Here is a 42,354-nt window from a genome sequence, read left to right on the forward strand (position 1 = left end):
TTCGGAAAGGGGGGTGCGCGTGACCGAATCCGGATCAGTAACGGAATTGCCGGGCTTGACGAAAACCAGCGCCTCATCCATATCGGGTGAGAAACCGTCAAGGCCCGCATAGTTGATGGCAACGCAGACGACTTTTTCCGGGCTTGCACGGTGCGTGCAGGCGGACTCCGTTAATGGGGCGACAACTTTGTCCGGCGTCCCAGGCGCCGAGGACGTCTCCATTCAGAAGGCGCACGTGGGCGCCATCGACGACACCCCACGCCTCGTCATGGTCTGCGTAAGAAAAGCGAAGAATACGCACGTGTTCAAGCTATGGATTTCGTTTATCCACCGCAGCACTTCCGAGGTGCGTGTCGGGTTAGAAGGCGTCGCAACACATCGGAGCCGTCCGAGGCCAGCACGCGCTGCGCGTTGGAAAATCTTGCTTCGAAATACTGCGGTCGGGTCCGGCGATCCTTTATTGTCGTAGAATTCAGTCAATTGACTGACTGAGTTAGGAGCTTCGCATGGTTGTACAGCTTGACGATGAGGTCAGGCTGGCGGCCGTCGTCCGGACCATCTTGGGTCAGTCGTGCGTGTATCAGAGCTCTGGTTAATACCGATAGTGGCTGTCGCGGCAACGGCTGTTGGACTTGCCACCGCAGGGCCGGCGGTCGCGGCCGATGACCAGTTGATTGAGGACCTGGTAGAGCTCGCCGACCTCATCCCCGACGACGAGCTTTGCCACTCGGCGACGGGTAGCACGCTCTGCGCCAGTGGCGCCGTCAGGGGCAGCTTCGGGGCTCCGACCAGTGTGCCGACCTATGACTCCCGCTGCTACAAGGATGACTTGGTAACCGCACGCCGGTTAGACACGTGTGCGGCGCACTGAGTGCAGCAACGGCGGGAGAGTGTCGGTGCCCTCGGTGAGATTCGAACTCACACTGCACGGGTTTTGAATCCGTTTCCTCTGCCAGTTGGGATACGAGGGCGCTTCGCGGTGTGCGGTGTCCCACGATAGTGGAAACGCCACCGCCCCGGTTCGCCGCCCGCGGTGGGCCACGACACAATGGCCGCATGACTGGCCGAACGACTGGGACTGAGACTGGCTCTGGGACCGACTCCGACCGGCGCCCGCGGGTGCTCATCGCCGAGGACGAGGCGCTGATCCGCCTGGACCTCGCCGAGATGCTGCGCGAGGAGGGCTACCAGGTGGTCGGCGAGGCCGGCGACGGCCAGGAGGCGGTGGAGTTGGCCGAGAGCCTGCGCCCGGACCTGGTGATCATGGACGTCAAGATGCCCCGCCGTGACGGCATCGACGCTGCCGCCGAGATCGCCGCCAAGCGGATCGCCCCGGTGGTCGTGCTGACCGCGTTCAGCCAGCGCGACCTGGTGGAGAAGGCCCGCGACGCCGGAGCGATGGCGTACCTGGTCAAGCCCTTCTCGATCACCGACCTGGTGCCGGCCATCGAGGTAGCTGTCAGCCGGTTCGCCGAGATCATGCAGCTGGAAAAGGAAGTCGCCGATTTGGGGGACCGGCTGGAAACCCGGAAACTGATCGAGCGCGCCAAGGGTCTGCTGCAGGCCAAACACTCGATGACCGAACCCGAGGCGTTCAGCTGGATGCAGCGGGCGGCGATGGATCGGCGCACCTCCATGAAACGGGTCGCCGAGGTCGTTCTGGAGACCCTGCAGGCGCCGGACGAATCGGCGTCGCCGCACTGACCCGGCCGGTCAGCGCGGCGTTTCGCAGGGGGATGACGCGCGGTTCGGCCGGTAGTTGGCTATGTTCTACCGGAAGCGTCGACGGTGGGGTAAGTTTCGCGGCCCTGCCGGATGGTGGACAACAACCCGGAGGTGTAAACGTGCGCGGTCGTGCGACACGGAGTGCAATCGCAGCGAGTTCGGCGGCCCTGGTGATGCTGGGGATCTCCGCCTGCAGCCAGCCCGCCCCGAGCAATGAGTCCTCAAAGGGCAGCAGTGCGTCCTCGGCTGAGGCCGCCGCGCCCGTCGATCTGAAGATCGTCGAGCAGGTGCAGGTGGACCCGGACGGTAAAGAGGTCACGCCGCCGGCCGGTGTGACTGCGGCCGACCCGGCCGGTGACGGCAAGGCCACCTGCGCGCCGGTGAAGATCGCCATGGCCGGTGCCCTCAACGGCCCGGACGCCGCGCTCGGCATCAACATCAAGAACGGCGTGCAGCTGGCGCTGGACAAGCACAACGCCGCCAACCCCGGCTGCCAGATCGAGCTGCGCACCTTCGACACCGAAGGCGACCCGCAGAAGGCCACCGCGATCGCCCCGCAGATCGTCGACGACCAGTCGATCATCGGCCTGGTGGGTCCGGCGTTCTCCGGTGAGACCAAGGCCACCGGCGGTGTGTTCGACCAGGCCGGCCTGATGTCCGTCACCGCCTCGGCCACCAACGTCGCGCTGTCCGAGCAGGGCTGGAAGACCTTCCTGCGCGGTCTGGCCAACGACGGCGTGCAGGGCCCCTCGGTGGCCAACTACCTGAAGAACACCATCGGCGACAAGAAGATCTGTGTCGTCGACGACAGCACCGACTACGGCACCGGCCTGGCCAAGGCCGTCCGCGACACCCTCGGTGAGGTGGCCGACGCCGGCTGCAACATCTCGGTCAAGAAGGGCGACAAGGATTTCTCCGCCGCCGTGACCCAGGTGAAGGGTCAGTCGCCGGATTCGGTGTTCTACAGCGGCTACTACTCCGAGGCCGCGCCGTTCGTGCAGCAGCTGCGCGACGCCGGCTTCACCGGCAAGTTCGTCAGCGCCGACGGCACCAAGGATCCCGAGTTCGTCAAGCAGGCCGGGTCCGCCTCGAAGGACGCGATCCTGTCTTGCCCGTGCGCGCCGGCCAGCGGAGCGTTCGCCGACGAGTACACCAAGAAGTTCGGCCAGGCCCCCGGCACCTACAGCGCCGAGGGCTACGACCTGGGCACCATCCTGGCCAAGGGCGTCGACTCGGGCGCCGTCACCCGCGAGGCGCTGCTGGACTTCACCAAGAAGTACGACGGCCAGGGCGTCGCGCGCAGGTACCAGTGGACCGACACCGGCGAGCTCACCAACACCCTGATCTGGATCTACAAGGTCCAGTAGCGCACTTCACGAGGCGCGTCCGGGGCCGGGAACCGTCCGGCCCCGGACGCGCTCTCGTCGAAGGACGGATGCAAGGAGCTCAGCGGGCAGATGATCAACGAGTGCCTCACCAATCTCGGGGGCCACTACGCCTGCCTCGCCGGTGACATCGGTTTCAACGTCGAGAACCTGCGAAACGGCTTCTGGCAGTTCACCATCGACGGCCTGGCCTGGGGCGCGATCTACGCGCTGGTGGCGGTCGGCTACACCCTGGTCTTCGGTGTGCTGCGGCTGATCAACTTCGCGCACTCCGAGATCTTCATGCTCGGCATGTTCGGGGCGTATTTCTGCCTCGACATGATCCTCGGGTTCACCCCCAGCGGTAACGCCTACAACCGCGGGGTCGGACTCACCGTGCTCTACATCGGCGTGGCCATGCTGTTCGCCATGGCCGTGTCAGGAACGGCCGCAATCGGTTTGGAGGCCGTCGCCTACCGGCCGCTGCGCAAGCGCAATGCCCGTTCGCTGACGTTCCTCATCACCGCCATCGGCATGTCCTTCGTACTGCAGGAGTTCGTCCACTTCGTGCTGCCCAAGATCATCAAGGGCTACGGCGGCAGCAACGCGCAACAGCCGATCATCCTGGTGCAGCCCAAGACCCAGTTCCACATCTTCGGGGCGACGGTGTCCAACGTGACGCTGGTGATCGTCGCCTCCGCGCTGGTGCTGGCGCTGCTGACCGATCTGGCCATCAACCGGACGAAGTTCGGCCGCGGCATCCGCGCGGTGGCCCAGGATCCCGTCACCGCCACCCTGATGGGCGTCTCGCGGGAACGGATCATCATGCGCACGTTCCTCATCGGCGGAATGCTGGCCGGCGCCGCGGCGGTGCTCTACACACTGCGGGTTCCGCAGGGCATCATCTACTCCGGCGGTTTCCTGCTGGGCATCAAAGCGTTCTCGGCGGCGGTGCTGGGCGGTATCGGCAACGTGCGCGGGGCACTGCTGGGCGGCCTGATCCTCGGTGTGATGGAGAACTACGGCCAGGCCCTGCTGGGCACCCAGTGGCGTGACGTCGTCGCCTTCGTCCTGTTGGTTGTGGTGCTGCTGGTCCGGCCCACCGGCATCCTCGGCGAGAGCCTCGGGAAGGCCCGAGCATGACCCACCGCACCGCTGAGCACCTGCTGGCACCCGGCGACACCCTGCGGCGGTGGTGGTCGGAGCGCACCCGCGTCCAGAAGTGGGGCTTCGGGGTGCTGGCGTTCGGCGCCCTGGCACTGCTGCCGCTCTACACCCCGCCGTTCCTCGACACCCCCGGCATCAGCTTCGGCGGCACCATGGCCCAGTTCGCGATGGTGGCGATCATCGCGATCGGCCTCAATGTCGTTGTCGGGCAAACCGGTCTGCTCGACCTCGGCTACGTCGGCTTCTACGCCGTCGGTGCCTACACGGTGGCACTGCTGACCAGCCCGGACAGCGTCCTGAACAGAGTCGGCGAGGGCGGCCTGGATGCGAAGTGGGCGTGGCTGGCCTGCGTGCCGATCGCGATGGTGGTGACCGCGCTGGCCGGCCTGATCCTGGGCATCCCGACGCTGCGGCTGCGCGGCGACTACCTGGCCATCGTCACCCTCGGCTTCGGCGAGATCATCCGGTTGCTCGCCGACAACCTCGCCGGAGTCACCAACGGCCCGCGCGGCCTCAATCAGGTGGCCTACCCGCGCGTCGGAGTCTCCGAGGAACTGCCCAACGGGGTGTTCTCCAGCGGCAACTCCTCGGGTGCGGCCAACTACGGCACCTGGTGGTTCTGGCTGGGTCTGGCGTTGATGGTGGGAATCCTGCTGCTGGTCGGCAACCTCGAGCGCAGCCGGGTCGGCCGGGCGTGGGTGGCCATCCGCGAGGATGAGGACGCCGCGGAAGTGATGGGCGTCAACACCTTTCGTTTCAAGCTCTGGGCATTCGTCATCGGGGCGGCCATCGGCGGGCTGTCCGGCGCGCTGTACGCCGGGCAGGTGCAGTACGTCGCCCCGCCGACGTTCAACATCATCAACTCCATGCTGTTCCTGTCCGCGGTGGTGCTCGGCGGACAGGGCAACAAGCTGGGCGTGATCTTCGGCGCGTTCGTCATCGTCTACCTGCCCAACCGGCTGCTCGGCGTGCAGTTCATGGGCCTCAACCTCGGCGACCTGAAATACCTGTTCTTCGGCCTGGCCCTGGTGGTGCTGATGATCTTCCGGCCCCAGGGCCTGTTCCCGGTGCGTCAGCAGTTGCTCGCCTACGGCAGGTCCGCGCGGGAGCTGCTGGCCCGTGCCGATCCGCGTAAGGCCGCCTCATGACCGAGCCGATCATCGACGAGCAGATGGCCGCGCTGACCCGCGAGGTGGGTGTCGCCGAGGGCGAGACCCTGCTGCAGGCCACCGATCTCACCGTGAAATTCGGCGGCCTGACCGCTCTGGATGCGGTGAACTTCTCGATCAGACGCGGCGAGATCCTCGGCCTGATCGGACCGAACGGCGCCGGCAAGACCACGTGCTTCAACGCCATGACCGGCGTCTACCGGCCGACCTCGGGCACCGTGGTGTTCGACGGCCAGCGGCTGGGCAAGATGAAGCGCCACCAGATCACCCGGCTTGGCATAGCCCGAACCTTCCAGAACATCCGGCTGTGGGGCGAGATGACCGCGCTGGAGAACGTCGTCGTCGGCACCGACGCCCGGCATCACACCTCGGTGCCTGGCGCCCTGGTGCGCAGCCCCCGGCACCGGCGGGAAGAGCGCACCGCCATCGAAAAGGCCGCCGCCCTGCTGCAATTCGTCGGCATCGCCCATCGCGGCGAGGAGAAGGCCAAGAACCTGCCCTACGGCGACCAGCGGCGGTTGGAGATCGCCCGGGCGCTGGCCACCGAGCCCAAGCTGCTGTGCCTGGACGAGCCCGCCGCCGGGTTCAACCCGAGCGAGAAGGCCGCGCTGATCGAGCTGATCCACGCCATCCGCGACGACGGCTACACCGTGCTGCTGATCGAGCACGACATGCGGCTGGTCATGGGAGTCACCGACCGTATCGTGGTGCTGGAGTTCGGCCGCAAGATCGCCGACGGCCTGCCCGCCGACATCCGAGAGGATCCCGCGGTGATCGCCGCCTACCTGGGAGTGCCCGATGACGAACTCTGAGACGCCGGCGATGAGCGTCTCGCGCGAAGAGCAGACCCCTCTGCTCGAAGTCCGCGACGTCAAAGTCAACTACGGCAAAATCGAAGCACTACACGGTGTCTCGCTGGTGGTACGGGCGGGGGAGCTGGTCACCCTGCTGGGCTCCAACGGCGCCGGCAAGACCACCCTGATGCGCGCCATCTCCGGGCTGCGTCCGCTGGCGGCGGGCTCCATCTGGTTCGACGGCCGCGACATCACCCGGGTCAAAGCCCACCTGCGGGCCATCGACGGTCTGGTGCAGGCCCCGGAGGGCCGGGGGGTGTTCCCCGGCATGACGGTGACCGAGAACCTCGAAATGGGCTGTTACGGAAGGAAGTTCGACTCCAAGGCCGAGCACGACGAGCGGCTGGACTGGGTGTTCCAGACGTTTCCGCGGCTGGCCGAGCGTCGCAAGCAGGTGGGTGGCACGCTGTCCGGCGGCGAGCAGCAGATGCTGGCGATCGGGCGGGCGCTGATGGCGAGGCCCCGGGTGCTGCTGCTCGACGAACCGTCGATGGGCCTTGCCCCCATGGTGATCTCGCAGATCTTCGGCATCATCGCCGACATCAACGCCCGTGGCACCACGGTGCTGCTGGTCGAGCAGAACGCCCAGCAGGCGCTGAGCCGATCCGACCGCGCCTACATCCTGGAAACCGGCGCCGTCACCCGCACCGGGCCGGCGCGTGAACTGCTCGCCGACGACAGCGTCCGCGCGGCGTACCTGGGTGTCGCTTAGCAGGCAGTCAGATCTGGCCCGGCGGCTGCCAGGCCTCGCCCATCAGTTCGTTGGGTGGCAGCTGCGGATCCTCGAACCGGCGGGCCTGTTCGACACCGCTGACCGGAAGCCCCTGCGGCTCAAGCAAACCCAGTTGAACCAGGACCGACGCCTGATCCCAGTAGATGTGTTCGGAGGCGACTTTGTCGCCGTCGAACTGGACGACGGCCACCATCGGGATCTCTACCGGCCGGCGGGTGGGGGCCACGCCGGGCAGCATCCAGTCCATCTCGACGTCGTGGGTGAAGCAGAACACGAACTCGTCGATCACCCGGCCGTTCCCGACAGTTCTGGTCAACGGCCGCAGGGCGGTATCGGCCGGCATCTTGGGAATGAAGTGCTTGCCGTAGAACACGATCATCTCTTCGGGACCGCGGCCCCCGGTCAGCACCGGGACGTGGTTGACGTGGGGGTCCGGCGTCATGGTGGCGACGGTGGCCGCGGCGTCCTTGGTCGCGAATTCCAGTTCGGTATGGCGCTCCCAGAGGCGTTCCAACTCGTCGTCGGGCAGTGTGCTCATCGGATTCCCTTCGAATTCAATTGATCCGGAAGCTTTTCAGCTGCCCGGCTTCACCTGCACGGCGATCACCCGGCTCACCGCGCCACGATCACCGACGAGCCGTGGCCGAACAGGCCCTGGTTGGCGGTGACGCCGACCGTGGCGCCCTCCACCTGACGGCCGGTGGCCTGACCGCGCAGCTGCCAGGTCAGCTCGCACACCTGGGCGATCGCTTGCGCCGGAATCGCCTCACCGAAGCAGGCCAACCCGCCGGACGGGTTCACCGGAATTCGGCCCCCGACGCTGGTCGCGCCGGAGCGCAGCAGCTGCTCGGCCTCACCCTTGGCGCACAGCCCCAGATGCTCGTACCAGTCCAGTTCCAGCGCGGTCGACAGGTCGTACACCTCGGCCAGGCTCAGGTCCTGCGGTCCGATCCCGGCCTCGGCGTAGGCGACGTCGAGGATGTGGTCCTTGAATGCCCGGTCCGGGGCGGGGACCACCGCCGTCGAGTCGGTGGCGATGTCGGGCAGTTCCGGCAAGTGCTGCGGGTAGACGGGCGTCGCGCAGGACACCGCCCGCACCGACGGCACACCGGCCGTCGACCCCAGATGCTTCTCGGTGAACGCCTTGCTGGCCACGATCAGCGCCGCCGCGCCGTCGGAGGTGGCGCAGATGTCCAGCAGCCGCAGCGGGTCGGACACCACCGGGCTGGCCAGCACGTCGTCGATCGAATTCTCTTTGCGGTAGCGGGCATTCGGGTTGTTCAGGCCGTGCCGGGAGTTCTTCACCTTCACCTGGGCGAAGTCCTCCAGCGTGGCGCCGTAGAGGTCCATCCGGCGGCGGGCCAGCAGCGCGAAGTACACGGTGTTGGTGGCGCCGATCAGATGGAAGCGCTGCCAGTCCGGGTCATTGCGGCGCTCGCCGCCGACCGGGGCGAAGAAGCCCTTGGGGGTGGTGTCCGCGCCGATCACCAGCGCCACGTCGCACAGCCCGGCCATGATCTGGGCCCGGGCCGACTGCAGCGCCTGCGAGCCCGAGGCGCAGGCGGCGTAACTGGACGACACCGGGATGCCGGTCCAGCCGAGTTTCTGGGCGAACGTCGCCCCGGCGACGAAGCCGGGGTAGCCGTTGCGGATGGTGTCCGCGCCGGCGACCAGTTGAATCTGCTTCCAGTCCACGCCCGCGTCGCGCAGCGCAGCGCGGGCGGCCACCACCCCGTACTCGGTGAAATCGCGGCCCCACTTGCCCCACGGGTGCATGCCCGCGCCCAGGATGTAGACCGGGTCCCTCATTCGGCCACCCTCCAGGCGTAGACCGAACGCTGCACTCCGTCGTCGTCGACGTAGAGCGCCATGGTGGTCAGTTCCATCTCCATGCCGACCGTCAGGTCGGCGGCCAGCGCGCCGTCAACCTTGCCCAGCACGATGATGCCCTCCTCGGCCAGGTGCACCGCGGCCACCGCGAACGGCTCGAACGGGTCCGGGGACGGATACGGCGGCGGCGGGGCGTAGCGGTTCTCGGTGTAGCTCCACAGCGTGCCGCGCCGCGACAGCGCGACGGCGTGCAGTTCGTCGGCCCCGCAAGCGGGGTTGGGGCAGTTGTTCTCCCGCGGCGGGAACACATAGGTCCCGCACCGCGCGCATTTCGCTCCGACCAGATGGGGCGCGCCGGAGTCGTCGAAGGACCACCAGCCCTCGACGGCGGGAGCCTCTTGCGAACCGGGCACGGCGCCAGCCTAGCCCGTGCCTAGAGTGAGAGCCGTGAGCGCTGGGAAGACTGCCGACGAGAAGCCGACATTGATGTTGCTGGACGGCAATTCGCTGGCCTTCCGGGCGTTCTACGCGCTGCCCGCCGAGAACTTCAAAACCAAGAACGGCCTGACCACCAACGCCGTCTACGGGTTCACCGCGATGCTGATCAACCTTCTGCGCGACGAGTCGCCGACCCACATCGCCGCCGCCTTCGACGTGTCCCGGCAGACCTTCCGCGCCGAGCGTTACCCGGAGTACAAGGCCGGTCGCAGTTCCACCCCCGACGAGTTCCGCGGGCAGATCGACATCACCAAAGAGGTGCTGGGTGCGCTGGGTATCACCGTACTGGCCGAAGCCGGCTACGAGGCCGACGACATCATCGCCACCCTGGCCACCCAGGCCGACACGGCCGGATACCGGGTTTTGGTGGTCACCGGCGACCGGGACTCCCTGCAACTGGTCAACGAGAACGTCACCGTGCTCTACCCGATCAAGGGCGTCAGCGAACTGACCCGGTTCACCCCGGACGCGGTCGTCGCGAAGTACGGACTGACCCCCGAGCAATACCCCGACTTCGCGGCGCTGCGCGGTGACCCCAGCGACAACCTGCCCGGCATCCCGGGGGTGGGAGAGAAGACCGCCGCCAAGTGGATCGTCGAGTACGGCTCGCTGCAGGGCCTGGTCGACAACGTCGAAGGCGTGCGCGGCAAGGTCGGGGATTCCTTGCGCGCCAATCTGTCCAGTGTGGTGCTCAACCGCGAGCTCACCCATCTGGTGCGCGACGTGCCGCTGGCCCAGACGCCCGACACCCTGCGGCTGCTGCCGTGGGACCGCGACCAGATCCATCGGCTGTTCGACGACCTGGAGTTCCGGGTGCTGCGCGACCGGCTGTTCGACACCCTGGCGGCCGTCGAACCCGAGGTCGACGAAGGCTTCGACGTGCGCGGCGGCGCGCTGGACCCCGGCGCGGTCGCCGACTGGCTGGACGTCCACGCGCGAGACGGCCAACGGGCCGGGATCGCCGTCTCGGGAACCCACGCCGTCTACGACGGCGACGCCACCGCGCTGGCGATCGCGACCGCCGACGGCGAGGGCGCCTACATCGACACCGCCGCGATGTCCGCCGAGGACGAAGCCGCCCTGGGCGCGTGGCTGGCCGACCCGGCGGCGCCCAAGGCGCTGCACGAAGCCAAGATCGCCATTCATGACCTGGGCGGGCGGGGCTGGACGCTGGCCGGGGTGACCTCCGACACCGCGCTGGCCGCCTACCTGGTGCGGCCCGGGCAACGCAGTTTCACCCTCGACGACCTGTCACTGCGCTATCTGCGCCGCGAGTTGCGGGCGGAAACCGCTGAGCAACAACAACTGTCGTTGCTCGACGATCCGGACGGGGTCGACGACCAGGCGGTGCAGACGCTGATCCTGCGGGCCAGGGCCGTGGTGGATCTGGCCGTCGCCCTCGACGAGGAACTCGCCCGCATCGAGTCCTCGCCGCTGCTGGGGCAGATGGAGCTGCCGGTGCAGGCGGCGCTGGCCGAGATGGAGAGCGCCGGCATCGCCGTCGACCAGGACAAGCTGCAGACCCTGCAGCGCGAATTCGGCGACCAGATCCGCGACGCCGCCGAGGCCGCCTACGCGGTGATCGGCCAGCAGATCAACCTTGGCTCACCCAAACAGCTTCAGGTGGTGCTGTTCGAGGAACTCGGCATGCCCAAGACCAAGAAGACCAAGACGGGCTACACCACGGATGCCGACGCGCTGCAGTCGCTGTTCGACAAGACCGGGCACCCGTTCCTGGAACACCTGCTGGCACACCGCGACGCCACCCGGCTGAAGGTGACCGTCGACGGCCTGCTGAAGTCGACTGCTCCCGACGGGCGCATCCACACCACGTTCAACCAGACGATCGCCGCGACCGGCCGGCTGTCGTCCACCGAGCCGAACCTGCAGAACATCCCGATCCGCACCGACGCCGGGCGGCGCATCCGGGACGCGTTCTGTGTCGGATCGGGCGGAGGTTCGGTGGGAGGTTCGGTGGGAGGTTCGGTGGGAGGTGTTGCCTTCGCCGAGCTGATGACGGCCGACTACAGCCAGATCGAAATGCGGATCATGGCCCACCTGTCTCGGGACGAAGGCCTCATCGAGGCCTTCCGGACCGGGGAGGACCTGCATTCCTTCGTGGCGTCTCGGGCGTTCGGGGTGCCGATCGACGAGGTGACGCCGGAGTTGCGCCGCCGGGTCAAGGCGATGTCCTACGGGCTGGCGTACGGGTTGAGTGCCTACGGCCTGGCGCAGCAACTCAAGATCTCCACCGAAGAGGCCAAAGAGCAGATGGACGCCTACTTCGCCCGGTTCGGCGGAGTGCGCGACTACCTGCTGGCCATCGTCGAGCAGGCCCGTAAGGACGGCTACACCTCGACGGTGCTGGGCCGGCGGCGCTACTTGCCCGAGTTGGACAGCAGCAACCGGCAGGTCCGCGAAGCCGCCGAGCGGGCCGCGCTCAACGCCCCGATCCAGGGCAGCGCCGCCGACATCATCAAGGTCGCGATGATCGGGGTGCACGACGCGCTGCGCGAGGCCGGGTTGTCGTCGCGGCTGCTGCTGCAGGTGCACGACGAACTACTGCTGGAGGTGGCGCCGGGCGAGCGTGACGCCGTCGAGCAGCTGGTCCGCGACCGGATGGGCAGCGCTTACCCGCTCGATGTGCCGCTGGAGGTGTCGGTGGGCTACGGGCCCAGCTGGGATGCGGCCGCGCACTAGTGGGAGCAGTGCCCGGCGCAGTGCCGACATCAGCGGATCGGGAGCGGATACGCCGAAAGCTGCTGCAGCACGGGTCCGGCCGCGGCCCGCGCCGCCATGACGCCGTAGGCCTCCTCGTTCTGCAAGGCGAACACCCGTTCGTCGCCGAATCCCCGGTCGATCCGGTCGCGAACGTAGGCCAGTTCCACCACCTGGGTGAGGAAACCTTTCACCGCGGTCGCGGCGGGCCGGCCGCCGATCCGGTTCGCGGCCCGCACGGCGGCCTTGCGGGTCTTCAGTGACGACAGCCAACCGGCCTCGACGGGGGTCAGCAGGCCGCCGGCGATCATGCCGGGCAGCTTCCCGGCGATGATGTGCCGTTCGCGGCGCCGGCTGTTCACCGCGAGGCCGATGGCCAGCGCGAACACCGGCATCATCCACAGGACGTAGGTGCCCAGGTAGGCCTGGGCGCCCAGCAGCGCCGAGCCGTTCCACAGGCCGTGCATGACCACCGCGCCCAGATATCCCAGCAGCACGCAGCCCGCCTTGGCTCCGGCCGTGCGCTGTTTGAGCGCGAAGTACACCCCGATGGCGGTCATGGTGGTGAACAGCGGGTGGGCGAACGGCGACATCACCAGACGCATAGCGGCGACGGCCAGTGAGCCGGGCAGCGTCTCGGCGCTGCCGATGTAGAAGATGTTCTCGACCCAGGCGAAACCCAAGGCGGTCAGGCCGGCGTAGACCAGGCAGTCGGTGAGGGTGTTCAGTTCGTGGCGCCGTCGCCCGGTCATCATCACCAGCAGGAACAGGCCTTTGGCCGCCTCCTCGACCAGCGGGGCGCCCACCGCCACGGTCAGCGCACTGGGCTTGTCGGTGCCGCTGCCGAAAGCCTGCTCGAACAGTTCCGAGAACAGCAACGACAGCACCACCGCGACCGATGCGCCCCATAAGAACGCCATGACCAGCAGTCGCGGCGGCTCGGGTTCCCAGCGGTCCAGCCAGAGGTAACAGAGCACAACGCCGGCCATCGCGGTGGTGGCCAGGGCAAAGCCGACCAGCGTGCCGCCCGGGTCGGCGGCGGTGGCCAACAGCAGGATCAGGCCGACCACGGTGCCCAGCGCGATGATCGCGGCAAGCGGGGCGCCGACTTTGCGGACCGGCCGCGGCATGGGCGGCGTCGCGGCGTAGAACACCAGAGGAGAGTAGCTGCGGCGGCGGCACCTGGTTTGGTCGGGTTGTCCTCGGTCGAGTACGCTCAGCCGGTACCCGTGTGCACGTCGACGGGCACACAACCAGAGAAAACTGTCCCTTCTACGACCCTGTCCGGAGCAACCCACCACATGCCCAGTCCCACCATCACCTCGCCGCAAGTAGCCATCAATGACATTGGCACTGCCGAGGACTTCCTCGCCGCTATCGACAAGACCATCAAGTACTTCAACGATGGCGACATCGTCGAGGGGACCATCGTCAAGGTGGACCGGGACGAGGTCCTACTCGATATCGGTTACAAGACTGAAGGCGTCATCCCTTCTCGTGAGCTCTCCATCAAGCACGACGTCGACCCGAATGAGGTCGTCTCCGTCGGCGATGCGATCGAAGCTCTGGTCCTCACCAAGGAGGACAAGGAAGGTCGCCTGATCCTGTCCAAGAAGCGCGCTCAGTACGAGCGCGCCTGGGGCACCATCGAGGCGCTCAAGGAGAAGGACGAGGCCGTCAAGGGCACCGTCATCGAGGTCGTCAAGGGCGGCCTGATCCTCGACATCGGCCTGCGCGGCTTCCTGCCCGCATCCCTGGTAGAGATGCGCCGGGTCCGCGACCTTCAGCCGTACATCGGCAAGGAGATCGAGGCCAAGATCATCGAGCTGGACAAGAACCGCAACAACGTGGTGCTGTCGCGGCGGGCATGGCTGGAGCAGACCCAGTCGGAGGTTCGCAGCGAGTTCCTCAATCAGCTGGTCAAGGGCGCCGTCCGCAAGGGTGTGGTGTCCTCCATCGTCAACTTCGGCGCGTTCGTCGACCTCGGTGGGGTCGACGGCCTGGTGCACGTCTCGGAGCTGTCCTGGAAGCACATCGACCACCCGTCGGAGGTCGTGCAGGTCGGCGACGAGGTCACCGTCGAGGTGCTCGACGTCGATATGGACCGCGAGCGGGTGTCGCTGTCGCTCAAGGCCACCCAGGAAGACCCGTGGCGCCACTTCGCCCGCACCCACGCCATCGGCCAGATCGTGCCGGGCAAGGTCACCAAGCTGGTGCCGTTCGGCGCGTTCGTCCGGGTCGAGGAGGGCATCGAGGGTCTGGTGCACATCTCCGAGCTGTCCGAGCGCCACGTCGAGGTCCCCGACCAGGTGGTCGCGGTCGGCGACGACGCGATGGTCAAGGTCATCGACATCGACCTGGAGCGCCGCCGGATCTCGCTGAGCCTCAAGCAGGCCAACGAGGACTACACCGAGGAGTTCGACCCGTCGAAGTACGGCATGGCTGACAGCTACGACGACGCGGGCAACTACATCTTCCCCGAGGGCTTCGACTCCGAGACCAACGAATGGCTCGAGGGCTTCGACAAGCAGCGCACCGAGTGGGAGGCCCGCTACGCCGAGGCCGAGCGCCGGCACAAGATGCACACCGCTCAGATGGAGAAGTTCGCGGCCGCCGACGCCGCGGCCGCGGAGGAGCGGGGCGCCTCGGGCACCACGACCTCCAGCTCTCCGGGTGCCGAGGAGTCGGGTGGTTCGCTGGCCAGCGACGCCCAGCTTGCGGCGCTGCGTGAGAAGCTCGCCGGCAACGCATAACTCCCTCGCGAGAGTGAAACCACGCAGCGGAATGTCGAGACATTCCCTGCGTGGTTTCACTTTCTGCGGCGAAATGGTGAGAGCGGTCGGCGCCGAAAGTGTGGGAGCGGCATGCTGCGCATCGGCCTGACCGGCGGTATCGGCGCCGGGAAATCCACCGTGTCGGCGACGTTCGCCGAGTGCGGCGGCGTCATCGTCGACGGGGACGTCATCTCCCGGGAGGTGGTCCAGCCGGGAACCGAGGGGTTGACCGCGCTGGTCGACCACTTCGGGGCCGACATCCTGCTGCCCGACGGGGCGCTGAACCGGCCGGCGCTGGCCGCCAAGGCGTTCATCGACGAGCAGCAGCGTGCCAAGCTCAACGCGATCGTGCATCCCCTGGTCGCCAAACGGCGCGCTGAGATCGTCGCCGCGGTATCCGAGGACGAGGTCGTCGTCGAGGATATTCCGCTGCTGGTGGAGTCCCAGATGGCGCCGCTGTTCCCGTTGGTCGTCGTCGTCCACGCCGATGCCGATGAGCGGTTGCGGCGGCTGGTGGGGCAGCGCGGGATGCACGAGGCCGACGCCCGGGCCCGGATCGCTGCGCAGGCCCAGGAGGAACATCGGCGACGGGTGGCCGACGTCTGGCTGGACAACTCTGGGAGTCCCGCCGAGCTGATCGAGAAGGCGCGGGAGCTGTGGTTCGGCCGGATTCTGCCGTTCGCCCACAACCTGACCACCCGAACCCCTGCCGCCAGGCCGCATGATCTGGTGGCCGCCGACCCGGCCTGGGCCGACCAGGCGGCGCGCATCCGGGCCAGGCTGAACACCACCTGCGGGCACCGCGCGCTGTGCATCGACCACATCGGGTCCACCGCCGTCGCCGGCCTGGACGCCCGTGACGTCATCGACATCCAGATCACCGTCGCCTCGATGCAGGTCGCCGACGAACTCGCCGGGGACCTGTTGCGCACCGGTTACCCGCTGGTCGAATCGGTCACCGCAGACCGTCGCTTCGACGGCGCGGAAGGGCTGTGGCCCAAGCGTTTTCACGCCTCCGCTGATCCCGGTCGGCCCACACACATCCACCTGCGGGTAGACGGGGAACCCAATCAGCGGTTCGCCCTGCTGTTCGTCGACTGGCTCAACGCCAACCCCGGTGTCCGGAAGGACTATCTGGACGTCAAACGCACCGGCGACGGCGACGCGATCACCCGCTGGTTCACCGACGCATACCCGCGGGCCTGGGCCTGGGCGCAGGGCACCGACTGGGCGCCCCGCGACTTCAGCTGACTGCGCCCAAGTCGGCCGCCGGCACGTCCGGGGGCGGCGGGGCGTCCGGTGCGGGCGGTAGCTCCGGACCCGGTGCCGGACCAGCTGGCCCCGGCGGAGGCGGAACCGGTTCGGGCGCACTGCCCATCGCATTGCTCAGCGGAGCACCGCAGTTCATGGCCCCGTAGTCGGGGTCGTCGTCGGCCGGCAGCAGCCGCGGGCCGATGAACTGGTCGGCCTGCACGATCATCTGGCCGTCGACCAGGATCTCGCAGTGCAGATTCGCCGAGTACGGCCACTGGATCGAAATCCGCATGCCCGCTTCCTTCGGGTCGCTGAGCACCCCGGTGGCCTCGAAGGTGCGGCCCGGCAGCATGGTCGGATCGGCGCTGTTGATCTGGGTGTCGCTGATCCGGTAGCTCACCAGGGCGCCGCGGGCCAGGCCGTCGACCCGGGCGCGGTAGGTCACATTGTGCTGCTGGTCAGGCTGAGATGGCGGCTGCACCAGGTCGTCGTCGGCGGCGGCGACGGCCGGGGACAACGCCACCAGGGCCACAGCGGCAACGGCCGTCGTGGAGCGTCGCAGGCGTATCACGGGGGACGAGCGTACGCCTACCGCCAGCTCAGCTCTATCCCGGTGCTGGCCAGCCAGGCGTTGAGATCGTGGTCGTGGGCGGCCAGGCCGTCGACGGCGGCGACCGCACACCGCAATGCCTGTTCGGCGGTCTCGCTGCTGAGCAGTCCCATCCGGTGTGCGTCGAGCAGTTCGTCGACGTCGACCAGCTCGGTACCCCGGCCGGTGCGCACCACCAGGTCGAGGTAGTGATCCTCGGTCTGCCAGCGCTGCGGGCCGGAATTGATCAGTCCGACGTCGAGGTAGTAGTCCTGATCCCGCTCGTGGCCGGGGTTGAAATGAAAGACGTTGGCGCGCAGTCCCAGCGCGGGTAGCAGCCACGATTCCAGGTAGTGGAACTGCACCCGACCAGGTGTGGGGCGGGCCATGTAGAGGCCCCAGGGCTGCAGGCAGTACTCGTCGACCGCGCGCACGACACCCTTGGGGTCGGTGTTGGTACGGGCGAGCAGGTCGAAGGTCTCGTGCTTGGGCGGGTGGATGTGCGTCAGCGTACGAGCCTGTGTCAGGGCTGGGTGTCGGACTCGGTGTCGACGTCGCTGGCAAGCACGGTTTCGGCGTCGTCCGCGGCTGCCTCCGACGAATCGGCTCCGGTGTTGACCTTCCAGTTGGCCCGCAGGTTGGGGAAGGCCGCGATCGCCAGCGGAATGGTGTCGAAGAACCGTGAGCGGCCGAGCAGTTCGGCGAACCCGCCGCCCTGGAAGGCCTTCAGCGTTCTGCCCTGCTGCACCACGACCAGGAACGGCACGTCACGCAGTTCGGCGATATGGGCGACGTCGGACAGCGCCTCGAACCCGGTGAAGTCGATGTCGTCGATGCGTCGGGCATCGAGCACCAGCAGGTCGACGACGTCCTCGTCGTCCGGTTCGTCGTCGCCGTCCGGATTCTCGTTGGTCTCCGGCAGCGCGTCGATCAGCTGCATCCGGAACCAGTTGGCATTGCCGAACCACAGCGGACCGTTCAGCGCGAAGGCGGCGACGCCGGGAACCGCCTCGCAGCGCTGGTCGCTCAGCGGTAACCAGGTGCCCTGCGGCGAGCGTCCCAGCCGCAGCAGTTCCGGACGCGCGGTGCGGGAGGCCTGGTAGATGAAGGACACCAGCGCCGCAAGCAGCACGCCGTAGACGATGCCCATCAGCACCGTGCCCGTCATCGCGATCAGCATGAGGGCCCAGGCTTTCCAGGAATACAGCCGGGTTGCCCTCATCTGGTCGACGCGGAAGATCCGCAGCGCGATGTAGATCAGCACCGCCGACAACGTCGCGGACGGCAGATTCTCGATGACTTGGCTGAAGAACAGCATCGTCACGGCGATGACAGAGGCGATCAGCGAGGCCATCTGACTGCGGGCGCGGGACTCGGCGATGATCGTGGTCGACGGCGGACTGGCGTTGATGGCGAAGGACCCGACGAAGCTCGATGCGATATTGGCCATCCCGAGCGCCCGGAAATCCGCGTTGATGTCGGTGTCGAATCCGCCGATGTTGGCCGCCGACCGCGTGGTGGCCGCGGTCTGCGCCAGGCAGAACATCGAGACGACCAACGCGGTGGTCACCACCGCCTCCAGGGAATCCAGGGAGAACGGCGGAAGCTGCACTGACGGCAACCCGCGGCTCAGTGGTCCGAGAACCGCAACCCCGAGGTCTTTGAGGTGGAACACCGTCATCGAGATGATGGACAGTGCCAGCACGATCAGGGCACCGGGAATACGGCGATTGATCCGGGCGATTCCCAACAGCAGCACCAGGGAGGTCAGTCCGAGGACCAGTGTGGGCATGTTGGTCTGGGGCAGCTGTTCGATGAGATGCCTGATTTTGGCCAGAGTTCGCCCGTTGCCCGCCTCGACCCCCAACAAGCCGGGCAGCTGGTTGACGATGATGATCACCGCGATCCCGCCGAAGAATCCGATCATCACCGGGCGGGAGAGGAAATCGCCCACCCAGCCCAACCTGCCCACACCGACGAGCAACGTGAACATGCCGACCAGGAAGGTGGCCACCACCGCCAAGCCGATGTATCGCTGGCTTTCCGCCACCGCGCCCAACGACAGCAGGCCAGCGGCCAGGATGGGAGCGACGCTGCTGTCCACACCCATGGCCAGATGGCGGTTGGTGGACACGGCCGCGGCGACGATCGTCGCCACGACGAACCCGTACAGACCCGTGATCGGGGGCATGCCGGCCAGATGAGCGGTTGCCAGCTGACCCGGCATGGTCACCGCCGCGAAGGTCACGCCGGCCGCCAGGTCCCTGGTCAGCCAGTGGCGACGATAGCCACGAAGAGTGGGGAAGAGACGAAAGTCTTCCCTGAGCTGATTCGCCAGCGTGTTCGTTACCGTGCGAACTTCCACCACGAGAGCGTAGTGAGCAGCGGGCCGCGACATGCCGGGATCGGCTATATCCGGTTCAGAGTCCGTTAACGGTGTGTTCACCGGAGGCCGCCGCTAGCCATCCTATGTCGGGGGGCACAACTAATCTGGTCACCATGGCTTTCGCCACCGAACGTCCCGCAGAGGAGCTCGTCCTCGCCCATTCCGAATACCGGGCGGTCGACGACGTGGTGCGCACCGGCGCGCGATTCGAGGTGGTCAGTCCGCACCAGCCCGCCGGCGATCAGCCCGCCGCCATCGACGAGCTGGAACGCCGGGTCCGGGCGGGGGAGCGGGACGTGGTCCTGCTGGGCGCCACCGGAACCGGCAAGTCGGCGACCACGGCCTGGCTGATCGAGCGTCTGCAGCGGCCCACCTTGGTGATGGCGCCGAACAAGACGCTGGCCGCCCAGCTGGCCAACGAACTGCGCGAGATGTTCCCGCACAACGCCGTGGAGTACTTCGTCTCGTACTACGACTACTACCAGCCCGAGGCGTACATCGCCCAGACCGATACCTACATCGAGAAGGACAGCTCGATCAACGACGACGTCGAGCGGCTGCGGCACTCGGCGACGTCGGCGCTGCTGTCCCGGCGCGACGTGGTGGTGGTCGCCTCGGTGTCGTGCATCTACGGCCTCGGCACGCCGCAGTCCTATCTGGATCGCTCGGTGGAGTTGCAGGTCGGCACCGAGGTGCCCAGAGACGGGCTGCTGAGGCTGCTGGTCGATGTCCAGTACGACCGCAACGACGTGTCCTTCACCCGCGGATCCTTCCGGGTGCGCGGTGACACCGTCGAGATCATCCCCAGCTACGAGGAACTGGCCGTGCGCATCGAGTTCTTCGGCGACGAGATCGAGGCGCTCTACTACCTGCACCCGCTCACCGGCGACGTGATCCGCAAGGTCGATTCACTGCGGATCTTCCCGGCCACCCACTACGTCGCGGGTCCGGATCGGATGGCGGCGGCCATCACCTCGATCGAGGACGAACTGGCCGCACGGCTGGCCGAACTGGAACGGCAGGGCAAACTCCTTGAAGCACAACGTCTTCGGATGCGCACCAACTACGACATCGAGATGATGCGCCAGGTCGGGTTCTGCTCCGGCATCGAGAACTACTCCCGGCATATCGACGGCCGGCCGGCCGGATCCGCGCCGGCTACCCTGCTCGACTACTTCCCCGAGGACTTTCTGCTCGTCATCGATGAATCGCATGTCACCGTGCCGCAGATCGGCGGCATGTTCGAGGGCGACATGTCGCGTAAGCGCAACCTGGTGGAATTCGGCTTCCGGCTGCCTTCGGCGGTGGACAACCGGCCGCTGACCTGGGAGGAGTTCGCCTCGCGGGTCGGGCAGACGGTGTACCTGTCGGCCACCCCGGGCCCCTACGAGCTGGCCCAGACCGGCGGAGAATTCGTCGAGCAGGTGATCCGTCCGACCGGACTCGTCGACCCGCAGGTCGTCGTGAAACCCACCAAGGGCCAGATCGACGACCTCATCGGCGAGATCCGCGTCCGCGCCGAGCGCGACGAACGCGTCCTGGTCACCACACTGACCAAGAAGATGGCCGAGGACCTCACCGACTACCTGCTGGAGATGGGCATCCGGGTGCGCTACCTGCACTCTGAGGTGGACACGCTGCGCCGGGTGGAGCTGCTGCGTCAGCTGCGCCTGGGTGAGTACGACGTGCTGATCGGCATCAACTTGCTCCGCGAGGGCCTGGACCTGCCCGAGGTGTCGCTGGTGTCCATCCTCGACGCCGACAAGGAAGGCTTCCTGCGCTCCACCCGCAGCCTGATCCAGACCATCGGGCGCGCCGCCCGCAACGTCTCCGGCGAAGTGCACATGTACGCCGACAAACTCACCGACTCGATGAAAGAGGCGATCGACGAGACGGAGCGCCGGCGCGCCAAGCAGATCGCGTACAACACCGATCGCGGCATCGATCCTCAGCCGCTGCGGAAGAAGATCGCCGACATCCTCGACCAGGTGTACCGGGAAGCCTCGGATACCGAGGCCATCGAGTCGATCCAACCTGCCGGGTCGGGGCGCAACGCCTCCCGGGGGCGCCGCGCCCAGGGCGAGGCGGGCCGCGGCGTTGCCGCCAGTTCGGGCGTGCGGGACGGACGCGACGTCTCGGCCATGCCGCGGGCTGAACTGGCCGACCTCATCAAAGAACTGACAGCACAGATGATGTCAGCCGCGCGCGACCTTCAGTTCGAGCTTGCCGCGCGGTTGCGCGACGAGATCGCAGACCTGAAGAAGGAGCTTCGGGGAATGGACGCCGCCGGCCTGAAGTAGCAGGCAGGTCGGCTGTTTTCGGCCCCTGGCATAACCGCGCCGCCACCGCTTGGCCACGGTTCGGTAACCCCCCGATTTGTGACCCGAAACCCGTCTTACACGTCTGTAGTTTCGGTGCAGACCCCAACACGGAACGGGAAAGAAAAACCATGGCAAGGACCAGCACTGGGCTCACCTTCACAGTCGTCGTCGGCGCGGGATTGTTCGGAGCAGTCATGGCCTCGACCCCCGGCGCGGCGGCCTCGCCGCTCAAGACGGGTGGCTACGCTTGCATCGAGCAGGCTGCGGGCGCTGCGGCGGCACCGGCGGACGGTCCGGTGGCCGGCGCGGCCGGTGCCGCAGCCGCCGGCGCGTGCGGTCCGGCCGCCGCCGTGGCTGATATGGCCGGTGTGCCGATGACGCTGCCCGGCCCGCTGCCCGTGGCCGCAGCGGTGCCGGTGGGTGGTGCGGTCGGCGCACCTGTTCCGGTTGGCGCTCCCATTCCGGTTGGCGCTCCCATTCCGGTGGGCGCTCCCATTCCGGTTGGCGCTCCCATTCCAGTCGGCGCACCTGTTCCGGTGGGCGCTCCCATTCCAGTCGGCGCACCTGTTCCGGTGGGCGCTCCCATTCCAGTCGGCGCACCTGTTCCGGTGGGCGCACCTGTTCCGGTGGGCGCACCTGTTCCGGTGGGCGCTCCCATTCCGGTTGGTGCTCCGGTGCCGGTCGGCGCCGCGGGCGCTGTGCCCCTTCCGGTCGGCGCCGCCGCGGTGGGCGCTCCGGTACCGGTCGGTGGTGCTCCGATCATCGATATGGCGGGTGCCGGCGGCAAGGGTGCGATGACCGGCCCGTTGCCGGCCGGCGCGCCCGTGCCGGGCCAGCCGATCATCCCCGGCCCGGCGGGTTGATACCGATCTGACCAGCGATCTGACCCCCGAAATCTGTCAATGGGACTGGGAGTGGGAACCATGCGCACGCTGATGCGGAGTGTTGTTGCGGCGGCCACCATCGCCGTGAGTGTGTTCGTGGCTCCGGCCGGCACCGCCCAGGCGAGCGCCCAATCTCGAACACTCGGCCAGGCCTACCGGTCGTCCGGCTCGGCCGTCGCGTCGGTCCTGCCCGGCCCCGGCGACGTCGTGGGTGTGGCGCACCCGGTGGTGGTGGCATTCGCTGCACCGGTCGCCGACCGGCCCGCGGCCGAGCGAGCCCTGGACCTCACATCCACCCCCGCCATGACGGGAAAGTTCGAGTGGCTCGACACCACCACCGTGCAGTGGGTCCCGGATGGGTTCTGGCCGGCGCACAGCACAGTGGCGCTGTCCGTGGGCGGCCGCCCGACGACGTTCGCGACGGGTCCCAAAGTCGTCGGCGTCGCCAGCATCTCCGACCACACGTTCACCGTCACCATCGACGGCGTCCATGCCGGCCCACCGACGTCGCTGCCCGCGCCGCATCACCGCCCGCGCTGGGGACAGGCAGGAGTGTTCCCGGCGACGATGGGCAGGCCGCAGTATCCGACGCCCGTCGGCATCTACACCGTGCTGGCCAAGGAACGTTCGGTGGTGATGGATTCCAGCACTGTCGGTATCCCGGTGAACAGCCCTGACGGGTATCACCTCGACGTCGACCACGCCGTCCGGTTCACCAGCCGTGGGCTTTTCGTGCACGCGGCGCCCTGGGCGGTCAATTCGATGGGCAATGACAATGTCAGCCACGGCTGCATCAGCCTCAGCCCCGAGGATGCCGAGTGGTACTTCAACACGGTCAACGTCGGTGACCCGGTGATCGTGCGGGAGAACAGCCTCGAGGTGCCGTCTGAGCCGAGGATGGGAATCGCCTACTAAGGACCGGCTTTTCGGCCGTGGCCTGCTCGGCACCCTTTGGACATCGCCAGCGCCGGCCGCTGGCCGAGCGCTGGCGCCCACACCGCGATATGCCCGTCCCGCAACCTCTTTCGTTGAATACCGGTCAGCCGGCCGCCGTGAGCGGCGGGGCCGACCCGCGATGGTGACGCCGGTGTCGGGCATCAGTCAGGACGGCGCCACGCCAGGTGTGGGCCAATCCCGCACTGTCGGCACCGAGGAGGCATTACTGTTTGCGCTTGGCGCTGCAACTTCAGTACTGGAGGATACCAATGGGCGGTTATAACACCGTGGTTGTCGGAACAGATGGTTCGGCTTCGTCGCTGATCGCGGTTGATCGTGCGGGCCAACTGGCTTCCGGCCCGGATGCGAAGGTCATCGTGGCGACCGCCTACCTGCCCGCTCCCGAGGACACGAAGGCGGCGGACATAATGCGGGACGAGGGCTACAAGGTGGTGGGCACGGCCCCCATCTACGACATCCTCCGCGATGCCAGTGAACGGGCCAAGGCCGCCGGAGCCGTCAACGTCGAGGAGCGTGCCATCGAGGGTGCCCCCGTCGACGCTCTGGTCGACCTCGCCAACGAGGTGGGCGCCGACATCCTGGTCGTCGGCAACGTCGGCCTGAACACCATCGCCGGCCGGTTGCTCGGATCTGTGCCCGCCAACGTAGCGCGCAAGTCCAAGACCGACGTGCTCATCGTCCACACGACCCCGTAGGCCGCCACCGGCTCTGCTGCCGCCCGTGGAAGCCCCGACCGTCCGTACCCGGCTGTGGTCAGACGGGCGTCTGGAGGCGCGGGACTTCCCGCTGGAGCGCCTCGCGGAGCATGTCCGCACCGAGGGGGCTCTGGTGTGGGTCGACCTGCTCAATCCGTCGCCCGCGACGCTCGACGTGCTGGCTGGTCAACTCGGCTTCGATCCTCGTGCCGTCGAGGACATCGTGGAGCATGGTGGGCGCACCAAGGCCACCCGATACGCCACCCACACCGTCCTGAACGTCTACGCGACGGCGCTGGGACCGCAGGTGCCCGGATCGCTCGAGTCCCGCTTATTGACCGCCCGGGTGTCGATCTTCGCGATGCCGGCCGCGGTGGTGACTGTTCGGCTCGAAAATGACTCCGCGCGAACGGTGTTCGACATCGACGAGGTGGTGCGGCGCTGGGACGACAACTCCGACCTGCTGCGCATGGGCAGCGCGGCGTTGTTGCACGGCGTTCTGGACGTGGTGGTCGACGAACAGTTCGACACCATCCAGCAACTCGACGACACCATCGAGTCGCTGGAGGACGTGTTGTTCGGCGACCGCTCCCAGACGCGGCAGCTGCAACGCGACACCTACCGCGTGCGTAAGGAGCTCGTCGAGTTGCGCCGCATCGTCCTGCCCATGCGGGAGGTGATGAACACGGTCATGCGGCGCAGCTCACCGGGCACCGGCACCGGTGAGTTCGACGGTTGGTACGCCGACCTCTACGACGACGTCATCCGGGCCGCCGAGTGGACGGAGTCCCTGCGCGACATGATCACCACCGTCTTCGAGACCAACCTGTCGCTGCAGGATGCCCGCCTCAACACGATCATGAAGAAGCTCACCGGGTGGGCGGGCATCATCGCGGTGCCGACCCTGGTCACCGGCTGGTTCGGGCAGAACGTGCCCTACCCGGGCTTCGGTCAGATCTCCGGCGTGGTGGCCAGTGCGCTGGTGTCCATCCTCACCGCCGCGGCGCTCTTCGTCGCTTTCCGCCGCCGCGACTGGCTTTAGAGGTTCGGCTGGGACACGTCCCCGCGCCAGCCGCCGGTCTCCATCGGCCGCTCTTCGATGAACTTCTTGAACCGTTGCAGGTCGCCGTGTACCCGGGCCTTGAGGATGCCGAGCTTGTCGGCGACGTTCTCCAAGAACCCGTCCGGGTCGATCTCCATCTGCGTGGTCACCCGGGTGTGGTTCTCATCGAGCTGTTGGAAGGTGACGACGCCGGCGTGCTGGGGACCTGAATCGGAGCGCCAGGCTACCCGCTCATCGGGGTGTTGCTCGGTGATGGTGGCGTCGAATTCCCGGGTGGCCGGGCCGACTTTCACCCGCCAGTGGACGTGGGTGTCATCGCGCTGGCGGATCTCCTCGACGCCTTCCATGAAGTGCGGGAACGTCTCGAACTGCGTCCACTGGTTGTAGACCGTGCGGACCGGGCGGTCCACATCGATGGATGCGGTGGTGGTGCTCATGCCAATTTCCTCCTGGGATTCGGGTGTCTTCCACCCTCGGCTACCCATCTGGAGCGCGCGGGACACCCGTCCACCGAAACAGGGGACGTGACTATGGCGCGGCGCCGGGAGAATGGATAGCATCAATTCATGAAGCTAAATTCACTGTTTCGAACGCGCTCATCAGCGACGCTCATGATCGCCGGGCTGGCCGCCGCCGGACTGGTGCACGCACCGACTGCTGCAGCCGACACCACTGACCTGGGCAGCCAGGCGGACGTGGATGTCGTCGACATCGAGATCGAACAGCACTGGACGGTGAGCAACCTGCAACCCAGTACCGACGCCATTCCGTACCGGCCGGTGGGTGCCTTGTGGGAGGCGACTGTGGACGCGGAACTGCCGCACGGTGGGATTCCCATGATCACCGGTTTCGTCGCGCGCACCGACTCGGTCAGCTATCCGGTGTTGTGGGGTGTGGCGGCGCCGATGGGCGTTCCGCCGGCAGCGCTGCCGCCGGGCGGCACGACGAGCGGCAAGTTGTACTTCGACGTGACCGGGCCGCCTCCGGACAGCGTCGCCTACACCGCCGACGGCGCCGATCTCGCCGTCTGGACGACGGGCGGGTGAACGCGCCGCCGAAGGGGTGATGGGCCGTCACCGAGGCCCGTAGGCTCTGCCGATGGCCTACCCGGACATCGACGGCATCGCCGAGCATCTGCGTTCACTGGGGCTCGACGAAGTCCGTACGCAGATCGCCGGGCACGGTGTGGTGGAGTCCTGCGCGGCGGCCGACCGGGCAGCCGGGTGATGGCGCTCGCGTGCCGACACCGATGCGCTGCCGGTCCGGGAGTCCTCGGGCGTCGATTTCGCCTCCACCGTCGTCGACTGAGACCTATCCGGGCGGACCGTTTCCGGTGTCGCATGCGCGGACACGACTGCCACACCGCCATGCTGATGGGCGCCGCCGAGGTGCTCGCCGGTCTCGACACCTGGGTCACCCGTCGACAGGTTAGACAAACTTCCGGCAAAGGCCTATAGGGTCCTGGTGTGCCCGGTACCCGTTTGGTCGCGCCACTGCTTACTGTGGCCGTGACGGCTTTGGCGATCACGACTAGCACCGCGTGGGCGGGAGGGCCCGGTGGCGTTGTCGACGATTCGGCGGAGATCTCCGTTGCGGTCGGGACCGGCGTTTTCATTGATGGCCTGGTGGGTTTCAGAGCGACCGGCGCAACGAACGAGGAAGCCTCGGCGCGGGTAATCGCGCAGTGCCAGAGCGCAGGCGGCCAAGAGTGCACCAGCGATGAGGTGACCAATGACAGGCTCTGCATCGTGTCCGTCGCTGACGATACTAACGACGTCGTGTCCGGCGGAGCCGGGACGACTGTCGACCTTGCCAGGGACGATGCGTTCGCCCGGGCTGCGGCCAACGGCACGGCCCTTGGCCCGACCGCGGCTATCGTCATCTCCGATTGTCATTGATGGGTGAGTGCAAATACATGACGAAGCGCCGCATATCAGCACTATTGATTATGAGTCTTGCTGTTCTGCTGGGGGTTTCAGCGCCGGCCGCTGTCGCTCTGCCGACTTGTCAGGACTCGGGCAGTACGTCCACCTGTCGAACCAATGGCAGCGTGGCGATAAAGGCGCGTCCGGGGACCGTGGCGCCGCCCGCGAATCAGCCGTCCATCAGGTGGCGTGGCGGCCCCGGTCTGTCTATTAACTTCGGCCGTTGACCGTGGCTCATCACCAGCCGCTCTCACCCCGTCGGGCAGGGCATTCCTCCCGAGCCGCAACCAGCTAACGAAGCGATCACCGTGACGCCGACAGCGACACGTCGGACTCGGACCCGCGATGGCATAGCGAGACGGTGCCACACTTCAGGACACGCCGACGGAAACCGATCCGGGGGGACTCCTGGCTGTGCGACACTGATCGCCGTTCGGAGCTTGGAGGTCCGTGGTGGTTATTGTCGAGCGGGAACAGCGCCGCGGTGGAGCGGCGGTGCTGCGCCGGATATGGCGGCTGCACTTCTGGGTCGGACTTTTCGCGGCTCCGGCGCTGATCGTGCTGGCCTGCACCGGCCTCGTCATCCTCTACTCACAGCCGATCGACCTGTGGCAGTACCGCGACCTGAAGATGGTCTCCGCCACCAACGCACCGGTGTCCCTGGACAACCAGGTCGCCGCCGCACGCGAACACGTCGCCCCCGGCATGGTGCTGGACGCCGTCACTCCGCCGCAGGCTCCGGACCGATCAACCCAGGTCGATTTCCTCCCGGCCGAAGACTCCGGCGTGGGGGAGCGCAACGCAACACAGGTCTTCGTCGACCCCAACACCGGCAAGTACCTGGGTCAGCGGCACGAACTCGACGGTGTGGTCGGGTGGGCCAACCAGTTGCACCGGGTCTTCGGCAATGACGGTCCTACCGTGGCACTGCCATCACTGGGTCATCTGATCGCGCCGTCGTCGTATCCCGAGGCATCGATCACGGTGGGCATCGGCAATCTCATCATCGAGATGACGGCGGTCTGGGTTCTGGTTCTGGCACTCAGCGGGATTTACCTGTGGTGGCCCCGCTCCATCGAGGGTGGCAAGCCGCCACTGGCGATCCGGTGGTCGAAGGGCGGTCGGATCCGCTGGCGCGACCTGCACGCCGCCACCGGCATCCTGCTGTCGGTGGTGCTGATCTGCTACATCGTCTCGGGGCTGACGTGGTCGCGGTACTGGGGCGAGAACTGGCGGGCCGTCGCCTCGACCGTCACTCCCGCCGCTGAAGTCGACGCCCCGTCCACCCCGGCCACAGTGGGCGACTTCGACCGCCTCGGCCACCGCATCGCCTGGGCCGACAAGGAGGACCCGGTCTATGCGTCCGCGGCCCCTGGCGCGACCGCCCCTGGCGCTACGCCGCGGCGGTTGGGGTTTACCGAGATCGATCAGATCGCCAAGTCGGAGAACATGATTGCCGGCTATTCCATCGTGCCGCCATCGGACACGATCGCCAGTGGTGAGACCGCCTACGGCAGCTACAGCGTCATCAACCACTGGCCGCAGAAACTCTCCGAGCAGCGGACGCTCTACCTCAACCAGTTCACCGGGCAGACCATCACCAACGCCACCGCCGACCAGGACGGCACACTGTCGCGGATCAGCAGTTGGGGCGTGAACATGCACATGGGCACCCAGTACGGCGTCGTCACCCGCATCCTGGCTACTGCTGCGTGCCTGGGCCTACTGACAAGCATCGTCACCGCCACTCTGATGTGGTGGAAGCGTCGCCCCACCGGCAGTGCGGGCCTGCCGGGCGCCACCAGCGACACCATGCGGTCGAACACCCCACGCGGGGCCGTCGTCGCGGTCGGCGTCATCGCTACCGCGCTGGCGGTGATTTACCCGTCATTCGGCGCGACGCTGGTGGTTCTTCTCGTCGCGGAGGCGATTCTGGCCGTCAGGCGCAATCGGGTGACCCAGCCCTCAGACTGAGCGCTCAGGCTGAGCGCTTCACCACCCGCGCTCGCGCCATTCCGCCAACCGGGGCCGCTCCTCACCCAGGGTGGTGTCGTCACCGTGGCCGGGATAGACCACCGTGTCGTCGCCGTAGGCGCCGAACACCCGGCTGGTGACGTCGCCGAGCAACTGCTCGAACGCGCCGGGCTCCCAGGTCTTGCCGACCCCGCCGGGGAACAGGCAGTCCCCGGTGAACAGTTGCACCGCGGTCCGCTCCCCGGCCGGCCGCAGCGCCAGCGCCACCGAGCCGGGGGTGTGCCCGCGCAGGTGGATGACGTCGAAGACCAGATCGCCGACCTGCACGGTGTCCCCGCCGTCGAGGAAGCGCTCCGGGGGAATCGGCAGCGGCTCGGCGTCGAGGCGATGCGCAGCGGTGGGCGCCCCGGTGGTTTCGGCCACCGCCGACAGCGCCTGCCAGTGGTCGAAGTGCTGATGGGTGGTGACGATCAGCGCCAGCTTGGGCGCCTGTTCGGCGACCAGTTCGACCAGCAGATCGGGGTCGTTGGCGGCGTCGACGAGCAGGGACTCACCGGTGTCGGCGCAGGTGATCAGGTAGGCGTTGTTGTCCATCGGACCCACCGACATCTTGACGATGCTCACCCCGGGAAGGGTGCGTCGGGCGGCGGTCTGGGTCTCGACGTGCCCGGTATAGGTATCAGCCACAGAGATCGACATGAGGCCACGGTACTGCTGTCAGCGGCGGCACATAGCATGAGCGCGTGGCTGACCGGCTGATCGTCAAGGGCGCGCGTGAACACAATCTGCGCAGCGTCGACCTGGACCTGCCGCGGGACAGTCTCATCGTCTTCACCGGGCTGTCCGGATCGGGCAAGTCCTCGCTGGCCTTCGACACCATCTTCGCAGAGGGCCAGCGCCGCTACGTCGAGTCGCTGAGCGCGTATGCCCGCCAGTTCCTCGGCCAGATGGACAAGCCCGACGTCGACTTCATCGAGGGCCTGTCCCCGGCGGTGTCGATCGACCAGAAGTCCACCAACCGCAACCCGCGCTCGACCGTCGGCACCATCACCGAGGTCTACGACTACCTGCGCTTGCTCTACGCCCGGGCCGGCACCCCGCACTGCCCGGTGTGCGGGGAGCGCATAGCCCGCCAGACCCCGCAGCAGATCGTCGACCAGGTGCTGGCCATGCCGGAGGGCACCAAATTCCAGGTGCTGGCCCCGGTGGTCCGCACCCGCAAGGGCGAGTTCGTCGACCTGTTCGACAAGCTGAACACCCAGGGCTACAGCCGGGTTCGGGTGGACGGCGTGGTGCACCCGCTCACCGAGCCGCCGACGCTGAAGAAGCAGGAGAAGCACGATATCGAGGTGGTGGTCGACCGGCTGACGGTCAAGACCAGCGCTAAGCAGCGGCTCACCGATTCGGTGGAGACCGCACTCGGTCTCGCCGACGGCATCGTCGTGCTGGACTTCGTCGACCGCGACGAGAACGACCCGCACCGCGAGCAGCGGTTCTCCGAGAAGCTGGCCTGCCCCAACGGGCACGCCCTGGCGGTGGACGACCTTGAGCCGCGGTCGTTTTCGTTCAACTCGCCCTACGGCGCCTGTCCGGAGTGCAGCGGGCTGGGCATCCGCAAGGAGGTCGACCCGGAACTGGTGGTGCCCGACCCGGATCTGACGCTGGCCCAGGGGGCGGTGGCACCGTGGGCGATGGGCCACAACTCCGATTACTTCACCCGGATGATGGAGGGCCTGGGCGAGGCGTTGGGATTCGACATCGACACCCCGTGGCGCAAGCTTCCGGCCAAGGCGCGCAAGGCGATTCTGGAAGGCAGCGACGAGCAGGTGCACGTGCGCTACCGCAACCGCTACGGCCGCACCCGCTCCTACTACGCCGACTTCGAAGGCGTGATGGCGTTCCTGCAGCGGCGCATGGAGCAGACCGACTCGGAGATGATGAAGGAGCGCTACGAAGGCTTCATGCGCGACGTGCCGTGCCCGGAATGCCAGGGCACCCGGCTCAAGCCGGAGATCCTGGCGGTCACGTTGTCGGCGGGGGAGTCCACGAGGTCCATCGCCGAGGTGTGCGAACTCTCCATCGCCGACTGCTCGGACTTCCTCAACGGGCTCACCCTGGGCACCCGTGAAGCCGCCATCGCCGGGCAGGTGCTCAAAGAGGTGCAGTCCCGGCTGGGCTTCCTGCTCGATGTCGGGCTGGACTATCTCACGCTGGGTCGCGCCGCCGGGACGCTGTCTGGCGGTGAGGCGCAGCGCATCCGGCTGGCCACCCAGATCGGCTCCGGTTTGGTCGGCGTGCTGTACGTGCTCGACGAGCCGTCCATCGGGCTGCACCAGCGGGACAACCGCCGGCTCATCGAAACCCTCACGCGGCTGCGCGATCTGGGCAACACCTTGATCGTCGTCGAGCACGACGAGGACACCATCGCCCACGCCGACTGGATCGTCGACATCGGCCCGGCAGCCGGCGAACACGGCGGCCGGGTGGTGCACAGCGGGCCGTATGCGGACCTGCTGACGAATCCGGACTCCATCACCGGGGCGTACCTGTCCGGCAAGAAGAGCATCGACGTGCCGGCCATCCGGCGTCCGGTGGACCGCAAGCGTCAACTGACTGTGGTCGGCGCGCGCGAGCACAACCTGAACGACATCGACGTGTCGTTCCCGCTCGGCGTGCTCACCGCGGTCACGGGGGTGTCCGGATCCGGCAAGTCCACCCTGGTCAACGACATCCTGGCGTCGGTGCTGGCCAACAAACTCAACGGGGCGCGTCAGGTGCCCGGCCGGCACACCCGGATCAACGGCCTGGACCAGGTCGACAAACTGGTCCGGGTGGACCAGTCGCCGATCGGCCGCACGCCCCGCTCCAACCCCGCCACCTACACCGGGGTGTTCGACAAGATCCGCACCTTGTTCGCCGCCACCACCGAGGCCAAGGTCCGCGGATATCAGCCGGGCCGGTTCTCCTTCAACGTCAAAGGCGGCCGCTGCGAGGCGTGTTCGGGCGACGGCACCATCAAGATCGAGATGAACTTCCTGCCCGACGTCTACGTGCCGTGCGAGGTCTGTCAGGGTGCCCGCTACAACCGGGAGACCCTGGAGGTGCACTACAAAGGCAAGACCATCGCGCAAGTGCTCGACATGTCCATCGAGGACGCCGCGGAGTTCTTCGAGCCGATCGGCGCCATTCACCGCTATCTCAAGACGCTCGTCGAGGTGGGGCTGGGTTACGTCCGGCTGGGCCAGCCCGCGCCGACGCTGTCCGGTGGTGAAGCCCAGCGCGTCAAACTGGCGGCGGAGTTGCAGAAGCGCTCCACCGGGCGGACGGTCTACATCCTCGACGAGCCCACCACCGGCCTGCATTTCGAGGACATCCGCAAACTACTCAAAGTCGTCAACAGCCTTGTCGACAAAGGCAATTCGGTGATCGTGATCGAACACAACCTAGACGTCATCAAGACCTCCGACTGGATCATCGACATGGGTCCTGAGGGTGGTGGCGGCGGCGGAACCGTGGTGGCGCAGGGCACTCCCGAGGACGTCGCGGCCAGCCCGGGCAGCTACACCGGAGCGTTTCTCGCCGAACTACTGGAGCCGCCCGCACCCAAGCGCACGACCCGACGCCGCCGGGTCAGCGCCTAGCGGCGGACTGCCCGGCCTGGGAGAGCAGCATGCCGACGCAGTGGTCGATGAACTGCTCCCGCGACACTGCCAGCGTGCCGCTCAGATAGCCGGTGAACAGGGCCGTCAGGGCGCCGATCAGACCGGTGGCCACCATGTTCTGCACCGCCGGGTCGGCGATGGTGGTCAGTTTGTTCTGCAGCAGGGCGATGAAGCTGGGCATCCATTCGGCGCCGGAATGGATCAAGGCCGGCTCGGTCTGCGGCACCAGCAGCAGCACCCGGCCGCGGACCGGATCGTCGACCATCAGCGTGACGAACCGCTCGACCGCCTCGCGGGGCGTGGCCGCCGAGCTCAGTGCGTCCATTGCGCTCGCGCAGACGTGGTCATAGACCGCGCGGGCGAACTCGTCGCGGTCGGTGAAGCTCTCGTAGAAGTACCGCTCGGTCAGGCCCGCCCGCCGGCAGACCGCCCGCACCGTCAGCGCCGGCCGGTCCGGGGCGCCCAGAACCGCCACGCCCGCGGCCAGCAGTTCGTCGCGGCGGCGGCTGCGGCGAGCGGGCAGTGGGACACCGGCCCACCGTCCGCCGCGTTGACCCAACGGCATATCGCTCCTATAGACTCGACTATGACAACAAGCGTAGTCAGAAGTTGTCGCCCCAGGAACGGACGGCGCCGAGGAAAGGCGATCGGGTGAGTCCAAAGACGGCCGCAAAGCCCACAGCGAGGCACAAAGCAAAGCCCACAGCGCAGCCGAGATCAGCGCCCGCGCCGACCGGCGGCTGCCCGGTGAGCAGCGGCGGGTACGACGACGCGCCGCTGGGTCCGGACTCGCTGACCTGGAAACTCTTCGGCGACTGGCGCGGCCTGCTGCAGGGCCCCTGGGCCGGGTCAATGCAGAACATGCACCCGCAACTCGGCGCGGCTGTCAAGGACCACTCCATCTTCTTCACCGAACGCCTGCCCCGGCTGTTCCGATCGCTGTACCCGATCGGTGGTGTGGTCTTCGACGGCGACCGCGCACCCCAGACCGGCGGCGAGGTCCGTGACTACCACATCGGGATCAGGGGCGTCGACGAGAAAGGCCGGCACTACAGCGCGCTGAACCCCGACGTCTTCTACTGGGCGCACGCCACGTTCTTCATGGGCACCATCCTCACCGCCGAGCACTTCGGTGACGGCCTGACCGAGGACCAGAAGCGTCAACTGTTCGACGAGCACGTGCAGTGGTACCGGATGTACGGGATGAGCATGCGCCCGGTGCCCAAGACGTGGGAGGACTTCGGAGTCTACTGGGATCACATGTGCCGGGAGGTGCTGGAGAACACCTGGGCGGCCCGAGCGGTGCTCGACATCACCTCGATGCCCAAACACCCCTCGATCAGCTGGATGCCGGATTGGATGTGGCAGCAGCAGCTCAAGCTGCTGGAGCCCCTCGCGGTGTGGCTCACTGTCGGTCTCTACGACGAACCGGTGCGCGAGCTGATGGGCTACTCCTGGTCGGGCAACGACGAACGGCTGCACTGGCTGTTCGGCCGCGCGGTCAACGTGGCGTTCAAGTTCGTGCCCCGGCGCATGAAGATGCATCCGCGGGCACGGGCGGGCTGGGACCGCGCCGAGGGCCGAATCCCCGCCGATACGCCGCTGGTGCACACGCCGGCGCGCAACCTGCCGCCCGTCGATGCGCGGGGAAACGGCATGCACTACTCGCCGCAGGTGGGCTAGCGGGTCACCGGACCCGCTCTTAACGACGCTCTGTAGTAGTTCGGCTACCCTGCCGGGTATGCAGACAACGAAAACCAGGATCGTCGCCGCCGTGTCGGCCGGCGCGTTTCTGGCCGCGGCGCCGGCCTGCTCGCAGACTGAGATGACCACCAAGGCCCGCGACCAGGGCGCCGGCGTGGTGAGCATCAGCGACCAGTGGGTCAAAGCCGCCGATACCGGGATGACTGGTCTGTTCGGCACCCTGAAAAACTCCGGCACCACCGACGTCACGGTGGTCTCGGCCGGTTCACCGTCGGCCGGTCAGGTGGAATTGCACGAAGTGGTGGGCCAGCCCGGTTCGACCGCGATGCAGCCCAAGGAGGGGGGTTTCCGCATTCCGGCTGGCGGAACCCACGTCCTGGCGCCCGGTGGTGACCACCTGATGCTCATGAACCTCACGGCGCCGTTGACAGTGGGCTCGCAGGTGGAGGTGACGCTGACCTTCGCCGACGGCACATCATTACCGTTCGCCGCTCAGATCCGCGACTTCTCCGGCGCCGGCGAAACGTATCAACCGTCGGGCCACGCTGGCGGCCATGGATGAACACCGCCGGCTGAACGGCCGGGTATCGCGGCGCCGACTGCTCACCGGCGGCGCCGCGGCGGCGGGTTTGGCGGGCGCGGCGGGAGTGTCGGCCTGGGTGGTAGACGACGCACGCCGCACCGACGAGCCCCGCACCTTCGGCGACGAGACGGTGCGATTTCACGGCGCTCATCAGGCAGGTATCGACACCCCGCCGCAAAGCCATGCGGCCTTCATCGGGCTGGACCTGCTCGCCGACCCTCGGCGCGCACCCCGCGAGGTCCTGCAGGCGGTACTCGCGCTGTGGACCACCGACGCTGAGCGGCTCACCGCCGGGTTGCCGGCCTTGGCCGACACCGAACCGGAATTGGCGCCCCGTCCCGCACGCCTGACTGTCACCGTGGGATTAGGTCCACGCGTCTTCGACCTGACCGGCCTGGGCCGGTTGAAGCCTATCTCGGCGCGGCCGCTCCCACCCTTCGGCGTCGACCGGTTGGAGGCTCGCTGGCAGGGCACCGACCTGCTGCTGCAAATCTGCGCGGATGACCCGATGGCTGTCGCGCATGCCACCCGAGTACTGGTTAAGAACGTCCGGAGGCTGGCAGTGCAACGCTGGCGGCAGAACGGATTCCGTCCCGCCCGCGGCGTCCAGCCAGACGGGACGACGGCACGCAACCTGATGGGTCAGGTCGATGGCACCGTCAACCCGGTTCCCGGAACACCCGACTTCGACGAGGTCGTCTGGGACGACGGGCGGTCGCAAGCCTGGCTGGCCGGCGGCACGATGATGGTGCTGCGAAGAGTCCGGATGAACCTGGACACGTGGGACGAGATGGACCGCACCAGCAAGGAACTCGCGGTGGGCCGTCGCCTGGACACCGGCGCGCCGCTGACCGGGTTGCACGAGAGCGACCCCGCCGATGTGACAGCGCGGCGCGACGGCATTCCGATCATTCCGCCCAATTCACATGTGGCACTTGCGCATCCGGCCGAGCCTGCGGAGCGGTTCTTGCGGCGGCCCTACAACTACGACGATCCCCCGCCCCCGGGGGAGATCTCGGATTCCGGTCTGATCTTCCCCGCCTTCCAGCGTGACATCGACCGGCAGTTCCTGCCGGTGCAGCGCCGACTGGCCCGGGCCGACGCGATGAACCGGTGGATCACACCGGTGGGCTCGGCGGTTTATGTGATCCCACCGGGCGTGCGCTCGGGGCAGTATCTCGGGCAGCAGTTGCTGGAGAGCCCCGTGAATTGAGCGTTCAGTCCGGCTTGCGCATCGAGGAGCGGATCTCCTCAAGTTTGTCCGCCGCCGCTTTCTGCACGGCCTCGTAGCGCTGACTCGCTGCCCGGACCTCGGTGGTCTCCTCGGCGAGTTCGGTTGCGCCCAAAGCGGTTCCGTAGCGCGTCTCGATCTTGTCCCGCACGCCTCCCAGCGTCGGCACCCCGGCGGGGGTGTAGCCGGTGTCGGGTTTCGCCACGCTCACCGGCGGCAATGTGGTCGCGGCCGGCTTGGTCGTGCTGACCTCGGCGGACTTCGGCTCGCCGGCTGGCTCGGGTGCCGACTCAGATGCGGGTCCCTTGGGTTCGTCAGGCATGAGGGTCACCGTACTCCGGCGGGCTTGGGGTGTGGCTGCCCGTCGCCGCCCGCCTCCGCGGCGATGGTGACCCCGTCGGCCTGACCGGAGGTTCCCGGCAGCGCCACCTCGGGCACCTCCGGGGTGCCGATCTGGGCCGCCAGCCACGGCAGCGACGACACGAAAGCCTTGGCGGCGAAGGGCCAGCGTGCTTGCCCGGCTGCGGCACCACCGCGCAGTCGATGTCGTAACTGCTGCCCGGGTGGCCGGGTCCCAGTCGTCCCACGCCGCCGCGTTGCCGCCGTAGAGCCGCTCGATGGTCTGGGCCTTGGTGCCGGCATTGGGATAGAGGTCGCCGTCGATGTTGACGAAGGCGCTGAACAGTTCCGGGTAACTTCACGGTCAGATTGACCGCGCAGGTGCCCCCCGAGGACCAGCCGACCACACCCCAGTTGGCCGGATCGTCGCTGACGCCGAAGTTGTCGACCATGAAGGGCACGACGTCCTTGGTGAGGTGATCCGCGGCTGGTTGGGGGCCGACTGGTGACCGTCATAGGCCGCCAGGATAGGCCCGCTCCGGCGGCGTCGGGAGATCGGCTCAGCGGACCGGCCCGGTGTACTTCTCGCCGGGTCCCTGGCCGGGCTCGTCGGGCGCCGCGCTGGCCTCTCGAAAGGCCCGCTGCAGGCTGCGCAGGCCGTCCTTCATCGGCCCGGCATGCGGTCCGAGGGAACCGGCGCAGCCGTCGAGCAGCCCGGCGTAGGCGTTGATCAGCCGCCGCGCCTCGTCCAGGTCGCGATGCCGGCTGGTGTCCGGATCAGGGTCGGCCAGGCCGATCTTCTCGGCGGCAGCGCTCATCAGCATCACCGCGGCTTTGCTGATCACCTCGATCGCCGGGATGTCGGCCAATTCGCGATGCTGCGCACCAGTCGGGCTGTGATGCTGCGGATCAGCACTGCCCGCGATGCCAGGGGTATCCGTCATGCCTGCTAGACTCGCATGCACGACCGTCCCGGCGAACGCCAGGACAACCAAGTGGAGTCCCACTCCCACCGTCGGCTTGAAGGCTAGACGGTCCGGTCACCGATGCCCCCGGGCATCCGTTCTGCGTATGACGCAGGCGGCATTAGCCGTGATCGGTCGGCACTGGGCCCTGCTGCGTGCAGGGCCTTTTCGCTGGTGGCGTGGTTTCCCGATGTGTCCTGCGGCGTCTCGCCGGCTTCGGCCGGACGAAATGAAGACCGACCAGGGAGGCCCCATCAGCACTGAGACCCGCGTCAACGAGCGTATCCGCGTACCTGAAGTCCGACTCATCGGACCGGGCGGGGAGCAGGTAGGCATTGTGCGTATCGAGGACGCTCTCCGCGTCGCCGCGGATGCCGATCTCGACCTTGTCGAAGTAGCCCCGGACGCGAAGCCGCCGGTGTGCAAGATCATGGACTACGGCAAGTTCAAATACGAGACGGCACTGAAGGAGCGCGAGTCTCGCAAGAACCAGCAGCAGACCGTCGTCAAGGAGCAGAAACTCCGTCCCAAGATCGACCCGCACGACTACCAGACCAAAAAGGGTCACGTGATCCGCTTCCTGGAGGCCGGGTCCAAGGTCAAGGTGACGATCATGTTCCGCGGTCGTGAGCAGTCCCGGCCCGAACTCGGGTACCGGCTGCTGCAGCGACTGGGCGCCGACGTCGCCGACTACGGCTTCGTCGAGACGTCCGCCAAGCAGGATGGCCGCAATATGACGATGGTGCTGGCTCCGCACCGCGGCGCGAAAACGCGCGCCAAGGCGGCGGAACAAGCAAGCGGACCGCCAGCGGGGCGTCCGGTCGCCCAGCCCGCTGAGCCCGCAGAGCCCGAAGCTCCAACCGAGCAGAACTGATAACCGAGGAAGAACGAGGACACGATGCCCAAGGCAAAGACCCACAGCGGGGCCAGCAAGCGCTTCCGCAAGACCGGGACCGGAAAGATCGTCCGGCAGAAGGCCGGCCGTCGCCATTTGCTCGAGCACAAGGCGACCAAGCGGACCCGTCGCCTCGATGGCCGGACCGTCGTCGCCGAGAACGACGTCAAGCGCGTCAACAAGATGCTCAACGGCTGATTCCTGCCGGCTGATTCTTACCGGCTGATTCTTGCCGGCCGACGGCCCTGACAGCCGTCCTTTGACTTGACTCCCTAACCGAACCGAGAAGAGGAACCCCCAATGGCCCGCGTGAAACGCGCACTCAATGCCCAGAAGAAGCGCCGCACAGTCCTCAAGGCGTCCAAGGGCTACCGCGGCCAGCGGTCACGGCTCTACCGCAAAGCCAAAGAGCAGCAGCTGCATTCGCTGACCTACGCCTACCGTGACCGGCGCGCCCGCAAGGGTGATTTCCGCAAGCTGTGGATCTCGCGGATCAACGCCGCCGCCCGCGCCAACGACATGACCTACAACCGGCTGATCCAGGGCCTGAAGGCCGCCGGTGTCGAGGTCGACCGCAAGAACCTGGCCGAGATCGCGGTCAGCGACCCCGCCGCGTTCACCGCTCTCGTCGAGGTCGCCAAGGCCGCTCTGCCGGAGGATGTGAACGCCCCCTCCGGTGAGGCTGCGTGACGGAACCGCTCTCTGAGCGGTCCTCCACGGTCGTCGCAGCAGCCAAACTGCACCGCCGCGGCGAGCGGGCGGCCGCCCGCCGGTTCCTCGCCGAGGGTCCCAACCTGGTGGAGGCGGCTGCCCGTCGCGGCCTCGTCGAGCGGGTGTTCGCCACCGAGGCGGCGGCGCAGCGCTACCGCGAGATGCTCACCGGCGAGAGCGTTGCCACGGTCACCGACCGTGCGATGAAGTCGTTGTCGGACACTGTCACCCCCGCCGGACTGGTGGCCGTCTGCACACTGCCCGATCCGGACCTCGACGTCGTCCTGGCCGGCGGGCCGGCGTTGGTGGCGGTGGGCGCGGACATCTCCGATCCCGGCAACGCCGGCACGTTGATCCGGCTGGCCGAGGCCATGGGCGCCGCCGCGGTGGTGTTCTCCGGTGACGCGGTGGACCCCTACAACGGCAAGTGCGTGCGGTCGTCGGCCGGCAGCATCTTCGCGCTTCCGGTCGTGCTGGCGTCGGACACCGCAGCGTTGATCGACCGCCTGCGTGGCAGCGGCCTGCAGGTGCTGGCCGCCACGCTGGACGGCGAGGTGAGCCTCGATGACGCCGACGCGCTGCTCAGCGCGCCCACGGCGTGGGTTTTCGGCTCAGAGGCGCACGGATTGCCCAGCGACATCGCGCTGCGGGCCGACCACCGGGTGCTCATCCCGATGTCCGGTGATATCGACAGCCTCAATGTGGCCGTCTCTGCCGCGATCTGCCTCTATCAGAGCGCGCGGGCCCGGCGCCGGGGATAGCCCCGGTGCCCTAGGCTGGCCGGGTGGACGTCGAGCCGAGCGGCGATCAGCCGGGCAGCGGTGATGGTCACGCTGAGCAGGACAATCCGGCAAAAGGTCCGATTGCCTGGCTGAAGAAGACCAACCGGAATCCCGGCGTCGTCGCGCTGATCCGGCGGGCCCGCGAAGCGCTTCCCGGCGATCCCGACTTCGGTGATCCGCTGTCGATGGCCGGCGAGGGCGGCCCGCAGGCCGCGGCCCGCGCCGCCGACCGTATTCTGCGCGACCGCGAGGCAGCCACCCGCGAGGTGGGCCTGGCCACGTTGCAGGTCTGGCAGGCGCTCACCGAACGGGTGGCCGGAAGGCCGGCCGACAGCGAGGTCACCATCGTCTTCACCGATCTGGTCGGTTTCTCGGACTGGTCGTTGCAGGCCGGCGACGAAGCCACCCTGCGGCTCCTGCGCCGGGTCGCCCAGGTCGCCGAACCACCGCTGCTCGACGCCGGCGGTCAGATCGTCAAGCGGATGGGCGACGGGATCATGGTGGTCTTCCGCGATCCGGTCACCGCGGTGAAGGCCACGATGGCGGCCCGCGATGCGGTGAAAAACGTCGAGGTGGATGGGTATACGCCCCGCATCAGGGCCGGTATCCACACCGGCCGCCCGCAGCGCATCGGGGGCGACTGGCTCGGGGTGGACGTCAACATCGCCGCCCGGGTCATGGAACGAGCCACCCGGGGCGGGCTGATCATCTCCGAGAAGACCCTGGAGGAGATTCCGCCCGCCGAACTGGAAGCGCTCGGCGTCACCGTCAAACGGGTGCGCCGCCAGGTCTTCACCGGCCGACAGTCCGGGGTGCCGCCGGACCTGGTCATGTACCGGCTCAAATCCAAGCGCGACGTGCCCGCCGAGGACGACCAGCAGGACGGCGAGTCGGGCAACTCCGGCTAGCGCACGCGGGTCTTTAGACGAACTCCTCGGCGCTGGCCTCGATCCAGTCTGACAACCACGACTCCGGCGGGCACTCCAGCAGTTCGCCCGGCATCAGCCACTCGTAGATCTCGGCGTAGGTGCGGCTGTGCGCACAGTCGATGCGGCGGTTGAGCATCGAGGGCGCCAGCTCGGAGAAGTCGTCCAGTCCCATCGACGCGATCATCTGCGCGGCGCTGGCGACCGCCGCCTTCTGGAAGTTGGCCACCCGGTCGATCTTGTCCGGCACGTGCAGCGCCCGGGCCAGGCCGGGGTCCTGAGTGGCCACCCCGGTGGGGCAGCGGTTGGTGTGGCACTTCATCGCCTGGATACAGCCGACGGCGAACATCATCGCCCGCGCCGCGAGGGTGAAGTCCGCGCCCTGGATGATCCGTTTGACGATGTCGAAACCGCTGCTCACCTTGCCCGATGCGCCGATCTTGATGTGCGGTCGCAAGCCGGTCCCGACCAGGCAGTTCTGCACCATCATCAGTCCCTCGGTCAGCGGCATCCCGACGTAGTCGACGAATTCCTGTGGGGCGGCGCCGGTTCCGCCTTCCGAGCCGTCGACGATGATGAAGTCCGGGGTGATGCCGGTCTGCAACATGGCCTTGCAGATGGACAGGAATTCGGTGCGCGCGCCGACGCAGAGCTTGAACCCGACCGGCTTTCCGCCTGACAGGCTGCGCAGGGTGGCGATGAAGTGCATCAGCTCCAGCGGAGTGTGAAATGCGGCGTGCGCCGGGGGAGAGACGACGGTCTGACCCACTGGGACGCCGCGGGTCTCGGCGATCTCCGGGGTGACTTTGGCGCCCGGCAGCACGCCGCCCAGCCCCGGCTTCGCACCCTGGGACAGCTTGATCGAGATCGCCTTCACCGACGGCAGCGTCGCCTTGTCGCGGAACCTCTCGCCGTCGAAGTGGCCGTCGGGCGTGCGGCACCCGAAGTAGCCCGAACCGATCTCCCAGATCAGGTCGCCGCCGTGTTTGAGGTGGTAGGGACTGATCGCCCCCTCGCCGCTGTCGTGGGCGAAACCGCCCTTGGCCGCGCCGCCGTTGAGTGCCTCGATCGCGTTGCCGGACAACGCCCCGAAGCTCATCGCCGAGACGTTGAGCAGCGCAATGTCGTAGGGCTGGGTGCAGTCCGGGCCGCCGAGGCGAACCCGTGGGTTCAGCTCGGTGGCGATCCGCGCCCGCAGCGAGTGCCTCAGGAATTCGTAACCGACGGCGGTCACGTCACGTTCGGTGCCGAACGGCTCATCGCCCTTGGTGCCCTTGGATCGGCGGTAGACCGCGTCGCGGGTCTCCCGGTCGAACGGCGCGCCGTCGGTGTTGGACTCGACGAAGTACTGATAGATCTCCGGGCGGATGAGTTCGGCGATGAACCGGGCGTGGCCCAGCACCGGATACGCGCGCAGCACCGAGTGCCTGGTCTGCACCAGATCCCAGGTTCCCAGCGCCGCCACCGCCGCCACCACCAGCGCGAGAATCCACCACGCGCCGTGCAGGGTGAACGCCAGCACGGCGGCTGCCGCCCAGATCCCCGCGATGATGAGCGCTCTGAGCATGTGCCGTCCTTACGCCTCGATCATCGGCGGGCTTGCTGCCTGCCGGGCGAATTGCCCGCGAGGCGTCATTCTGGCATCACCTATGATCTCCACGGCGGCACTTGGGTGA

General features: G+C 67.6%; 42 protein-coding genes, 1 tRNA gene and 2 pseudogenes (1 of these 45 only partly in view). 27 read left to right on the forward strand and 18 right to left on the reverse strand.

Going from position 1 to position 42,354, the window contains the following annotated elements; genetic code table 11:
* The 4 genes and pseudogenes from ADBZ6I_RS00300 to ADBZ6I_RS00315 all read right to left on the reverse strand — a co-directional run.
* On the reverse strand, positions 1-222 hold the 5' portion of the coding sequence (locus ADBZ6I_RS00300) for a fumarylacetoacetate hydrolase family protein (protein ID WP_526379683.1). The gene continues 69 nt to the left of window position 1, outside the view; only the first 222 of its 291 coding nucleotides appear in the window; it begins with the start codon at positions 220-222; the stop codon falls past the left edge of the window.
* A pseudogene (locus tag ADBZ6I_RS00305) lies at positions 209-301 on the reverse strand (Rv2993c-like domain-containing protein); the annotation flags it as partial. The pseudogene ADBZ6I_RS00305 and the gene ADBZ6I_RS00300, both read right to left, overlap by 14 nt.
* Before the next feature lie 291 nt (positions 302-592).
* On the reverse strand, positions 593-727 hold the full coding sequence (locus tag ADBZ6I_RS00310; RefSeq protein ID WP_526379685.1) for a hypothetical protein: 135 nt from the start codon (positions 725-727) through the stop codon (positions 593-595).
* Positions 728-897: 170 nt separating this feature from the next.
* A tRNA-Leu gene (locus ADBZ6I_RS00315) sits at positions 898-971 on the reverse strand.
* Positions 972-1,056: 85 nt separating this feature from the next.
* Here ADBZ6I_RS00315 and ADBZ6I_RS00320 point away from each other — a divergent pair.
* From ADBZ6I_RS00320 to ADBZ6I_RS00345, 6 genes are all read left to right on the forward strand, one after another.
* Positions 1,057-1,704, forward strand: a complete 648-nt coding sequence (locus tag ADBZ6I_RS00320) for a two-component system response regulator PdtaR (RefSeq protein ID WP_526379687.1) — start codon at positions 1,057-1,059, stop codon at positions 1,702-1,704.
* Positions 1,705-1,844: 140 nt separating this feature from the next.
* Positions 1,845-3,092: a branched-chain amino acid ABC transporter substrate-binding protein gene (locus ADBZ6I_RS00325; RefSeq protein WP_526379689.1), complete on the forward strand. Its 1,248-nt coding sequence runs from the start codon at positions 1,845-1,847 to the stop codon at positions 3,090-3,092.
* A 90-nt stretch (positions 3,093-3,182) separates the two neighbouring features.
* Positions 3,183-4,232 carry a branched-chain amino acid ABC transporter permease gene (locus ADBZ6I_RS00330; RefSeq protein ID WP_526379691.1) on the forward strand — a complete coding sequence of 350 codons (1,050 nt, stop codon included), beginning with the start codon at positions 3,183-3,185 and terminating at the stop codon, positions 4,230-4,232.
* Positions 4,229-5,404 (forward strand): branched-chain amino acid ABC transporter permease, encoded by a 1,176-nt coding sequence (locus ADBZ6I_RS00335; protein ID WP_526379693.1) that lies wholly within the window; start codon positions 4,229-4,231, stop codon positions 5,402-5,404. The genes ADBZ6I_RS00330 and ADBZ6I_RS00335 overlap by 4 nt, the downstream gene beginning before the upstream one ends.
* Positions 5,401-6,237, forward strand: coding sequence for an ABC transporter ATP-binding protein (locus tag ADBZ6I_RS00340; protein WP_526379695.1), 837 nt, complete (start codon positions 5,401-5,403; stop codon positions 6,235-6,237). The genes ADBZ6I_RS00335 and ADBZ6I_RS00340 overlap by 4 nt, the downstream gene beginning before the upstream one ends.
* Complete coding sequence (locus tag ADBZ6I_RS00345; protein ID WP_526379697.1) at positions 6,224-6,991, forward strand: ABC transporter ATP-binding protein; 768 nt, start codon at positions 6,224-6,226, stop codon at positions 6,989-6,991. Before ADBZ6I_RS00340 ends, ADBZ6I_RS00345 begins: the two co-directional genes overlap by 14 nt.
* A gap of 7 nt (positions 6,992-6,998) precedes the next feature.
* Here the strand turns inward: ADBZ6I_RS00345 and ADBZ6I_RS00350 are convergent, their stop codons facing one another.
* The 3 genes from ADBZ6I_RS00350 to ADBZ6I_RS00360 all read right to left on the reverse strand — a co-directional run bounded on the left by ADBZ6I_RS00350 (position 6,999) and on the right by ADBZ6I_RS00360 (position 9,255).
* On the reverse strand, positions 6,999-7,550 hold the full coding sequence (locus tag ADBZ6I_RS00350) for a hypothetical protein (protein WP_526379699.1): 552 nt from the start codon (positions 7,548-7,550) through the stop codon (positions 6,999-7,001).
* Positions 7,551-7,624: 74 nt separating this feature from the next.
* Entirely contained in the window at positions 7,625-8,821 is a 1,197-nt protein-coding gene (locus tag ADBZ6I_RS00355) for a lipid-transfer protein (protein WP_526379701.1), read from the reverse strand.
* Positions 8,818-9,255 (reverse strand): Zn-ribbon domain-containing OB-fold protein, encoded by a 438-nt coding sequence (locus ADBZ6I_RS00360; protein ID WP_526379703.1) that lies wholly within the window; start codon positions 9,253-9,255, stop codon positions 8,818-8,820. Before ADBZ6I_RS00360 ends, ADBZ6I_RS00355 begins: the two co-directional genes overlap by 4 nt.
* Before the next feature lie 73 nt (positions 9,256-9,328).
* On the opposite strand from ADBZ6I_RS00360, the gene polA reads away from it, so the two are divergent.
* Positions 9,329-12,040, forward strand: a complete 2,712-nt coding sequence (gene polA, locus ADBZ6I_RS00365) for a DNA polymerase I (RefSeq protein ID WP_526379773.1) — start codon at positions 9,329-9,331, stop codon at positions 12,038-12,040.
* A 29-nt stretch (positions 12,041-12,069) separates the two neighbouring features.
* Here the strand turns inward: polA and ADBZ6I_RS00370 are convergent, their stop codons facing one another.
* Positions 12,070-13,188 carry a PrsW family intramembrane metalloprotease gene (locus ADBZ6I_RS00370; RefSeq protein ID WP_526379775.1) on the reverse strand — a complete coding sequence of 373 codons (1,119 nt, stop codon included), beginning with the start codon at positions 13,186-13,188 and terminating at the stop codon, positions 12,070-12,072.
* A gap of 171 nt (positions 13,189-13,359) precedes the next feature.
* Here ADBZ6I_RS00370 and rpsA point away from each other — a divergent pair, with 171 nt between their 5' ends.
* Positions 13,360-14,811, forward strand: a complete 1,452-nt coding sequence (rpsA, locus tag ADBZ6I_RS00375) for a 30S ribosomal protein S1 (protein ID WP_526379705.1) — start codon at positions 13,360-13,362, stop codon at positions 14,809-14,811.
* 111 nt (positions 14,812-14,922) lie between these two features.
* The gene (gene coaE, locus ADBZ6I_RS00380) at positions 14,923-16,083 is read left to right on the forward strand and encodes a dephospho-CoA kinase (protein ID WP_526379707.1); all 1,161 of its coding nucleotides are present in this window, start codon (positions 14,923-14,925) and stop codon (positions 16,081-16,083) included.
* On the opposite strand, the gene ADBZ6I_RS00385 is transcribed toward coaE, so the two are convergent.
* Genes ADBZ6I_RS00385 through ADBZ6I_RS00395 form a run of 3 tightly spaced genes read right to left on the reverse strand, consistent with a single transcriptional unit; the run spans position 16,076 to position 19,040 of the window.
* Entirely contained in the window at positions 16,076-16,657 is a 582-nt protein-coding gene (locus tag ADBZ6I_RS00385; protein ID WP_526379709.1) for a hypothetical protein, read from the reverse strand. The genes coaE and ADBZ6I_RS00385 overlap by 8 nt on opposite strands.
* Before the next feature lie 17 nt (positions 16,658-16,674).
* Positions 16,675-17,175, reverse strand: a complete 501-nt coding sequence (locus tag ADBZ6I_RS00390) for a ribonuclease FAU-1 family protein (RefSeq protein ID WP_526379777.1) — start codon at positions 17,173-17,175, stop codon at positions 16,675-16,677.
* A 23-nt stretch (positions 17,176-17,198) separates the two neighbouring features.
* The gene (locus tag ADBZ6I_RS00395) at positions 17,199-19,040 is read right to left on the reverse strand and encodes a SulP family inorganic anion transporter (protein ID WP_526379711.1); all 1,842 of its coding nucleotides are present in this window, start codon (positions 19,038-19,040) and stop codon (positions 17,199-17,201) included.
* Positions 19,041-19,174: 134 nt separating this feature from the next.
* Between ADBZ6I_RS00395 and uvrB the strand changes: the two genes are divergently transcribed.
* The 5 genes from uvrB (at position 19,175) to ADBZ6I_RS00420 (ending at position 24,960) form a co-directional block, all read left to right on the forward strand.
* Positions 19,175-21,361: an excinuclease ABC subunit UvrB gene (gene uvrB, locus ADBZ6I_RS00400; RefSeq protein WP_526379713.1), complete on the forward strand. Its 2,187-nt coding sequence runs from the start codon at positions 19,175-19,177 to the stop codon at positions 21,359-21,361.
* Between the two features lie 149 nt (positions 21,362-21,510).
* Positions 21,511-22,245 (forward strand): beta-xylosidase, encoded by a 735-nt coding sequence (locus ADBZ6I_RS00405; protein WP_526379715.1) that lies wholly within the window; start codon positions 21,511-21,513, stop codon positions 22,243-22,245.
* Between the two features lie 60 nt (positions 22,246-22,305).
* Complete coding sequence (locus ADBZ6I_RS00410; protein ID WP_526379779.1) at positions 22,306-23,181, forward strand: L,D-transpeptidase; 876 nt, start codon at positions 22,306-22,308, stop codon at positions 23,179-23,181.
* A gap of 290 nt (positions 23,182-23,471) precedes the next feature.
* Positions 23,472-23,918, forward strand: a complete 447-nt coding sequence (locus tag ADBZ6I_RS00415; protein WP_526379717.1) for a universal stress protein — start codon at positions 23,472-23,474, stop codon at positions 23,916-23,918.
* A 25-nt stretch (positions 23,919-23,943) separates the two neighbouring features.
* Complete coding sequence (locus ADBZ6I_RS00420) at positions 23,944-24,960, forward strand: magnesium transporter CorA family protein (protein WP_526379719.1); 1,017 nt, start codon at positions 23,944-23,946, stop codon at positions 24,958-24,960.
* Here ADBZ6I_RS00420 and ADBZ6I_RS00425 read toward each other — a convergent pair.
* A complete protein-coding gene (locus tag ADBZ6I_RS00425) occupies positions 24,957-25,418 on the reverse strand; it encodes an SRPBCC family protein (RefSeq protein ID WP_526379721.1) in 462 nt (153 codons plus the stop codon). The genes ADBZ6I_RS00420 and ADBZ6I_RS00425 overlap by 4 nt on opposite strands.
* Before the next feature lie 129 nt (positions 25,419-25,547).
* Between ADBZ6I_RS00425 and ADBZ6I_RS00430 the strand changes: the two genes are divergently transcribed.
* The 4 genes from ADBZ6I_RS00430 (at position 25,548) to ADBZ6I_RS00445 (ending at position 28,880) form a co-directional block, all read left to right on the forward strand.
* On the forward strand, positions 25,548-26,027 hold the full coding sequence (locus ADBZ6I_RS00430; RefSeq protein WP_526379723.1) for a DUF1942 domain-containing protein: 480 nt from the start codon (positions 25,548-25,550) through the stop codon (positions 26,025-26,027).
* 52 nt (positions 26,028-26,079) lie between these two features.
* Positions 26,080-26,208, forward strand: a complete 129-nt coding sequence (locus tag ADBZ6I_RS00435) for a hypothetical protein (protein ID WP_526379725.1) — start codon at positions 26,080-26,082, stop codon at positions 26,206-26,208.
* Between the two features lie 239 nt (positions 26,209-26,447).
* Complete coding sequence (locus tag ADBZ6I_RS00440) at positions 26,448-26,879, forward strand: DUF4189 domain-containing protein (protein ID WP_526379727.1); 432 nt, start codon at positions 26,448-26,450, stop codon at positions 26,877-26,879.
* Positions 26,880-27,359: 480 nt separating this feature from the next.
* Positions 27,360-28,880, forward strand: a complete 1,521-nt coding sequence (locus tag ADBZ6I_RS00445) for a PepSY domain-containing protein (protein WP_526379729.1) — start codon at positions 27,360-27,362, stop codon at positions 28,878-28,880.
* A gap of 18 nt (positions 28,881-28,898) precedes the next feature.
* Here the strand turns inward: ADBZ6I_RS00445 and ADBZ6I_RS00450 are convergent, their stop codons facing one another.
* On the reverse strand, positions 28,899-29,579 hold the full coding sequence (locus tag ADBZ6I_RS00450; protein ID WP_526379731.1) for an MBL fold metallo-hydrolase: 681 nt from the start codon (positions 29,577-29,579) through the stop codon (positions 28,899-28,901).
* A 44-nt stretch (positions 29,580-29,623) separates the two neighbouring features.
* On the opposite strand from ADBZ6I_RS00450, the gene uvrA reads away from it, so the two are divergent.
* Entirely contained in the window at positions 29,624-32,521 is a 2,898-nt protein-coding gene (gene uvrA, locus ADBZ6I_RS00455) for an excinuclease ABC subunit UvrA (protein WP_526379733.1), read from the forward strand.
* On the opposite strand, the gene ADBZ6I_RS00460 is transcribed toward uvrA, so the two are convergent.
* Positions 32,511-33,107, reverse strand: a complete 597-nt coding sequence (locus ADBZ6I_RS00460) for a TetR/AcrR family transcriptional regulator (RefSeq protein ID WP_526379735.1) — start codon at positions 33,105-33,107, stop codon at positions 32,511-32,513. The two genes, uvrA and ADBZ6I_RS00460, sit on opposite strands and share 11 nt — an antisense overlap.
* Positions 33,108-33,193: 86 nt before the next feature.
* Between ADBZ6I_RS00460 and ADBZ6I_RS00465 the strand changes: the two genes are divergently transcribed.
* From ADBZ6I_RS00465 to ADBZ6I_RS00475, 3 genes are read left to right on the forward strand one after another with little or no spacing between them, the layout of a single operon-like run.
* Positions 33,194-34,225: an oxygenase MpaB family protein gene (locus ADBZ6I_RS00465; protein WP_526379737.1), complete on the forward strand. Its 1,032-nt coding sequence runs from the start codon at positions 33,194-33,196 to the stop codon at positions 34,223-34,225.
* A 58-nt stretch (positions 34,226-34,283) separates the two neighbouring features.
* Positions 34,284-34,808, forward strand: coding sequence for a copper chaperone PCu(A)C (locus ADBZ6I_RS00470; protein ID WP_526379739.1), 525 nt, complete (start codon positions 34,284-34,286; stop codon positions 34,806-34,808).
* On the forward strand, positions 34,801-36,042 hold the full coding sequence (locus ADBZ6I_RS00475; RefSeq protein ID WP_526379741.1) for a Dyp-type peroxidase: 1,242 nt from the start codon (positions 34,801-34,803) through the stop codon (positions 36,040-36,042). Before ADBZ6I_RS00470 ends, ADBZ6I_RS00475 begins: the two co-directional genes overlap by 8 nt.
* A 4-nt stretch (positions 36,043-36,046) precedes the next feature.
* Here the strand turns inward: ADBZ6I_RS00475 and ADBZ6I_RS00480 are convergent, their stop codons facing one another.
* From ADBZ6I_RS00480 to ADBZ6I_RS00490, 3 genes and pseudogenes are all read right to left on the reverse strand, one after another.
* Complete coding sequence (locus ADBZ6I_RS00480) at positions 36,047-36,382, reverse strand: hypothetical protein (protein WP_526379743.1); 336 nt, start codon at positions 36,380-36,382, stop codon at positions 36,047-36,049.
* A gap of 5 nt (positions 36,383-36,387) precedes the next feature.
* Positions 36,388-36,887: pseudogene (locus ADBZ6I_RS00485) on the reverse strand (alpha/beta hydrolase-fold protein); the annotation flags it as partial.
* Between the two features lie 72 nt (positions 36,888-36,959).
* Positions 36,960-37,343: a DUF1844 domain-containing protein gene (locus tag ADBZ6I_RS00490; protein WP_526379745.1), complete on the reverse strand. Its 384-nt coding sequence runs from the start codon at positions 37,341-37,343 to the stop codon at positions 36,960-36,962.
* Between the two features lie 274 nt (positions 37,344-37,617).
* Here ADBZ6I_RS00490 and infC point away from each other — a divergent pair, with 274 nt between their 5' ends.
* The 5 genes from infC to ADBZ6I_RS00515 all read left to right on the forward strand — a co-directional run bounded on the left by infC (position 37,618) and on the right by ADBZ6I_RS00515 (position 40,660).
* Positions 37,618-38,238 carry a translation initiation factor IF-3 gene (infC, locus tag ADBZ6I_RS00495; protein WP_526379781.1) on the forward strand — a complete coding sequence of 207 codons (621 nt, stop codon included), beginning with the start codon at positions 37,618-37,620 and terminating at the stop codon, positions 38,236-38,238.
* A gap of 24 nt (positions 38,239-38,262) precedes the next feature.
* On the forward strand, positions 38,263-38,457 hold the full coding sequence (gene rpmI / locus ADBZ6I_RS00500; RefSeq protein WP_526379747.1) for a 50S ribosomal protein L35: 195 nt from the start codon (positions 38,263-38,265) through the stop codon (positions 38,455-38,457).
* A gap of 102 nt (positions 38,458-38,559) precedes the next feature.
* A complete protein-coding gene (gene rplT / locus ADBZ6I_RS00505; protein ID WP_526379749.1) occupies positions 38,560-38,949 on the forward strand; it encodes a 50S ribosomal protein L20 in 390 nt (129 codons plus the stop codon).
* A complete protein-coding gene (locus ADBZ6I_RS00510; protein ID WP_526379751.1) occupies positions 38,946-39,731 on the forward strand; it encodes a TrmH family RNA methyltransferase in 786 nt (261 codons plus the stop codon). Before rplT ends, ADBZ6I_RS00510 begins: the two co-directional genes overlap by 4 nt.
* A 23-nt stretch (positions 39,732-39,754) precedes the next feature.
* The gene (locus ADBZ6I_RS00515) at positions 39,755-40,660 is read left to right on the forward strand and encodes an adenylate/guanylate cyclase domain-containing protein (RefSeq protein ID WP_526379753.1); all 906 of its coding nucleotides are present in this window, start codon (positions 39,755-39,757) and stop codon (positions 40,658-40,660) included.
* 13 nt (positions 40,661-40,673) lie between these two features.
* Here ADBZ6I_RS00515 and ADBZ6I_RS00520 read toward each other — a convergent pair whose 3' ends face one another.
* A complete protein-coding gene (locus ADBZ6I_RS00520) occupies positions 40,674-42,245 on the reverse strand; it encodes an FMN-binding glutamate synthase family protein (protein ID WP_526379755.1) in 1,572 nt (523 codons plus the stop codon).
* Between the last annotated feature and the right edge of the window lie 109 nt (positions 42,246-42,354).

It is taken from the genome of Mycobacterium sp. (assembly GCF_044342925.1).
Lineage (GTDB): Bacteria > Actinomycetota > Actinomycetes > Mycobacteriales > Mycobacteriaceae > Mycobacterium.

Excerpts from the sequence above, each read along its gene's own strand:
- ADBZ6I_RS00320 (WP_526379687.1), top strand. The coding sequence starts at position 1,057 with ATGACTGGCCGAACGACTGGGACTGAGACTGGCTCTGGGACCGACTCC.
- ADBZ6I_RS00330 (WP_526379691.1), top strand. The coding sequence starts at position 3,183 with ATGATCAACGAGTGCCTCACCAATCTCGGGGGCCACTACGCCTGCCTC.
- ADBZ6I_RS00335 (WP_526379693.1), top strand. The coding sequence starts at position 4,229 with ATGACCCACCGCACCGCTGAGCACCTGCTGGCACCCGGCGACACCCTG.
- ADBZ6I_RS00340 (WP_526379695.1), top strand. The coding sequence starts at position 5,401 with ATGACCGAGCCGATCATCGACGAGCAGATGGCCGCGCTGACCCGCGAG.
- ADBZ6I_RS00345 (WP_526379697.1), top strand. The coding sequence starts at position 6,224 with ATGACGAACTCTGAGACGCCGGCGATGAGCGTCTCGCGCGAAGAGCAG.
- ADBZ6I_RS00350 (WP_526379699.1), bottom strand. The coding sequence starts at position 7,550 with ATGAGCACACTGCCCGACGACGAGTTGGAACGCCTCTGGGAGCGCCAT.
- ADBZ6I_RS00355 (WP_526379701.1), bottom strand. The coding sequence starts at position 8,821 with ATGAGGGACCCGGTCTACATCCTGGGCGCGGGCATGCACCCGTGGGGC.
- polA (WP_526379773.1), top strand. The coding sequence starts at position 9,329 with ATGTTGCTGGACGGCAATTCGCTGGCCTTCCGGGCGTTCTACGCGCTG.
- ADBZ6I_RS00370 (WP_526379775.1), bottom strand. The coding sequence starts at position 13,188 with ATGCCGCGGCCGGTCCGCAAAGTCGGCGCCCCGCTTGCCGCGATCATC.
- rpsA (WP_526379705.1), top strand. The coding sequence starts at position 13,360 with ATGCCCAGTCCCACCATCACCTCGCCGCAAGTAGCCATCAATGACATT.
- coaE (WP_526379707.1), top strand. The coding sequence starts at position 14,923 with ATGCTGCGCATCGGCCTGACCGGCGGTATCGGCGCCGGGAAATCCACC.
- uvrB (WP_526379713.1), top strand. The coding sequence starts at position 19,175 with ATGGCTTTCGCCACCGAACGTCCCGCAGAGGAGCTCGTCCTCGCCCAT.
- ADBZ6I_RS00405 (WP_526379715.1), top strand. The coding sequence starts at position 21,511 with ATGGCAAGGACCAGCACTGGGCTCACCTTCACAGTCGTCGTCGGCGCG.
- ADBZ6I_RS00410 (WP_526379779.1), top strand. The coding sequence starts at position 22,306 with ATGCGCACGCTGATGCGGAGTGTTGTTGCGGCGGCCACCATCGCCGTG.
- ADBZ6I_RS00415 (WP_526379717.1), top strand. The coding sequence starts at position 23,472 with ATGGGCGGTTATAACACCGTGGTTGTCGGAACAGATGGTTCGGCTTCG.
- ADBZ6I_RS00425 (WP_526379721.1), bottom strand. The coding sequence starts at position 25,418 with ATGAGCACCACCACCGCATCCATCGATGTGGACCGCCCGGTCCGCACG.
- ADBZ6I_RS00430 (WP_526379723.1), top strand. The coding sequence starts at position 25,548 with ATGAAGCTAAATTCACTGTTTCGAACGCGCTCATCAGCGACGCTCATG.
- ADBZ6I_RS00435 (WP_526379725.1), top strand. The coding sequence starts at position 26,080 with ATGGCCTACCCGGACATCGACGGCATCGCCGAGCATCTGCGTTCACTG.
- ADBZ6I_RS00450 (WP_526379731.1), bottom strand. The coding sequence starts at position 29,579 with ATGTCGATCTCTGTGGCTGATACCTATACCGGGCACGTCGAGACCCAG.
- ADBZ6I_RS00460 (WP_526379735.1), bottom strand. The coding sequence starts at position 33,107 with ATGCCGTTGGGTCAACGCGGCGGACGGTGGGCCGGTGTCCCACTGCCC.
- ADBZ6I_RS00470 (WP_526379739.1), top strand. The coding sequence starts at position 34,284 with ATGCAGACAACGAAAACCAGGATCGTCGCCGCCGTGTCGGCCGGCGCG.
- ADBZ6I_RS00475 (WP_526379741.1), top strand. The coding sequence starts at position 34,801 with ATGGATGAACACCGCCGGCTGAACGGCCGGGTATCGCGGCGCCGACTG.
- ADBZ6I_RS00480 (WP_526379743.1), bottom strand. The coding sequence starts at position 36,382 with ATGCCTGACGAACCCAAGGGACCCGCATCTGAGTCGGCACCCGAGCCA.
- ADBZ6I_RS00490 (WP_526379745.1), bottom strand. The coding sequence starts at position 37,343 with ATGACGGATACCCCTGGCATCGCGGGCAGTGCTGATCCGCAGCATCAC.
- rpmI (WP_526379747.1), top strand. The coding sequence starts at position 38,263 with ATGCCCAAGGCAAAGACCCACAGCGGGGCCAGCAAGCGCTTCCGCAAG.
- rplT (WP_526379749.1), top strand. The coding sequence starts at position 38,560 with ATGGCCCGCGTGAAACGCGCACTCAATGCCCAGAAGAAGCGCCGCACA.
- ADBZ6I_RS00520 (WP_526379755.1), bottom strand. The coding sequence starts at position 42,245 with ATGCTCAGAGCGCTCATCATCGCGGGGATCTGGGCGGCAGCCGCCGTG.